The organism is Planctopirus sp. SH287 (assembly GCF_056500625.1).
In genome coordinates this window covers 4,226,715-4,284,385 of the sequence record NZ_CM151403.1, presented here as the reverse complement: position 1 = coordinate 4,284,385, position 57,671 = coordinate 4,226,715, and the positions used below count along the sequence as shown (strand labels likewise).

Genomic DNA, 57,671 nt, shown 5'->3' with positions numbered 1-57,671 from the left:
CCAGACGGAAGATTACTGGGGGCATGTGAATCCTCTCGGCCCGCGCAGTTGTTATGACGAAGGAAAGCGTGTCGCTGAGTCGCTGTGCATGAACTATCACCTGGCCCATCAACTGGAAATTCGTATTGTGCGAATCTTCAATACGTATGGCCCACGGATGGATCCAAACGATGGGCGTGTGATCTCGAATTTCATCACACAGGCACTCAAGGGGGAACCATTGACTGTGTACGGTGAAGGGAGCCAGACACGCTCGTTCTGCTATGTGGACGATCTGGTGCGGGGGATCATGTCACTCATGGATCAGGGGGTGCATGTCGGGCCGGTCAATATCGGTAATCCCGGTGAATACACGATGCTGGAACTGGCGGAACAGGTGCTCCAGGCAACAGGTTCCACCTCAGGAATTGAACACCGTCCTTTGCCAATGGATGATCCCAGGCAACGGTGCCCGGATATTAGTCGGGCAAAAGTGATGCTCAAATGGGAACCTTCAATCCCTCTGAAAGAAGGGCTGGAAAAGACCGTGCATTATTATCGCCAGCAGTTGGGAATTGTCTGAGAACAACGCTCGTGGTTTTCATACTCCTGAATGCTACTTAACTTTTTCATGATGCCTCGCCCTGATCAGGAATACCCAATGGCGACGAACGTTCCGCTACGAACTCTGGACGAATTGGCCAGGTTTGACACACCGACCATTTGCAATGCGATTGAACTCTGGGATCTTCGCCCCCGCAACGAAGGTTACATGAACTCGACCATTGCGGCTTGCTTTCCCTCTCTTCCTCCCATGGTCGGTTTTGCTCTGACAAGCACCTTTCGCAGCCAGAAGCCGCCCAAGTCGGGAGATGCTTATGGCAGTATGGGTGCCCAGATTGACGCCATGGCCGAGATCCCCGGCCCTCCGGTGGTGGTCTTTCAGGATCTTGACCTGCCGGTGGCTTCCGCCACATTTGGCGAAGTGATGTGCACGACATACAAGAGCTTTGGCGCGACGGGAATTGTCACTTCAGGGGCCGGCCGCGACCTGGATCAGGTGGCACCCTTGAACTTCCCCGCGTTTACTTCAGGAGCGATTGCGGCTCATGGGTATTGCCATATTCTGGCAATCAATGTTCCCGTGACTGTGGGAGGGATGACCATCTATCCCGGCGATCTGCTACATGGTGACCGCAATGGGATTTCAACCATCCCTCTCGAGATTGCCAGTGAAGTGCCCGAGGTCTGCCGCGAACTTGCCAAAGCCGAAGCCATCGTACTGAATTACTTGAGGGATCCTGCGCGAACTGTCCAGGGGTTTAATGAAGCCCGGAAGGCTTGTGCGGCTCACATTGCCGAGGTCAAGGCCCGGTTATGTATCGTTAAGTAAAGGGCACGAAGTTGATACATCATGCCCCAGCATATTGACCAGTCAAAGGTCTGGGCCAGTCGTCCATGTGAGAGCCTGTCTGAGAATGCTCCCTCTCCCGCTGGCGGGAGAGGGCCGGGGTGAGGGCTGATTCACCTTCCGTGTTTCTTATTGCAATAGACAACCTCTCATCGAGAGCGGCGTGCTCCCCCTCATCCGGCCTGCGGCCACCTTCTCCCTCGAGGGAGAAGGATTTGAGAGTTTCCGGATAGGCACTTACTTGTAACCCAGGTTTCGCTCGATATCGCGAGCCTCTTTGGACATCAGCAGGTTTTTCAGCGGATCGCGTTCATCTTCGAGCGCCTTCCCGCTGCGACCCTGTTTGCCAACAAAGCCCCATTCATCTTCTTCCACGCCGTTCAATGCGTTTTCTTCTTTGGCTTCGGGATCATAGTACATGGCCCGTTTCATTTCGGTCATGGTGCATCCCACCAGAATGAAACACGTCATCATGAAGACGCTGAACAGGCTCAGCCGTCCGTAATTCTGGAATGGATTCATCGGGTCAACCTGTCGTGTTGAAGACATGATATTTGTTGGTGCGGACGCAGCCGTTGAGAACGTCGAAAGGCCTGGCAGGGATAAGCCCATGGGAGGCTGGGGACTGGTCTGAACAGAAGTGAAGACAGAGGTGAAGAGTGGCGGGGCTTGGAGTGTTGAGCGACCGTCGGGAGGCACGACGTGTTGTGGGTGGGAATTTTCTTGTGGTGTGGTGTCTCGTTTGTTCTGCCCGCTCTGTCCAGACGTGTTCTTTCGGCGGTTTTCGCGCCTGAGGAAAGTCATCGATGAAAAGCCATAAAAACGCGCGAAGACTGCCGGTCTTTCTTTGATAAGGCCTTGCGAATGGCTTCCTTTGCTCGAGAGGCCGTCAGGAATTCTTGAGCAGGCGATGGAGTTTGACCGATGCAATCCGATGGGATTCATTCTTTGCCGGATTTTTTCCTCAGTGATTCCCACCAAAAAGAACGCGAGAAGGATTTCGCGTGCGATCCAAAACACTCACACCACCCGCATGCCAACGCTTGTCCGCTCCATTGCGGCCAGAGAGAGCACATTGTGACCAACTGTTGCTGCGCTCCCGCTTCTGGTGGTTGGGGATGGTGCTCTCGTTGATCTGTCTTGTCGCGGGGGGGTGTGCAAAGAATCCTCGCGACAGCTTTGCCAAGCTCTGGGATCATGTTCCCACCAGCCGCTGGACAACGAGCAAAGACGTTGAACAGGAAAAAGTCGTCGAACATCCGACTGTCGCCGCGAATACCGCAACCGCACTGGCGGCTCGCGATGCCGCGCCTGAGGATGAAGAAAACGCCACTTCATCTAACGAAACGAAGATCCAACAGGCCGCAGGCAAGCAGGAAAATGCTCAGCCGGAGCAGGCCATTACCGCCATGGCTACTGACGAGGGATCTTCCGTCACAAAAACGACAGAAAGTTCATCCTCTCAAACGGGAGGAAAATCTCAGGAAGTACAGGAAGAAGCGGCGATCGTCAAAACAACGGGTGCCCGATTGAAAGAGGATCTTCCTGATCCTCTCACCAGTCCGCCAGACGACTGGGCAGCCGCTTTTGAAGCGGCTAATGGCCTGACACCATCAACGACAACACCGTCCTCGGGCAATTCCCGGCTGGGCCAGCTTCGCGAAACACTGGAAGAAGACGCTCATACGGCCAAAACGAAGTCCATCGCAGAATTAGGCGAGTTTCGCTTGAGAATTGAGTCTCTTGTTAAGCATGCCAGGCGCCAGTTGGAAGCGGGAGAATTAAAAACCGCCGAACGGTTTGCCCGACTCGCCAATGAATTAAGCGAAGGGGCTCGCATCGAGTTCTCTCCGACCGAAGAACGCCCATTGGATCTGCTTCGTCATATTGAGGATCTCATCTCGTTGTCCCGGCCTGAAGCCGGAACTTTAATGGCGGAGTCAACGAAAGCAGATTCCGGGAAAGAGACTAAAGCCGGCTTAACGGCTGGGTCTTCAAGTGCAAAGGATGTTTCACCCCACGGAGAAAGCCTGGCGACAGGAACCGTCATGTTGGCCGATGCAGGGGTGGCTGACATTTCTCGAGTTGAAACATTGAGCGTGGACCCCGGCGTTACGCAAGAAGGTATTGCGCCGGCAGTCATGGGAAGCGTGAGTGCGAACCGGGCGGTCGGCTTGGTAAGCCGTGAGCAGGTCTCCGACTTAGCGGCTACCGATCAAGAGGCCGCAAAAAGTTTCGATACGAAATCGGAAAACCAACGGTTCGCTGCCAATGGCCCCATGCTTCCTGCGCTTCATTTACCGGGTGTTGAACAACTGGGCAATACGTTTACTCAGGAAGCTGCGAGAGGTCGTCAGCCTGAACCTGCGAAAAGCGCTCTGACTCAGCGAAGTGTGATTATTGTTTCAGAACGTGATCGAACGGATGCGGTCAATGCCTCTCGGTTTATTCCGCCCACAGAGCCTGAGGGGTTATTTGAAGACGTTTTTGTCGACAACAATCCCTCATCTTCGGAAGCTGCCTCCTCGTCGTGGTTCTGGAGTCTTTTGCCGTGGATGTTGGCAGCGCTCTGTGCCGTTGTGTTGGTGTGGGGAGGCGTTCGTCGCATGAATCGCCGGGTGGCCCCGATTCTCCCAGAGCAAAAAAGTGCCTGAAAATTTGAATTGATAGCTGTGCCAGAGCCTCAGGCGGATGTCTTATTCCTGTTGGGCGGTCAGCTCATTTGGCAGTCAATTCATTTTGCAGTGTCGCCATTTCGGGAGTACCGCCATTTCAGGAGAGAGGTCTTTTCCGCAATGTCTCTCCTTGCGGAATACTTCTTGAGCAATCTTGCCCGCACGCTCTGACTTTGTGGGCTAAGGTTGGGTGTTGAGGCTCATTGCGTTTTCAATGCGCGCACCGGGAGTGAATGACATGGCGACGGATCCGTGGGGACGACCATCCCTGCATGACTTAAAAACTGTCCTCGAAAGCTTTGACAAGCTGGAGGGGACGAATATCCGTAATACTGAACGGATTGAATTGGCTGTTCCCGCTGAAATCACCACACGTCGTGGAAACCTGATTCCTGCCATGACGCGAGAAATCAGCCGTTATGGCGTGGGTTTATTGCATAAAGGGGCGCTCAGTCCCGGAGATGTGCGGCTCAAAATGGCCAGTGAAACACGAGAATACACTTATAACGTGACGATCGAATGGTGCACGCCCGTGGAAAAAGGCATGTTTATCAGCGGCGGCCGCTTTTTGGGCAAACCTGAAGTCGCCGAGATCAACGCCTCGGCAATCTAAATTTCAATTAGAGCCATCACCAGCGCATAGCCGTCACAAACTGTGGCGGCTGTTGGCGTTTCTGCTCTTTGCTGATGTGTTGTCATACGGATTCCACGAAGAATTCCCGAATGGCCAGCTTGTTGTGTGGTTGAGCGGTTCAGTTGGCAGGGACGACCAGTCGATCACGCGGGCCGATTTCTAACCGATCATATTTCAGAGAGGCGGGTCGCCTCTGGAGATACCAGCCCAGCCAGGCTTTGGTGGAAAGTTCCTGCCATTCTTCGCGGGGGTTGGTGAATTTTGTTCCGTTGCTACGCTCGGCACGTCTGAGCGTGTGACGCACAGGATCAATGGCCAGGCCCGCGATTCCTCCAGGTTCGCTGGCGAGCATGCACAACGCGCGGCTGGCCTCCAGCGCCACGCTGCTGTCTTCATCCGATAGGCGGCCAATCAGCAGCGGCATCGCGGCGATCTCCCCGCTCTTTCCTAATGCCCAGCAGGCCGTTCGACGAATTTCGACTCGTGGATCACTGACTAACCTCTTCAGCAGATCCAGCTGGCCAACCAATTGATCGCGGTCGCCCAGTTGAAACTGGGCAACAATGGCCTCTTGAGCCGCAGCAACTTCCTGATCTGAAAGTGATTTGGAAAGCGATTTCAACGCTTGATCCGCTTTTTGAGCAGCGTTGACAGGGTCTTTCTGAGTGGGGTTTAGTTGGCTGGCAATATCACGTCCACCGACCAGCAATCCGCCTCCCACGGATGGGGCGCGTCCTTCCTTAAACAGCGATGCGGTGGCTCGTCCCAGAAACAAAATAGAAAGGCAAGTGGCTGGGGAACTTCCCGACGTGTCTCGCCATGATCCATCTGCCTGCTGATGCTGAATCAGCCAGCGAGCGCCCGAGTCATACCAATCGACCCCGGCCAGTTCTTTTCGATCAGAAAGTGCGGCCAGGCGTTCAATGGCATAGAGATAATAGCACGTCCAGTCGTTTGGTAAGCCGCGAATTGCGAGTCTCTCAAGGGCACTGATGCTGCGTTCGATCCCTCCGTCCAGCGATTTTGGATCAAGCGTAGTGGGTCGCACGACGTTCACCGGGAGGTCGGCTTTTTCTTCGATCACAGGTTCCAGCACACCAAATCGTTTACCATTACTCGAGCGGGAGGCAAGCTTTCTTCCCGGCGATGTCGTGCCAAACAGCATCAGTCGCACGACATGCAGACTTCCGCCAGCGGCTGCTGTCATGGTGGGTTTGGTTTCTGTCGAATTCATCTCTGTCGGATGATATCCCGAACCGCCATCGTTGTTTTGTGTTTTCAGGTGCCACCGGGCGGCTTGTTCCCAGGCGTCTGTCGGGATCACGACTCCGAACCTCCGGGCTGCCCAGAGACCAAGCAAGCCGTATTGTGAAATACTTGTGTCGCCGTAGTGATCGGTCTGTTCAGGGTAGTACCACCCGCCGTGAGCTTTTTGCTGATTCAGCAGATAGTCTGCGATTTTGGCCATACGGGGCCGATCGCTTGCATCACCGACTGATTCCAGCAACATGGCATCGACAGCCGCCGTATAGATGTGATGTGAGCCGGGTTGATAACGGTCACCATCACAACGGATACGAACAGCGTCAATGGCGCGAATCACTTTGGTGTCGGTGAGGTTTGACCCGGATTTGACCAGGGCATAGCCCGTCAGGCTGAGCGAAGAAGTGTCATCCGTCGATTTTTGAAGGTATGTTCGTGCCCGGTCTATCGCCTTCTGAACTTCAGGAGACTGCACTGTCAGTCGACCGGAAGAGGCTGGTTCTGCGGCAATAACCGAGACAAACCTGGAGTCTGTGGTGCTGAGAATGAAGCTGGCCAAGGCGATCAATGGAGCCAGCCACAACCAGCTTTTGCATGTAAGATCTGGCATCCGGCAGTCCCCGTATGAATTCCCGGTCGAGTGCCGTGTCACGGCTTTGTCTTCGGGTTGATGTCGCCGCAACGTCCTCCGTTGTCGGACATAACAACAGAAGAGACCCAAATCTTATACTTTGACTCTAATGCACAAGTCTGATGAACGACCAATACCACGGGTCGAGACCGTGCATGTTCCCCTGATATCATACGAAGTCATCGCCTTGCGGCAATTGGCTGTGATGGGAGATGTTGATAGAGAGAGTGATGACCATTTGATGATGAACCATGGTCAAGTTAAATTCCTGAAAACCAACTGTCGTTGTTGGCCGGTGCTCAGATGGCTGTGGGAGACGATGATTCATCACGGGAAAGTGGTTTTACCCCAAAGAGTGATTATTGATAGTGGAAGTTTTTCGCAACATGTTTCACCGTATTGCGATGCGACGTTTTTTGATGGCGGGTGATTTTCGATCCATCGTCATGGAATCGTATCGTGTCTCAGATTGGCAAACAGCGAATGGACTCTGTTGGGGTCGTTTGTCCACTTGACGGCTCGGGGTTTGCCGCGATGATCCTTTCAGCGGGACGCGGATGAGAGGCGTTGCTTTCGTTTGCTTCTTAAAATCATGAAAACAGTCAAATGACAAACACGGGAGGAAGCGTCTCTCATTGATTGACGAGCGATGGCCAGGGAATCGCACTCCCGATGGTACTGCAACAGGTGTTGGAAACGACTTTTTGATTTTCGTGGGAAGCCAGCAGAGTGACGTTATCGGGCCAATCCGCCGTTTCCTGGGATGAGCTTAAAGAGCAGGTTCGTTCCCGGACTGACATTGTTCAGTTGATTGGAGAAACTGTCTCTTTGCAACCGGCGCGTGGTGGTCGGCTTTTTCAGTGTATTTGCCCATTTCATGACGATCACAACCCCTCCATGCAGGTAAATCCTGAGCGGCAGACTTATCGCTGCTGGGTCTGCAATGAAGGAGGCGACTGTTTCTCCTATGTGATGAAACACGACAACCTCTCCTTTCCCGAGGCGTTGTCGCTGCTGGCTGAGAAAGCGGGTGTCGACCTGCCCAAACGCGGTCATCGAGACCATGGAAGTGGTTTTGATGGCGGTGATGGTTCTCCGGGTAATCGGAAAAGCGATCTGTTTGAAGTGCTGGCGTGGGCAACCAAAGAGTTTCAACAAGCGTTGAAAGGAACCGCTCAGGCCAGTGCCGCCAGAGATTACATCGCCAGCCGGGGCTTAACTCCTGAAATTGTTGAGCAGTTTCAATTAGGCTACCACCCCGACGACTGGCACTGGTTGCAAGAGCGTGCTCGTGGTCGGTATGCCGTTGATTCGCTGGCCGTGGTGCGGCTCGTGGGAGCACGTGATAACGGGCCGGGGCACTATGATTTCTTTGTCGACCGATTGTTGTTCCCGATCTGTGACGAACGCAGTCGACCCGTGGCCTTTGGCGGACGGGTGATCCCCGGCCGCCCGGTGAAAGAAGATGCCCCGAAATATTGGAACAGCCCGGAAAGTCCGCTGTTTTCTAAAAGTCGACTCTGCTACGGCCTGGATCAGGCCCGCGATGCCATTCGCAAAACAGAGACAGTCGTGGTCACTGAGGGCTATATGGACTGTATCAAGTCCCATCAGCATGGTTTGAAGAATGCGGTGGCCACTTTAGGAACGGCACTGACAGAAAACCACGTTCAGGTTTTGAAGCGGCTGGCTCGCAAGTTTGTTCTGATTTATGACGGCGATACAGCGGGATTGAACGCAGCCGAAAGATCGCTGCCGCGTTTTCTGGCTCAGGATGTGGATCTGAGAATTTTGACGTTACCGGAAGGATTGGATCCTGACGAATTTCTCGAGAAATTCGGTTTGTCCGGGTTGGAGCAGGCAATGAGCGATGCTCCTGAAGCTCTGGAATTCAAGCTTCGCCGCACGATTGAGCGATACGGCACGGCCAGCGTGGATGCCCGGCAGAGAGTGACTGATGAACTTCTGGAGACGATGGCGGTCTCTCCGGGGTTGTCGGGATCGGTGCGTGAGCGAAATCTGATCTCTCGCCTCACTTCCCGACTCGGAGTTGGCGAATCACTCCTGCAAAAACGATTGCGGGAACTGCGCGGCGATAATGCGTTCAAGACTTTTTCACAGCCACCCCGAAAAGTTGATCCAGTCGAAATCTCGCTCATTGACGATGAAACTCAGCTCCGGGAGCAGGTCAATTCCCTCCAGCGATCTCATTCAGGAGACGATCTGCTGGAAAGCGAGTTCTTTCGTCTTCTTCTCAAATTGCCGGACGTGTTTTTATGGGTTGGTCAGCGCATCGGTTCGGACGATTTTCACCATCCCGCTTTCAGGCACTTGTGGTGCCTTTGCCTTGACCTGGCAGAGAATGGTGAATTGCCGACTTTTGATCTGCTGCTGGCACAATCGGAATCAACGGCTGTGAAGGCTTTGGTGGCGTGGTTAGGTGAAAGCCACTTGAGCGCGGCCGAACTGCTGGAAATTCAGCGGCAATCTCAGATGCTCCCCGGCTTTCCCGATCTGGCTCCTCAGGATACTGCCCCTTCTGGCGATTCGGAGGCCATGATTGAAGAGAAGAACCTGATGGCGCAACTGACGGAACGGCTGATTCTCAGGCGGGAAATCAATCACCATAAAGCCGTCAGAATGCAGCAGGGGGGAGCGAGCGAGAAATTTGGCTTATCGGCAAAGGACGTTTTGGCACAGGCCATGCTACTTCATCGAAAACGTGCGGGAGGTGCACAAAACAATGTCACAGGGCAATGACTTAGCCCTAGAATTTGCCGGATAAGGCGTATTCACCACCCATGGAGCACTTCCGCAACATACAACTGCAACTTGCAAAACTTGCAACTTCCGAACAGGCGTCAAACTGAAGCACACAATAATGCGGCTGGCAACGAGTCGGCCGCACGAGATGAAATGGAGGGTTCATACTTCGTTGGCGAAGATCAACTGACACTCACGGGATGCCAGGAGATTTGCCGGCGTTTTGGTGATCTGACAGGACATTCGCCATAACTTGTATGACAATTCCGTCAAGAACATCAAGGAGGATTAAGACGGCAAGAGAAATGACCTGAGGCCGCAATTGGGGCTTTTTGCGACGTAGTGAACATTCACTCGAAACGAAAGGCTCTGAGGGCGTGTTAAAGGGTTGTGTTAAAAGACGGTGAGACAATTCTTTCCGCGCAATGAATCGCACGGAATTCGTTTTTTCCAGGGATGGGTCATGTCAGAGGGGGTGTTTATTGACAGAAACTCAAGTGCCAGAACTGGTTGTGAAGAAAAGTCCAAGTGAAAACTCCGGGAGTATGGCGAATTGCCAACAAGAATGTTCTCCCGTGCTGCTTTCTCCCCAGATCTGCTGTTTGTTTTTTGCCGTAAACATCAATGACACAAACTGATGACAAAAATGGGGGATGAGGTTCTGTAACTCTCGAGTTCAGAAACTTCTCAAACACCAGCTTCTGTGATCAGGGAAATAGAAGATTCATTCGGGTTCGTCCCGAATCATGACCAGTTGAGGAGAATTCTGTGCATCGACTCGATCAAGGCCTGAATGAGCTGATTGTCCGTGGCAAGAAGCAGGGATACCTGACCTATTCCCAGATTAATGACTATCTGCCCGATGAAGCTCTCAATCCAGAAAAGCTGGATGAACTGCTGGGATCGATCTGGGAAGAGGGCCTGAAGATCGTGACCGACGATCAGGCAGGCATTGTGGTCGAAGAAAAGAAAAAGCCACGTGCTCGTGCCAAGAATGGCAAAGACATCGTTGTTGAGGAAAAGTCGAAGAAGATCGACGATCCCGTGCGGATGTATCTGACCCAGATGGGTGAGATTCCCCTCCTGACCCGCGAGAAGGAAATTTCGCTGGCCAAGACGATCGAAGTGACTCGCAACCAGTTTCGCGAAGAACTGCTCGAGTGTGACTATGCCCTCAAGATGGCCTTCGACACGCTCTCGAAGGTCAACGTCGGGGAACTTCCTTTTGACCGCACGATCAAGGTGAGTGTCACGGAATCCAAGGAAAAGAATCAGATTCTGGGGCGAATGCCTCATAACCTCAAGACGATTGAAAACCTTCGCAAGCTGGCCATTGCCGACTTTGAAGTTTCCATCGATGCCAATGTCTCGGCGGAAGATCGCAAAAATGCCGAAAAGTCCCATCTCACCCGCCGCCGCAAGATGGTCAAGCTGATTGAAGAACTCAGCTTGCGCACGCAGCGTCTTCAGCCCACGATGAAGCGGCTGGAGCAGATTTCTCGCCGCATGTGTGATCTGCAGCGCCAGATTGATAGTCTCAAGCATCTCAAGAGTGCCCGCGACGAACGTGCGAACATTCATAAAGAGCTGCAAGACCTGATGATGATGACGCTCGAAACCCCCGAAGGGTTGCGTCAACGCGTGGAGCGGGTTCGCGAGCGGTTTGCCAAGTATGAACAGGCGATGCGGGATCTTTCCGGTGGTAACCTTCGCCTGGTGGTCTCGATTGCCAAGAAGTATCGCAACCGTGGTCTTTCTTTCCTGGATCTGATTCAGGAAGGGAATACGGGTCTGATGCGAGCTGTGGATAAGTACGAATATCGCCGCGGATATAAGTTCAGCACTTATGCGACATGGTGGATTCGGCAAGCCATCACACGAGCCATTGCGGATCAGGCCCGTACGATTCGCATCCCTGTCCATATGATCGAAACGATGTCCAAGCTCCGGAAGGTGGCGAAGAAGCTGCTTCAGGAGATGGGCCGCGAGCCAACTCTGGAAGAAACTGCGGAAGCCGCTGGCGTTTCACTCGAAGAAACCCGTCGCGTCATGAAGATCTCACGTCATCCGATCAGTCTGGATCGGCCTGTCGGCGAGAGCGAAGACAGCTACTTCGGTGACTTTATCGAAGACGACAACACCGAAAGCCCGGTGATGGCCGCGACTCAGGAAATGCTCAAGGACAAGATCGACAATGTCCTGAAGACGCTGACCTATCGTGAGCGAGAAATCATCAAGCTTCGTTATGGTCTGGGTGACGGCTACACCTACACACTGGAAGAAGTCGGCCGTATTTTCAAAGTGACCCGTGAACGCGTGCGTCAGATTGAAGCCAAGGCCGTTCGCAAGCTGCAACATCCTGTTCGCAGCAAGCAGCTCAAAGGCTTCCTGGATGGTCTGATGCTTGCCGTTGCTAAGTAGCTGAAATGTGGCTCACTGACTGCTGAGTTGATGATGCAATGGGGCTGTTGGAAACTCCGGTTTTCAATGGCCCCATTTTCAATCTGCAACAGTCCATGTAGGGCAGGCTCCTGCCTGCCTTTCCAAGGCCAGAAACCATTCAGGAAGGCAGGCGGGAGCCTGCCCTACTGATATGCGTACATCACGAAATACACTGTGCTTTGTGTGCCATGCTTGCGGCTCTGAGCAAGTATGCTTCTGTATGCCACCTCACCCCAGGCTTCAGGCGGCTGGGAGCAACGACTCAATGGCATGCAGCAGCTCGGCAATGTGAAAAGGCTTGGACAGCAGGCGGGAGCCTTCGTTGGGTTCCAGCCCCATGGAGCCGATCACCACGCGCCGATGAGCGCTCTCTGTGGACATTGCCGTCTCTGTTTTGGGGATGGTGTCCGCGTCGAGAACCACCAGATCGAACGATGCCTGTGTGGCTGACGAGGCATTGAGGTCGCTGTATCGGCGCAAGCGGGTCACGCTATGGCCACGAGGCGACAAAACCGCGTCTAGTACCGCATGCGTATCCGCACGGTCAGCAACCACAGCCAAACGACATCCCTGTTTCATCAACTTTCCCCAATTCAGCCAACAGAAAACTTCATCCATGAAGTATTCCCGCAGCGACAGGGAAGTTAGTCCACCTTTCAAAATCTGTCAAAACCAGTTTTCCCCCTTGCGGGGCCTTTACTGGCTTCGTGGCGGCGTATGAAGGCTAATCGTTCATCCACGAATGGGGCTTACGCCGCCAGAACGCGACAGATCATCAGGGAAACGGCACTGCTGAGTGGCTTTTGCCTTACGCTGGTGGAACTTACTTGCCGTCGTTGTGCCGCACCAGATTGAGAAATACCTCGGGGGAAAGAGTTGCGGAAATTTTCTGGACAGAACCGTCACCATACAGGCCGATAAACCCTTTCTCGCCGATGTTCCCGAGTGATTTCATCGGTTCATTGGGGTCGATGACCAGCCCGCCGGGCTTTGTCCAGATTTCTGCTTTGTCAGGCCCTGCCTGAATGACAATCACGGTATTGGAGAGGCCGTCTGCAAATTCTCGCATGGCAGGGGCCTTGTCCTGATCGAAAGGCGTTCCCTCTCCAGCCAGGAGATGCAGGGAGGTTTTGTTGGCCTCTGTCACTCCTCTCACTTTGTAAAGAGGGGGCATTTTCTCAGCGAGCTTCAGGTTGTGGGGGCTATCCCAAGGTTCGTTAAGACGGAACTGATTATACAGTGGGCCTTCTTCGATATAGGGCAGAATATGCACGCGCCAACTCAGAGCTTTGGAATCATCAGGGTTGCTGCTGCGAGAGGCTGAGGGAAAGCGGTTGAAAACATCATGATAATTATGAAAAGCCAATCCGATTTGTTTGAGCGTATTGCGTTCTCTTGCCGTGCTTGCGGCTTCTGCGGCAGATCGAATCGCTGAATCCAGGAATGCCGGTAAATTCTCGATTCCCGCCGGGGCCACCAGTGTCGTTGTGAAGGTATTGCCCGTCAGATCGAACTTAAGGCCAGCCGCCAGTTCGGAAACCAGTTTCCGACTGTTCTCGTCGGGGATCTCTGACAGCATGGCCGGTAAGAAAGCTTGTACCAGTTGCATCTGCTGCTTCAGTTCTTCACTTCTGGCTGCGGCGACTTTGGGATTGGTGCATGTCCCTGAGGACTTCAGGATGATGTCACCAGCTTTGAGATTGGTCACACGAAGATGCTTTGTCAGCACTTGATAATCGAGAAGCGGCGCCAGTTGGGGTTGTTGCTCGACCAATTGCTTCAACAAGGGTTTTTGAGCCTGAAGGCTGACGACCACTGAAAAATCCGCTGTCAGATCCAATTGATTGGCCAGGGGGACTGGCTTCGTGTGGGAGATGGTTCCGGCCTTCAGGCGGGCTTGCAGATCAGAAAAAGTTCCGATGACCAGAGTGGTGGGAGCCTGAGGTGTGGCGGGCCAGATGCCCATTTCCTGGGCGCGATACAGGGTCTGCCGGCCAATGACGACTTTCTCTTCAATGAGTGGTTCCAGGCGGGCCAGGTCAAATGGCTCTTTCAGTGTGACCACAATGGTCGGGAGACGCGAAGATGACGAAGCGTGGGAGCGGGAACGAATGCTTGTCAAGGCCTCTGGATTGGATGGCACGCCGCCAGCAGGGGTGACAAAGTTAGCGAAATCGGTTTCGGAGATTTTCGGATCGAGCCGACCCACTGTCCCATCACAGATCAGAACATACAGCCCGGATTCCGGGATTCGCCCAAGTAAACCTTTTGCGTTAGTAGAATCAAAAGGAAGCCCTCCGGGCTTTGTCCATTCAACGGCTGTTGCAGGGTCAGCTTGCACCGCCAGAATGGTGTTTGATGTTCCATCAGTGATGTTGCGAAAAACAGGCCCTTGGGTTGCATCATCGGGAAAGAGGGTTTTTGAACCGGTAATGACTTGAATCGAAGTTTTCCCGGTTGCTTTAACACCTTCTACAAGAAAGCACTTTGGCATTTTAGGGATCAGTTTTTTGTTGTGAGCACTATCCCAGGGTTCATCGAGTCGAAACTGTCGATAAAGAGCGTCCTCATCCAGAAACGGCAAGAGATGAACTCGCCAGCTTAATCCCGTCTGGCGACCGGCACCGTCTCCGTTCGCGCGGGGGAATCGCTGGTGTGTGTCGAGATAGTTGTGAAACGCCAAGCCGATCTGCTTGAGGTTCAGCACCGTGTCTGGCGCAGAGGACGTTTTGGTTGTGGGCGTGGGTGCCGCTGGGACTTTCAAACCTGCGTTGGCTGCGATTTCGTTGACTAACATCTGGTCAACCGCCACGACGATTCGTTCGATTTTGGTGAGATCGTCAAATGTCAGTGGCAGCGGCCTCAGATCTGCGTCTTTGAACATTCCCAGTTCATTGGCCAGTTTCACGGGTTGCCAATTGACGAGTTCGCTGACTCGCAGAGTGCCGACGGCCACCGTCTTATCAGGAAGAAAGCGAGCTTCCGAAAGCGGTTCCGCCGCCTGGCCGCAAACGCTCCAGAACAGCAGGAGGAGTGCGAGAACGCCAGATCGGCATTGCCCCACGAATAAGGTGCCAGTCTTTGTTATCTGCCCGAAGCATTTCATGGGAGAACAACGCATCGCATACCTCGTGAAGCAACCGAACAGGGAAGCTGACTGAAGACGATCGGCCATACGAATAGTGACTCAAGATCGTGACCAGAAGCGACATCATTCCGCGCAGAGCGACGCCAATCAAGAGGCTGTCGAAAGCGATCAGCACTGATAAAAGAGGCGGGGTGGGATGCTCACGATTGATAACTTTCCGCGCCATGTCCATCGCTTTGAATGAACATGCTGAATTCACGTAGCGTTTTGACACTTCAACAACATGGGGGCATGCTCGCTCAGAGTCGCAAGTATGGCACGCAAGCCGATGGCCTGATGTGGGATTGAGCGTTGGCATTGGAAACACGGCGGTTCATCGGCCTCCTCACCACAGCCTTTTTATTCCAGGCATCTTCTACGAGGGGAGAGGGCATTGCCGGACTGGTTCTCCGTGTTGATGATGGAGATTATTCTGCTTGCACCACCTTGTCGCCTTGAGCGAATTTCTCGTCCTGCAAGGCACTCCCCATGGCTTCAATCAGAACATATGGAGCGTCCGGTGAAAGGAGACTGACATTTCCATTTTCATCTGGCCTCAATGCGGCAGCAAGTGAATAGCAGTAGCGTGCAAGGATAACGCCAATCAGATATTGAGCGATCCAGAATCCCCAGATCACAGCCGGCATCAGAAAGAGAGGAATCTGTTGGGGAAAGAAGCGGATGGCAATCATGACGAGTACCAACCCGTTAATCATCTTGGCCATTTTCATATAGCCATCGATCAGGTCACCATCCATTGTGTACGCCGTAATCTTGCTGAGGGCCGTTATTGATCCCAGCCAGACAAGCATTCCCAGAACCTGCACGATCAGCCAACGCTGGTCGGGGTCGGGAAGTAAAATGACCGTGAGGGAGATTAACGGAAGCAGCAAAGCGGCAAATCGTCCTGCCATTTCGAGATGAGTGACCCTTTCTCTGGTCAGCTGCCAGGTCACCCAGGCCAAGGGAAGCGTGACAATAAAGAGCATCCCGTTACAGGCGAGAGACAGAGAGGAGAACCATTGCTGTTGCAGATGATGGTGTTCCAGCAATTTGAGGGAGCGTTCCATCCCCGCGCGATCCTGGTTCTCTTCGGCGATCTTCCACAAGTGGTACTCTTCTGAGAGCGCCACTTGTGCTGCTCGTTTTTCTCCGGAGAGCCAGTTGGAAATATCGAGGCCAACGATAATGGAGAAAAACATGACTGGCAGAAGAAGCACTGAAATCCGCCAGTATCGATAGGACGGCTGCATGTTCGTTGGCCCTGCTGATCAATGGAACCATTTAAGAGCGGTCTGCGATCACCTCAACGCGAGTGCTTCCAGAAGAAACAGGCGTCATCTTGAGGCAAGCGGGGGCAACTTTCTGTTCATTGCGATGAATGGCGATTATTGGATCAAAATTTTGACGCGTTACCAATAGTGATGAACGAAATTTCAATGGGTATAAATGATGGCCAATGAGACGATGCGTGGAGTCTATGGAACCGGTGGTCAGGCAATATGTGTGAGTGAAAACGAAAACAGGCAGCCGACCTTTGAAGTGGGCTGCCTGTGACAGGCTATCTGCTATTGTCTGATCGTCTGAGAGCTGACTGGCTGAGCTTGCTGTTGAACAGGCAGGCTTGGCAGAACTTCGTGTTGTTGGCGAGTTGCGTCTCTTCTTGAGCCAGGGGAACTTTTGCAAGAGGAGCCCCTGGAGAGAACCGAAGCTCTCTCCAGGTTTGGCCTCACGTTCCCGGATCCGCCGGGCTTCAAGTTGGATTCTTGCAAATCCACGATTTTGGATAACGACAGACTCTTGATCAGTTGTCTGCGTCAATCTCTCAAGTGCAGAAGCCGTTTTGAATGTTCTGGTTCTGATACTTATCAGGGGAACAAACCAAACGGCCGGAAGAATTCATTGCGACTTGTCAGATTGTTGAAGTGAATCACATCAGGCGGTGAACAGTTGCGGCTGAAAACCGCCCGATGTTGATCAATTCTTACTCTGACTCGTCACTTGCCAATTTAGTGGCAAGGTGTGGCCATAGGAGCGGCACATGTTGGAGCACAGGCAGCTGGAGCAGCACAGGTTGGAGCACAAGCGGCTGGAGCAGCGCAGCTTGGGGCAACTGAGCAGCAAGAGGTCTTGTGGCAGCAAGCCTTACGGAACTTGCACTTCAGGCTGGCAAACTTTTCCTTGAAACCGCAGCAGCGCTTCTTGACGCATGGGTTGCAAACTGGAGCACATGTTGGAGCACAGGTTGGGCCACAAGCAACAGGAGCAGCACAGCTAGGAGCACAAGCGGCAGGAGCTGGAGCACAGGCAGCAGGAGCGGCACATGTTGGAGCACAAGCCATAGGAGCTGGTGCACAGCAGGTTGGAGCAGCTGGAGCACAGGCAACAGGAGCGGGAGCACAAGCCACTGGAGCAGCGCAGCTAGGAGCGCAAGCAGCAGGAGCAGCACAGGTTGGAGCACAAGCGGCAGGAGCAGCGCAGGTTGGCTCAGGAGCGCAACCGCAATCGCTCTTATTGAGCCAGCGGAAACCGGCGTCAGCCGAGTTCAGACCAGCGATACACAGCAACACAGCGGAAATCCATGCAAATTTCATCTCAGACTCTCCTAAACAGATCAGAGGGAACGTGAGGAACCGGGAGGGAAACTAGACACCTTGTCCAGCCATCTGAACTTCCCGGCCCAACCCTGCGTGTCACTGAGGACATCACACCCCTAGTTTTCGGGTTTAGTAGACTCAGATGTTTAGGTGCTCTGGTTAAAAAGATTGCGATTCAGACCTGTGGCGAGAATGTGATAATTAAATCGACTATCCCGACTCTCCCTGGCTTATCTGAGAGAAATACAGCGGCAATGTCAGGAATACCTCAAGTGTTGAGACGGCCGTTTCCAGCGAATATGAATGCTCGGAGGCTGACCGAATACTTCTGAATCCGACCTCCTTTGAAAGAAGTGAGCCGGGGGCCGGATGCAGGGTTGGGCATGGGCTTTGGAAACACTGTTGGTCATCGGCCCTCATCCCAGCCCTCCTTTCTGAGGGAGAGGGAGTGGTCTTTTGCTCACATCTTCTTTTACTTGAAAAGGGCTTTGCGGCACAGATTTTTTAAGAGCCCCATCGGCACCTTGGCCAACCGCTGGTAGGATAGGGTGCATGAATGACATTGCTGCCCTGCATTCCCATGCCAGTCATCACCGGATCGCGGCTCTGAGCCGGATGCTGGAACTTGTGCTTGAACTGAACGACCTTTCCGATCTGGAAGCGGTTCTGGAGGCCGTCACCTGCGGGGCATGTGATGCCGTCGAATGCGATCGTGCGAGCCTGTTTCTCTATGATGGGCAGACTCGCGAACTCTATACTCATTCCACGACACAGTTGGAAATTGCCGAGATTCGGCTGCCGATGGATCGGGGGATTATCGGTCATGTGGCCGTTCATCAAGTCCCTTTAGTTGTCCTTGATCCCCCTCGGGACACCCGTTGGTCACCCGATTTCGACGAGCGGACGGGATATCAGACGCGGAACGTGCTTGCGGTGCCGGTGATATCAAAATCTGATGGACGGTTACTGGGCGTGCTCCAACTGCTCAACAAGAATCAGGGGCATTTCGAGAATTTTGATATTCAGTTAATGCAGGCGTTTGCGTTGCATGCCGGCTCAGCGATGGAGCGACAGCTTCTTCAGGCGGCTGCCCAGCAGGCCGAGGACTTCAAGCGGTCTATTGAAATGGCCCGGCAAATCCAGATGGGGTTTCTTCCCAAAGGCCGGCCCGAGTTCCCTCAGTATGAAGTTGCTGCCTGGTGGGAGCCGGCCGAATATGTGAGTGGAGACTATTACGACTGGCTGGTTGTGCCAGATGGCCGATTAGGAATTGTTCTGGGAGATGTCAGTGGCCACGGGATGGCGGCCAGTCTGATTATGGCCTCGGTTCGTGCGATGATTCATGTACTCGGACGTTTGGCAACAACCCCTGCTGATATGATGGAACTTTTGCAGGAGGCCGTTCAGACGGATCTGGTCGATGGCCGGTTTATTACTCTGCTCTTGCTGGCCATTGACCCGGTGACTCATTGTGTGGAGTTCGCCAATGCGGGCCATGCACCGGCGATCCATTATCAAGTGGCGAAAGAAGCCTGTCGACGACTGGAAGCAACACGCACTCCTCTGGGTTTTCCGGCCATGTCGACCGGGCGGCTTCCCATCTATCCGGTCATGCAGCAAGGCGATATTCTTGTTCTCGGGACGGACGGCCTCATTGAAATTTATGACTTAAATGGCCATATCTTCGGGATGAAACGGCTGGAACAACTCATTATCAAGTATGCACATCTGTCGGCGGAAGATTTAGCTCAGGCGCTTCGGAAAGAAGTTTTTGATTTCTCACCGGTACGCCCTTTCGCCGATGATATGACATTGCTGATCATTAAACGCAAAACGGCCGCGCGATAGATCTCATTCTGAGAGCAAGCCAGGCGACTCAGTCCGGGAGACGCATCAATAGTGATGTGTCTTTGTATTGAGTCAACATCGGACATCAATCAATACACCAGCCAAGTGTCTCGAAAAACAGCTTCCAACGTTCAATTTCTGTCTCATTAACCTCTCCTTTCATCAAACACCAAACCTCATGTACGTCAGCGTTTTTGATCTCTTCAAAATCGGTATTGGCCCGTCCAGTTCTCATACGGTTGGCCCGATGAAGGCGGCTCAGATCTTTGCTCAAAAACTGGAGCAGTCTGGCCAATTGGAAAAAGTTGCCCTGGTGCAGGTGCATCTCTTCGGTTCCCTGGCGCTGACGGGAAAAGGCCACGCCACTGACTTCGCTGTGATCTGGGGGCTTGCGGGTGAGCGTCCCGAGACCGCCCAGGGGGAACGACTGCAACAACTGCTCGCTCGTGCCCAGGCTGAGCATCGGCTCCCGTTGGGAGGAACAGATCATGAAATCGAATTTGTTCCCGAAAGAGATATTTTCTTCCATTACAATGAGGTCTTGCCACAGCATCCCAACGGCATGAAGTTTGTCGCATTATCGGATGAGGGCCAGACGCTTGAAGTCGCCAGTGCTTTTTCCGTGGGTGGTGGCTTTGTGATTTTTGAAGGAGAAGAGGCACAAGTCACGACAGGCACTTCTCAACCAGAAATCCCTTTTCCTTTCACGACAGCGGTTGAACTTCTGGAGATTGGCCTGCGGGAAAAGACGTCGATTGCAGGCATTGTCCGCCAGAATGAACGTACTTTTCGCACCGATGCCGAGATCGATGCAGGGCTTGACCGACTTTGGGAAGTGATGCAAAGTTCGATTGATCGTGGCTGCCGTACGGAAGGAATTCTGCCTGGTGGACTGAATGTGAAACGCCGGGCGGCCAGCATGTGTCGCACGCTGATGACCTCTGGCCCCAAACCCATCGACCCGTTGCAGGCGCTCGATTGGGTCAGTCTTTTCGCACTGGCAGTCAATGAAGAGAATGCTGCGGGGGGGCAAGTGGTGACCGCACCGACGAATGGAGCCTCTGGCGTCATTCCCGCGGTGATTGCGTATTATAAACGCCTTCTCTCTGGTTCAACACAAGAGGGGGTGCGCACTTTTCTGTTAACAGCGGGTGCAATTGGGATGCTCTATAAACGCAACGCTTCGCTCTCTGCCGCCGAAATGGGCTGCCAGGGGGAAGTGGGCGTGGCCTGCTCGATGGCGGCGGGCGGGTTAGCTGCCGTGATGGGCGGGACTAATGAGCAGATCGAGAATGCGGCTGAAATCGGGATGGAGCACAATCTGGGACTCACCTGCGATCCGATCAAAGGTCTGGTGCAGGTGCCATGTATTGAACGTAACACGATGGGGGCGGCCAAGGCGATTAACGCTGCCAGACTCGCTGTCCTTCACGGCGACGGTACGCACCGCGTCTCTCTCGACCGCGTCATCGAAACCATGCGTCAAACAGGTCTGGATATGCAGGTCAAGTATAAAGAAACCTCGATCGGCGGCCTCGCGGTCAATGTGGTTGATTGCTGAAGGCTGGCTATTCTGGAGCGATAACTAAAAAGAGAGGTCAGCCCCCGTGCGACCCCGAAACGGGTCTATTTCTTATCGAGATTAAAGTTGACTTCATTCTTGCCTTGTTTCACTTGAAGGGTGAGTCCCGATGTATTGAGGCCACTGTACTTCTTGGGGATGGCGGAGACAGGATAAGGTGGGCGCATTCCGGGATTGGGTCGGACTCCCGTGATGGCGACCTGGTATTCGCCGACCGGGATCGGGTCAACAGACTGATACTGACCATCTGGTTGAATGATGAAGTTCGCGCCGCTCCCCATGCTGACAGAAAAGATCGAGATTTCGCCTTCTTTGGCGGCAATTTCTCCGATTTTTACGGTTCCACGAACCATCCCCAGAGGTTGTGACGATGAGCCGCAACCGACCGTAAACATCAATAACATGCAACACGACGTGATTAAGCTGGCATGTAAAAATGTCATAGAAGATCTCGTTAAGCAGGGCGCTGATCTGTTGCGTCGCTGCCTCTATTGATAGAACCGGGAATAGCGAAACGAAAGTCTTGCCGTTTTTTGTGACCTGGTGCGTTTTCAAAGCTTAAAAGCGGGGTTGAACAGGTTATCAAGTCCGACATCGGAGGACGTGACGACGCATGAAGCCCCAAGATCAAGCCGTAATACGGCACTAGAATTCACCAACGACCTGGCCATCATTTCGAGCCGACAAATATCGCAAAGTGTCCATGTCGATATTTTGACTGACAAACCGTGCCCCGCCATCGCCCAGAAGAACATGGATTCCCCCCGTGTGTTGAGAATTCCATAATGTATTAGGGCCATAAGGAATTTCGCTGCCCGCTGCTGCGGTTGTGGCATTGATCTGGTAACGCAGACTTGAAATGCCGGTCGACCAGGCATAGCTATTTCCCGGCGCGAGGACTTCTGTATTCCCCACTGGCAAATAGAAATTGGAACCTGTGTAACCGCCATAATAGCCGGAGCGTAGATCCGTCTTGGCGGTTCCTACAGCAGCAGACTGTTCAGCGACCATAAAGGTGTTTGAAGTCCCATCCGTTGCATCACGCATCCGAGTGACATCGTTCCATTTGAAGAGGCCATTGTGTGTATAGACACCGTAATAGTTGACAAAGCCGACTGTCGTACCCGTGGGAAGTTGAGCCACTGTTCCAATGGATGCGCCGGCAACACCCACGTACATAGGCACCTGAATCCGGTTGGAATTGTGAGTGGGATTCCAGCTCACATAAGGAGATCCTGCGGGATCCAGTGAACTGGAAGGACAGGCATATGCGGGGATGAGATGGCCCTGAAGAGTTGTGATATTGGAACTGGTGCCCGTCGAGCAAAAACTCCGTGTGCTCGATGACCAATCCATTTTGTTGTAAAGTGCGCCTTGATCCAGCATGGGCCAAATGTGTGCTCGCCAGTTGGGGACAAGCATATAGTCCTCGCCGATCGTCGAGCCTCCTGTTGATCCCGGAGGAAAGCAGCTGTGTGTGTCGTGATAGTTATGTATCGCCAGACCTAATTGTTTCAGGTTATTTCGGCACTGAGTGCGACGAGCCGCTTCACGGGCCTGCTGGACAGCCGGAAGCAGTAACGCAATCAAAATGGCAATGATCGCAATGACGACCAGCAGTTCAATCAGTGTGAAACCACGTTGAAATCGTTTGGTCATAGGAAATGCCCGGGTGATTGATGGTGGAAGTATTATGTCGACCATTGTTTCAGAGCAATTGTTATTCCTTAATGAGGGTGGGGGATTTCTTGTCAGTTTGCGCGGTCGCGTTTGGAGGGAAGAATCATTGGAATTGATGCTGAATTCTGCACGGGATCATTTGAGCCAAGGCTGGTTTTTCTCTGGAAAATTGCCTGAAAGGCACGTGGCATCGCTCCCTTTTTCAGCAAGCCTGCCCATGTTGTTGCAATCGTAAAATCACGGCACATGAGCGATAAGACGCATTGATCCAGCAGCACGTTGATATGTGTCGATGGGTCTGTTCTCGTATAAAGACGAGAATATGCCAGGCGTGCCACGTTGTGATCGAGACTCTTAAGCGCGCTCTGATTCAATGCCCTGCTGTTTCAACAGCTTTCTGGCGATGGTGCAGCAGGTTGAGATGTGAACAGGATTATCCGTGAGGGACTCGCTGACTGTGAGCCTATCCAAAAATTAATAGCGTGTTGAGAGATGTCTTAAGCATGCTTGCTCAGAGCCGCAGGCATGACGCGAAGAGTCATTAATCCTAAGCATGTCACCTTGCCCCTTATCCGCGTCAGGGAAGCGGCCACAACGGGGCCGCGGATCTTTAGCCCACGTCCCGGCCGATAGGCCCGAACCCCGCAAGGGGGGCACGCAAAGCGCTGCTAAATCCTGGGATCAGCAGAGGCTTCACTCTTGATCTGGTGTGGCGGAGGAATCGGCGGCTGGAGGAGTGGCCTGGGTGCCGTCAGTCGACTCTGCCGGAGCAGCGGGTTTTTCTGGTGCTGTTTCCTGGGCTTTCTCTGGTGCTTTCTCGGAAACTTTTTCTGGGGCTTTCTCAGCAGGTTTCTCGACATCGGCGAGGGAGTTTTTCAGGAGTGTGACCAGAGTACGGTAGGGGTCTTGCGCGATTGGCGCCTCCAGCACCGATTTCGCCGCTGCTGTTTCTTTCAACTGGAGGAGTGCGCCGGCAATGACGATACGGGCGAGCGGCTTCCAGCGTCCGCGACGATAGCGATTGCTGTACTCTGTCAGCAACGTGATGCTACCTTTTAAGTCGCCACTTTCGAGCTTGCTGATGCCGCTAAAAAAGAAGGCGTCTTCCGCAGCGATCTGATGAAAACGATCGACGTTGGGAGGAAGCATGCCCGCTTGTGTGGAAAGCTGGCGAATGGTGACATAAGCCGAGATGGCCTGGCTGTAGTCGCCGCTGAGTTGCTGGATTCGCGTGCGGTATTGACGCCTTAAGGGGCGTCCGATCATCACCTGCTGCGTTTGAGGATCCCGTCCTGCTTCAAAGGGAGTTTGAAATGGCAGTAAGGCGGCTTCCAATCCCTGAGCAATGATGGGAGTCATGTTATTGATCTGCTTATACCGTCTTTCAAAGTACGGCCAGAGTGCGGGCGGAAGCTCACTCCAGGAACTGTGCATGGCGACAATCCGGTTCCAAAGACCAGGCTCTTCCTGCGTTCCAATTAATGGCTGGAAGACTAAAGCGGAGTTACCGCCCGCCAGTGAGGATTGAAGCAACGACATTCGTGGGGTCGACCAGCGGACTTCGGTGGCAGCGAGTGGTTTGAGACGTCGAATCCCTTCAATATCAAACCGGTAGGGCTGATCTTTCCGTGGTGAGAGAGCGTCCAGCCACTCGGGGTGTTCCAGCAATTCCTTCAGTCCTGCGACTGGCTGAACCGGGAGAAGGGATGGGCTGGTGCCGGCTGGAACAGGGATGCCGATGATCGGGTCATAGATGAGGACTTTTCCCTCCACAAAAACGCCGACCAGCCATTGGTCATCCAGCGAAGTTTTCGGGCTTTCGGCCAGAATACAGGCATCAATTCGGAGTTGGCGGAGAATTTCAATAAACGCGGCAGCCCGGTCAGTAGCCGTTCCGTGCCCGATAAACAGGGCATCGAAAGGCATGAAAGGAAGTTCTTCACGGTCATCGCTTTCAATAGCAATGTTTCTGAGCGTGTAGAAGAAGGCCCGGTTGGCGCGTTCTGTATCACTGGAGGCACCATCGGTGACATGGGCTGCCACCTGATCGAACATAATGCCGTCGCGGATGTGCCGCCCATCGGTTTCGTCGAACACGACTGATTCCAGCGTGGCGCGATTGGCTTCTCCAAAGACCTGCAATGTCAGTTCGGGGATCTTGGGCATGTCCATCGTGGCGCGGCGAATGCTGCCCCAGGTATTCAGCAGGGAAATCGCGCTCTTCAGGTCAGAGTCGACATCAAGATTTTCTGGCTGTAGCTGATACAGCGCTCCTTCCAGAATATCCGCAGCCTGAACGCCTTCGTCATCGTTGGCGGCGGGCTGCTTTGCAAGGGTGCTGCTCGATTCCGTGGATTTCTTTTTAGAGACGGGGCGGTTCGGACATCCGCTCGCCTGAACAATGATCAGGCCGACCAGCAGCATTCGCAGAAGCGTGGCTGCCCATCGTGCTGTGGTCAATCCCTGACAGGTCACCAACCCCCCCGTGATGCCTGACACGGATTGATGCGTGTGTGAGGGATCTGCTGAAATCATGAGCGTGGTGAACATGGGAGAATTCTGTAGGTCGCGATCGATCACGGATAGTGCTTTCGCTGAAATTCATCTCGAGAGAAATTTCGACCTGGGAGGTCTGTCAATTCAGTGCCTCTGCAGGAGAGACTCTCCTATCGTGACCAGCGCATTCATTGCGGGCAATACTGCGAGCATCGGCTGGCCGGAATTTCACGCGAAACTCAAGGAAAATGGCCTCTGCGTCCTCTTCCCCGGTTCATCCTAATTAATCCGAAAAAGGGAAGAGGGGCATCTGAGGGATTTCCTGTGAGATTTTCAGCGATGGCGTGCAAGGATTTCTGTAACCAGTGCTTCGGGGACATCTTTGACACTTTCGACATGGCCGATGCTGGTGGGCAGGATGAATCGCATGCGACCACCGACAGATTTCTTATCCAGCCGCATGGTTTCGATGACCTGTGCGGGTTCAATCTTCAGTTGAGAGGGAGGTTGCGTGGGGAGGTCACAGGCCTTGAGCAATGTTTCTAAACGATGAACGATCTTGGGGGGGATTCGGCCTAACTTCTGAGCCAACAGAGCGGCATCCACCATGCCGATGGAGACCGCTTCACCATGAAGCAGGACACCATAGTGCGAAAGCGCTTCATAGGCGTGCCCGAAGGTGTGGCCAAAATTCAGCACGGCTCGCAAGCCGGTCGTTTCGTATTCATCCTGTTCGACAACATCGGCTTTAAGCTGACAACTCCGCTCAATCACCTGAAGGAGATGGTCGGGATGGCGGCTCATGATGGAGGTGATATTGGTTTCGAGCCAGTCAAAAAAAACGGCGTCGAGGATCATGCCATACTTGATGACCTCGGCCATGCCCGCTGCAAATTCCCGCTGTGGTAATGTAGCCAGCAGATCGGTATCAATGAAAACGCTTTTGGGTTGATGGAAGGCTCCGATGATATTTTTAGCAGCAGGGTGGTTGACTCCGACCTTGCCCCCCACAGAGCTATCGACAGCTGCCAGCAGGGTGGTCGGGATTTGGACAAATGGCAGGCCGCGGGCATAACTGGCAGCGGCAAAACCAGCAGCATCGCCCACAACGCCGCCACCGACTGCGATGACGACGGTTTCACGATCCGCTTTCATAGCGATGAGTGCGTCGTAGAGTTTTTCGATTTCCCTGAGAGACTTGGCGATTTCTCCGGCGGGTTGAATGGCCAGTCTGGCATTCCAGCCGGCGGTGGCTAACTCGCGAGTGATGTGTTCGGCATAAAGAGGGGCAACGTGCGCATCAGAGACGACAAAAGCATTCCCCGGCGACTTCCGGGAAAGGACGTTTTCCAGCAGTCTGGGGACTTCACGGCTGACGCCTGCTCCCAATGTGATTTCGTAGCTGCGATTTCCCAGATTAACCTTCACCACGCGCGGCATGCCCACCACCTTTTGAAAAGTCGTTCCCGAATGGAATGCACATCGCATCATAGCGTGGGGTGGTTGTTCCCCGCACCTGTGGTGGCGGAGAGGAGGTTTGTGATGAAAATCCTGCGGTCGGGCATGGTGTTCTGGCAGAGCAATCCACTCGAACTTCGACTCGCCCTCACCCCGGCCCTTTCCTATCGGAATGGGCGAGGGAGTAGTTAACCCTCGCCCGCGTAGGCGGGAGAGGGTGGCACGCAGTGCCGGGTGAGGGATTTTCCGGTGGGCGTACTCAATAGAGAAATGTGCCCGGGTGATCATCGATAAGCATGCAGGAGGATTATGGGGCGAGGGAGTTGTTAACCCTCGCCAAATCTCGTTAATGAGGGCTGTTTCATTGTCCTAAGGTGGCCCGGTGAAGTGAGCTTGGTGAAGAATTCTCTGTGAAGAGGTTTCAACGAAGATTTCCCGGTGAAATTGGGCATATTCCGCGAAAATTGCAGCAGGAACGTGGTATAAGGCGGAGCAGGCCGGCAAAGTCATCAGAGATCATGAATGGTCTTGGTCGACGGCAGTCGTGTTTGTTGTTTTTCGTTGTTCCATGAGGGAGCAGAATTCGGTGCCCATTCCTGATTCGACTTCCAATTCGCCACTTGAGCCATCTGATTCTGGTACGGCTTCTTCTTCGTCTCTCGCCGCAGAATCGACAGTGGCTGCTGGATCTGCTTCGGCTGCAGATGATGTGGCTTCAGGCCAGCGGGTGGATCTGGTGTTGCCGAATCCGTTGCGAGACTGGGTGATTGACCAACTCATCCGATACCGTGTCTGGTGGTTGATGCTGGCCTGTGCGTTGACGGCATTGTCGATCTGGCCTGCCAATCAACTGAAGTTCGATGAATCGATTGAATCGATGTACGCACCGGGGAATCCTCATCTGGTGCGTTACCTGGAAAGCAAAGCGTTGTTTGGAGGTGATGAATTTATATTCATCGCTTATCGCGATCCCGAACTTTTCACGGAGGCTGGCGAAGAGCGGTTGGCGAAGCTGGCCGAAGAAGTGGGTGAGGTTCCTGGTGTGCTGGAATCCAGCGTTCAAAGCCTGGCGACTTACCTGCGGATTACACGACACCCTGCGTTTCGTTCCCGCCGTGACCAGGTGATTGATTTTTCGCGTGGCGTGCTGCTCGGGGACGACAACGAGACCACCTGCATTGCTGTTCGTCTGGAAGATCAGTCGCAGGCGGAAGCGAATCAGGGCGAGACTGGCGGTCAGCCCATTTCCCGTGGCGAGACGATCGCACAACTTCGGGCGTTAGCTGATCGACAGGCTCTCCCGACTTATGTGATTGGTGAACCGGTTCTGGTGCATGACATGTTCCGTTATGCGCAGGAAGACGGTGATTATATGGGCTGGGCGGCATCGGCGTTGTTGATTGCCGTGGTGCTCTTCTTTTTGCGAGATTTGCGATCGGTGATTTTGCCGTTCGTGATCGTGCAGATGACCATTCTGTGGACGAAAGCGGGGTTATGGGCGTCGCATCTGGAATTGACGATGGTCAGTTCTGTGCTGGGGTCGTTATTGACGATTATCGGTGTGTCGACCGTGGTGTATATGTCGCTCTATTACCACGAACTGCGGCAACATTGGGGCCGGGAAGCCGCTTTTCGTCGCATGTTGCAGGTCATTGGGATTGACATCATTTTTGTCTGCCTGACGACGGCTGCCGGCTTTGCGGCCCAGCTTTCGAGCCATCTGCATCCCGTGCAATCATTTGGTATCACCATGGTGCTGGGGTCGTTGCTGATTCTGGTGGCCATGACACTGGTGCTGCCTGGCGGCATGCTGATTGGCCCAGATTCGGCAGGGGCACAGAAGCCACGAGGTGACAAGCAAGTCAATCAGTCATTACTGCATCTGACGAATTGGGTGCTTTCTCACAGGTTGCTGATCGGCTTCATGACCATCCTGGCGGTGATTTATGGGGGCTTGGGGTTGTCCCGTCTGGAGATTGAGACGGACTTCACCAAGAACTTCCGGCCCTCCAGCCCTGTGGTAAAATCGCTGGATTTCCTGGAGACGCGTCTGGGAGGGGCTGGCTTGTGGGAGGTCAATTTTCCGGCTCCGAACCAACTGACGAGCGAGCATCTGGATAAGGTTCGTCAACTGGCGAATGATTTGCGCGAAATGATGAAGACCGATGGGAAAGGTCTGACGAAGGTTGTGGCGATCACCGATGGGCTTGATCTGGTGCCTTTGTTGCCATTCCTGATTCCTGATGCGGAGTCGCAGTCGCAGTGGTTGAATTCGCTTCAGCCTGAGTTTGTGCCCAGTCTTTACAATCCGGAAAAAGGCCGCATGCGAATTATGCTGCGGGGATTAGAGCGGCAATCGGCTCAGGAGAAACAGCATCTGATTGATCGTGTTGATCAACTTGCCAAGCGGGAGTTTCCCGAGTCACAGGTGACGGGGTTGTTTGTGCTGCTGAATTATCTGATCGACAGTCTGCTGCAGGATCAGCGGACGGATCTGATGGTTGGGGCTATTGGTCTGATCGCGATTATGTCACTGGCTTATCGCTCGGTGGTGATGGGCATGGTGTCGTTGGTGCCGAATGTCTTGCCTATCATGCTACTGCTGGGAACGATGGGTTGGCTCGGTGTGCGGGTTAACATCGGAACGGCGATGATCTCTAGCGATACTATGGGACTGACGATTCACGATAGCATCTTTTATATGTCGGCGTATCTGCGGGCACGTCGGGCGGGGTTAGACTTCCGGGGCGCGCTGGGTGAGGTTCAGACAGAAGTTCGTAAGCCGCTGATCTATTCTAATGTGGCATTGATATTAGGGTTTCTTGTGCTGACGACGTCGCACTTTGTTCCGTTGATTTACTTTGGGGTGTTGGTCAGCACGGCGATTGCGGGGGGGCTGATTGTGAATTTGCTGCTACTGCCGCTGTTGTTGGAGATGGTGGATCGTCCGTGGATGCGAATCGTCCCCACGCCAGCCAAACCAGTGAGAGAGCCGAACCAGCGGGAGAGCCAGACACGACCAGACAACCCAATGAGATGACCCGGTCTTGATTTTGGGATGAGTCATGCCTTCAGGCGATTCGTGTGACGAAGTTGCCGGGGAGTCGGCGGACAAGTTTGCGGATTTCCAGGACTGTCAACGTGGAGAGAGCACGCGAGGGTTCAATCCCGCTTTGAACCAGAACCTGGTCAATCGGAGTGGCTTCAGAAGCGACCAGATTGAGCAGATGTCGCTCCTGATCGCTGAGGAGGAGTTCCCGAGGTTGTTGCACAATATGTCCTGAAGGCTGCACCACGGGAGCGGCAAGATGGCCAATGGCTTCCAGGACATCTTCGACATTTCGTACCAGGATGGCCCCATCGCGAATCAGTTTCAGGCAACCGGCTGAGGCTTCCGAGTCGACCCGACCGGGGACGGCCATCACATCACGATTTTGTTCCATGGCATGCCGGGCGGTATGTAACGAACCACTTTTTTCGGAAGCTTCGATGACGAGAGTGGCTAAAGAGAGGCCGCTGATGATGCGATTTCTCTGGGGAAATTGAGGTGCGATGGCGGGGACTTCGGGGGCGTATTCCGTCATCAGGACGCCGTTCATGGCCACCTGGCTGGCGAGTTCCAGATGTTCTCGGGGGTACAACCGGTTCAAGCCGCCACCCAGGACCGCGAAAGTGCGCCCGCCGGCATGCAACGCAGCCAGATGGGCCAATCCATCGATACCCCGGGCTAAGCCGCTGACAACCGTGATTCCCGCTCGAGCCAGCCCTGCGGCAAAGTTTTTGGCCATCTGTTCGCCATAAACGCTGGGGCGGCGCGAACCAACGATGGCAACCGATAATTGATCTCCCTGAGTGATCTCACCCTGGACATAGAGAATCGGCGGCGCGTTGTCAATTTCCTTAAGGCGAAAGGGATACGAGTCATCCTGATCGTGGAGAATGCGAATTCCTGCGGAAGCGCATTGATCCAGAACTTGCCGGGCTTCGGCGCGATCGCGTGCCAGATGGACGCGGCTTGAGAGAGCGGCAGAGAGTCCCGCTTCTTCCAGGGCCGCAGTCGATGCTTCCAGCACGGAGGTGGCGTTCCCAAAGAAACGCACCAGCTTGTGGTAAGTGATGGGGCCGATTTTGGGGATCAGAGTTAATTGCAGTTCATCGATCAAGGCTTCTGTCATACGACGATGTTCCTTCATGTCGAAGTCTGGCAAGCAGCGATCGAGCGTCTCGTCGTTTTATAATAAACAGGGCGTGAACATTCATTCAATGAAAATGGACGGTTTTCGGTCATTTTTATGATCCGCCAGCGGTTGAGATTCGTTTTTCCCCGTGCGCTGTATCATGGTGTTGGGCAATGAACTGCTGCGCGAGCCGCGTGGTTGTCAGGATATTGGGTGGATTCCGGTTGATGAAGGAAGATCGCATGTTGCACGTGTCCCCCATTCAAAAGTCCTGGTCGGCACCAGCCCGTGGGGCTGTTGGCGGTCGATGGTTTTTTCTCCCACTGATGATGTGGGGGTTGGTGGCTTTTGGCGGGAGTCTGCCATCAGCGATGGCGGCTTCGCAAATTTCTGACGGGGCGAACTTCTTTTCGCCGGCGGTTGTAGCAGAGGCGAAAAAGCGGCTGAATGCGCTGGAATCAAAAACTGGTCATGAAGTGCAGATGGAGACTTTCACGACACTACCGGAACCCTGGAAAAGCCAATTGGCTTCGGGGAAATCCAAACAGTCGGTCTATGTGGATTTTGTGAAAGATCGTGGACAACTGGCTCGCGCGCGGGGCCTGTTTGTCGTCATTCTTAAAGATCCGCCTCACTTGGAAGTGGTGGCAGATCGTCATTTGCGAGACGCTGGTTTTTCAGCCGGTCAAAGAAATGCCGTGGCGGAAGCTCTGCTGACGGATTTTCGGGCTAAACGATACGATGAGGCTCTGTTGGCGGCTGTGGCCAGTGCAGAAAAGTCTTTCGCGGGATTAGCTCGCCTCGGTCAAACACGTGCCGCTCCTTCGCACCAGCCGAATGCTGCTCCCGCCCCTCATCACGGGCAGGCTCATCAGGGTCAGCCGGGACAGCAGAGTGGTCTGGGCGGTTGGGGCGCTGTCATTGTAATTGTTGGCGGAGCCATGGCCCTCATGGTGGGGATCTCCTTGATTCGAAGCTTATTTGGTGGCGGTGGTGCGGCTGGTGGTGCTGCTGCTGGCGGAGGCATGGGATGGGGCGGCTCGCTTTTGACGGGTCTCTTTGGTGCCATGGCCGGGCACTACATTTATGACAGTTTCTTTAATAGTCATGGGCATGGCAGTGCGTTTGGCAATGATGCCAATTCCCTGTCGGGGAATGACTGGCAACGAAACGACACCGGTTCGGGCGGCGATTTTGGTGATTCGAGCAATTTCAGTGGTGGCGATTTTGGCGATAGCTTCGGCGGCGGCGACAGCTTCGGCGGCGACTTTTAGTGGGACATCACTCTGAAGCCGCAGGAAATTGCCCGAAACACAACGAGCCGGAAGCGTCAGCGACGGACATTTCCCTATGCTTCTTTGCTATCAAAGTCGGCCATCAAATCGATTTGTCATTGTTCTCGCGGTGAGAATGCGAATGCCCGTCGCTGACGCTTCCGGCTCGTGGCTCGTCACGGCGGACTCGCGCATCGTACACCGACATCTGGTCTCCTTGCTCTTCCAGGATATAGACCATCGCCGCTTGCACAGACTTCGCGTCATTGAGATAACGCGTGCTGCCGTGTTGAGTCCAGCGATCACGGTCAACGTCTTCTCCAAACGTTTCCCGCAACCGACGGCTGGGCCACGCTTTCAGGTCACTCATCACTTTTTCCGGAGCGACGGACGCGACGAGCAGCACATGCACATGGTTGCTCCGGACATGGACGGCATGCAGCTCCCAGGCCCGATGGGTACACACCTCGCAAATGGTGTTCAGAACAACTTCGCGGCGGGCGTGATCCAGCAAATACGGTGCTTGGCGCAGTGACTGGCGGCGACGAGATTCCATCTGATCATCAGACGCAACGAATGGCGTGCCGGGAAGATTGTGCTGACGATCCACCGATCCAGATTCACGGCCATGCAGCCATGTGCCGTACGTCGTAAAGGTGATGAAATAAGCCAGCGGGAGGCTCATCAGCAGATCCTCAACTCATACATAACATATTGCACACACAACACGAGCCGGAAACGCAACGAGCCGGAAGCGTCAGCGACGGACATCATTTATTAATCACTCCGCCGCCACAAGTTCTTCTTCAACACCCCTGCGAATCGAAACATTTTTCTTGACTCTACCTTACGTCCATTATCGAGATCGCTAATGCGAGAGTCCGTCGCTGACGCTTCCGGCTCGTTGGGTATGGGACGATTCATGTCACCCTGCGGATTTCTTGTGTGTCCAGAGGATTGTTATCCCAGAAGACGCTTCCACCAGGACATTTTGGGAGACTGTGAGCCAGAGTTCTGTGAACCAGAATTCTGTGAGTTGGTGCTGTGATGGCTGGAGCTTCGCCGTGATGTGCTTTCGCGGGATTCTCCCGAGCTGTGGCTGGAGGCTGGATGGGGGCGATTTGGTGCGTTTCCGTTGATCTGCCGGGATTCTGAAGCTCCCCGACCGGGTTCATGGGGCGAGGTTTGGCTGCCGGGGATGATTTTCGGAGGGTTGTTTTTGGCGGCGGCTTCAACAGCACTGACAGCGCCACGATCCGTGCCGCCGAAGCTCTGGATGATCTTCCCTTCGGGAAGCAGCACGCAGCTCAATTCTCCACGAATGCCGCCGGTGGTATCGATCAGTAAGCGCTTGGGCTGCGAAATCACTTCTGGAACTGGAACATGTCCCGAAACGATGCGTCGCCAGTTGTCTGTTGGCCCGTCACTGGCCGCCAGTGCTTTGTCACAAAGCCAGGGGGGACGAACGAGCGACCAATCCTTCTCATGCAGAATTCTCAACTGCATTTCGGTGGGTTGGTTGGGATCCAGACCGGCGTGCACAAAGATATTTTCCGGGTGTTCTACCACCCAGGGAAGCCCTGTCAGCAGTTGTCGATGGCTCTGGGGGATGGCCTGGGCTAAGCCTGTCAGGTCGCCGGGTTCTACTCCATAGGATCGAAACGTGGGTTCGGAATCATAAAATTGAACCCAGCGCTGGTTCCATTCGGCAAAGTCGGGCGTCGAGACCCACCCGAGTGCTCCCAGCATGGCCAGTTCATGATTGCCGAAGATGGCTGCTGTTTTTCGATGGGTTTCACGCAGATCGATAATCCTCTGGATGACGCCGGCGCTGTCAGGGCCGCGATCGACCAGGTCGCCAATAAAGACGATCCAGGTGTCGTCATAACGAGGGAGTCGCCTTAATTGACTTAATATCGAATCCAGGAGTGACAATTGGCCGTGAAGATCGCCGATGACCGCCACTGGGCCTTGAATCCGGGTTGGCCAGGGAGTCATGAATCGTCCTCAATTCTGTTTGATGGTCGATGGAATGCCTGAACGGGATTTGTCCTGTCAGATTCGCACCGAGTGGCCTGATTCTGCATGATAGCACCCGCTGGATATCGCGATAACCTCAGCTTTTCAAATCTCCCGTGGTGCAAGCATTTGATCATGGCAAGATTGAAACATGACAAGAGAATGCTCGCCTGTTCACAATCACGTGGAAGCCCGTTCCAGGCGGTGTTTCTGATCGTTCCTCTCCGTGAGATGCTAACATCAGGATCCCCGCGTTCCTTCAGGTCATGAGCTGACTTGGTTAGGCTATAGGAAATTGGAGGCGTGTCGTCCCTTTGAGAATGTTCGCATCGATACAGATTTTGAGCAGTTTCATCACATAACGGATCAACAGTCACAGTGGAAATTTGGCCTTCTCGCATCCGTGAAGATCTCTCGGGACTGTTTCGAGGCACCCTCGATCTCAGCCCGGTCGCCTCTTCGCTGTATTCACAGGATGGGGGAGTGGGGCGAGAAACCCCGGCGGGCGTTGCCGTTCCCGAGGACGTCGAAGATCTTGAAGTTCTCATGGAGTATTGTCACGAACAGCGAATTCCCGTGACGGCTCGTGGTTCTGGGACATCGATTTTTGGCCAGTCGCTGGGAAGCGGGCTGGTGGTGGATTTCTCGACGCGCATGAACCGCATTCTGTCGATGGGTGAACGGACAGTGCGGGTTGAGCCGGGGATGACGATTGATGAGTTGAACCGCAAGCTTCGGCCATATGGTCGAGAGTTTGGAATTCTCCCGTTGGATTCAGCGACAGCCACGGTGGGCGGGGTGGTTGGTCTGGATGCCAGTGGGCCGCACGGTTTGAAGCATGGCGCGGCCCACGATCATGTGGCGACGATGCAGGTCATGCTGTCACGCGGCACGCAGTTCATGGCGGGATTGGAACCGCTCGCCATGCCGGAAAGCCATGCGACTGAAAACGCACCGCATCAAATGAAACGCACGATTGTCTGTCGCTTGGAATCGATTCTGCGCGAGCAAGCCAATCTCATCAAAACGTGTCAGCCCGGCACCACGCCGATCCGTCGCGGTGGCTATCAACTTCGCGGTGTGCTGACGGATGAGCGGCTGGATCTTTGCCGGCTGCTGGTGGGGTCGGAAGGGACGCTGGGGCTTTACACAGGCATTACTCTGCATACCGTTCCTTTGCCGCCTCATCGGGGGGTGCTGCTGCTCCTTTGTCCCTCACTGGATTCGGCGATTGAAGCTGTCTATCAGACCCGCGAACTGGAACCGGCGGCTTGTGATCTGGTGGACCGGCGAGTCTTGACATTGGCACGTGAGTTGAATGATCGTTTTCTGATGATCATTCCGCCCACCATGGAAGCGGCGGTTTTGTTGGAGGTTGTTGCCGAGACGGAAAGCGATTGCCGGTCGCAACTGACCCGATTACGCAAAAGTGTGGCCCATATTGCTGAGGGGCATCTCACGGCCTATGAAGCAAATTCTCCCAGCGATGTTGAGTTTCTCTGGTCGCTTCCTCGCCGGATTCTTCCCCGTCTGGAGCAACCGCGGGGAGGAATGCGAACGGTTCGGATTTTTGATGATCTGGTGGTTCCCCCTGAATCGCTGGCCGAGTTCCTGACGAAAGCTCATAAGGCCTTTCAAATCGCGGATATTTCCAGTGTCATGTATTCCCATGCCGGCACCGGGATCGTTCATTTTCGTCCTTTGTTGAGTGCCCATCAGGCGTGGCCTCTGGGCCAACTGGAGCAGTTGCAATCGTCACTCTTTGAACTTGTCTGGTCACTGGGAGGAAGTATCGGCAGCACGCAGGGTCTGGGAAGTCATCGCACGGCATTTCTGCGTGAACAATACGGCCCGCTGTGCCATGTCTTTAGCGAGATCAAGGAGATTTTTGACCCGCAAAAACTGTTGGGCGCAGGGCACGTCGTCTCTGATTCATCACGAGTTGTTGCGCGCAATGGGAACGGAGACGGGAATCACTCAGGCAGGCACCTGACTTCTGCAAAAATTGGCGGGATCGAACTCAAGCACTTGGCGACAGAAGGGGAAAACCAGTCACTTTCTGGCTCGGGTGAGTTGGTCGAATTGCAGCATTCCTGGTCGTTCGTTGAAGCAACACAAGCGGCAAATACCTGCAACGGCTGCGGAGAATGTCGGCGGGAAGATCGCAGCCATCGGATGTGTCCGTTCTTCCATATTGACCGGAATGAAGGGAGTTCTCCAAGGGCCAAAGCCGCGATCTTTCGGGATGTTCTCTCGGGTCGCATTGCGGCTGAAGAACTGACTCGTCCCGAAATGCTGCCAGTTCTGAACTCCTGTTTTAACTGCCAGCAGTGTGCGTCCGAGTGCCCCTCGCAGGTGGATATTCCCCGCATCGCGATTGAACTCAAGGCCCAGGCGGCTGTCCAGCAGGGAATTACCCGCGTGGACTGGTTGCTCTCCCGGCCAGATATCTGGGGCGCCTGGGGGAATACGCTGGCCCCTGTGCTGAATCGATTGCTCAATTGGCGTTTCTTCCGCCGCACTTTGGAGTGGGTCTTTGGCGTCGCGAAGGACCGCCGGCTCCCGTTGTTCGCCCGTCAATCTTTCATTGGAGCATTGCCTGATCAATGGGGAGCCTCTTCCCTGGACAAACCAGAATCACGAAAGATGATTTATTTCACGGATCATTTTGCGAACTACCATGATCCCGAATTAGCCACAGCCTGGTGCCGGATCGCTGAGCATCTGGGAATGGCCGTGCATGTTCCCAAGGGACAACTGGCTTCGGGGATGGCATTGGTCTCGGTGGGAGAACTGACTGCGGCACGAGATCTGGCGATGGAAAATGTGCGTCTGCTGGCACAGTTTGCGCGAGAGGGCTACCGGATTGTCTGTACGGAACCGACGGCTGTCCTCTGTTTGAAAAACGAATACCCGCGTCTGACAGGTCATCCGGATGCGATGCTTGTGGCTCAACAAACGATTGAAGCGGGGGCGTTATTAAGCGAATTGGCTGCCAGAGGGGAACTGCCCACCAATTTTGAGCCGCTTGCGATGTCGCCATTAAGAGCGGCTTATCACACACCCTGCCATCTAAAGGCACTGGGAGAACGCCAGCCGTTTCTCGAGATCTGCCGGTTGATTCCCGGATTGGAAATTCATGCTGTTGAACGAGGTTGTTCGGGAATGGCAGGAACGTTCGGGCTTTCGCGAACCAACTTTAACACTTCAATGAAAATCGGCCACGATCTGATGGAAACGATGCGTTCCAAGGAGTGGGATTTCGGGATTACCGAATGCAGTGGTTGTCGGCTGCAGATGCAGCAGAGGACATCCACCCCCACGCTACATCCTATTAAACTGCTAGCCATCGCTTATGGACTGATGCCCGAACTGAAAGCACGCCTGAAGCATCAGTCCAAAAAATATGTGATTCAATAGCTGCGTAGTGTGGTGTTCCTCAATATCCTCAATGGCTGACAATTCCGATGTCTTCAACTGAAATCTCTGCGGGGATGACTGTCAACGTGCAGTTGTTTGCGCTGGCCAGGGAATTGGTGGGATTGCCCTGCGTGCAGATTCTGGTCGCTGCGGGAAGCGGCTCACAGATCACGATTGGTCAGGTGCGTGATGTGCTGGTTGAGCAATACCCTCCGTTGAAGCCGTTGAAGGCACGACTCCTGTTCGCGGTGGGAACGCAGTATGCCTCTGATGCAGATTTGGTCTCTCCTCAGCAGGATGTCGCGTGTTTTCCTCCGGTGAGCGGTGGGTGATTGAATATCGCATACACTCTCAGAATTTGTTCTGCACGAGATATTGAAACCTGACTTATGGCTCAACTGACACACACTCTCATTGATACGGCTTCGCTTCTTCAGGAGGTGCAGACACCGGCAGCAGGAGCCGTTGTTCTCTTCTTGGGAACCGTGCGAGAGTTCACTCATGGAGAGCAAACCATCGCGCTCGACTATGAAGGCTTCGCTCCGATGGCGCTGGCCGAAATGGAGCGAATTGAACAGGAAGCCCGCCAACACTGGGAAATCAAAGGACTCTCTTTGATTCATCGTCTGGGTCATCTGGAACCGGGAGAGGTGAGCGTGGCAGTTGCGGTCTCGACCGCTCATCGAGCCGCTGCATTTGAAGCGGGACAGTTTGTCATTGATCAGTTAAAAATCCGCGTCCCGATCTGGAAGAAAGAGAACTGGGCCGATGGTCGGACGGAATGGATTCATCCGTAGTGGTGCAACCACTCTGTCCAATTTCTGTGGGTCTCAAGGACAATACAACCGCGATGGTCATACGAGTGATTGCGGTTAAGCCAAATCCCCCTAAAAAGGCTGCGTTAGGGCTAAGGCTTTTTAGGGGAATCAGTGGACTCGATCCGAATTTCGCAGTATCGAAAGTCGGAACATGAAAAACGCTTGGTTTCCCCCAGCCTGATGACGGCTTGAATTTCTATGGAATCTGTCTGCACTAATAGAGATTCTGGGTCATTTTCTTGAGCCACCTTAAAACCCGTACTGATTTTAATCTCCATGGGTACATGGCCAGCGCGTGGTTGACCAAGCTTGCCGGTGACTTTTGTCCCATAGAAGAAATGGTTATCGGTACGGGCCTCGACCTTACCGCCACTTTTGTATGTCAGTAGACGTTCTGGCAGCGTCTGGATCGAAGGGTTGGCAACCACCCTCGGTTCGGAATCTTCACTCCGCTGTTCGTACACCTTGATGTGCATCGTCAACGAGTCATCAGGGCGGTTTTGAGTCGGGACTGAGCAAACGATGGTGGCTCCACAACCGATCAACACCAGGCAGATCATCAGTTTTGTCATTTTCTCACTGACTCCCTTTGTAGAAACATGACGGGCAGAGTGAACGGAATCCTGAATCAAGGGCTGTGAAGTTTTTCATAGATCAACATGATTTGGCCGCAATCAACGGACAAGCGAGTCTTGCATTCGCACAGGATTTTTCACAGAGTGCATCAACGTACTCCGATGAATTGTTGCGGCGGCTTGTAGCTCTACTTACAGGCTCAGAGGCAACGCTTCACTAGCATTCTGCTGGAAAATTACCATGAGATTCTCTTTATTGACAGTCCTGATGGGAGCCTCACTCCTACCGAGCGTCCTTGATTCGGCTGAGAAGCAAGAAGTCATGACCAATTCGGATGTTGAGACTCAGCCGTTGGGCGACCCCGAAGTCATCCACAAGACGCCGAATCTCGTGGCTTTCTGGATGTTCGGTGAAGAACCGGGCCAGCCTCGGCGTTCGACCGGCACCAAAGAAGCTCATCCGTTAACCGAGGTGGGCGGGCCGATTTCCCGTGTGCCGGGCGGGCCATTTTCCGGGTATTCCATCGACTTCAATAGCAAGCAGTATCTGCTGGCCAGGCACGCGGAATTGGGTGATCTGGATATTCATGGGCCGGAGGCTCAAGTCAGTATGTTTGCCGTGGTTCGACTGGAAGAAATGAAGCGTGGCGTGACGATTGCCGGCATCTGGAGCGAAGGCAAAGGAGCCAATGACGATAGCGGTTCACGGCAATACGCCATGCTGCTCAATATGCCGACCTATGGCGGGCCACGGCAATTGACGCCGCACGTGTCGTCCGAGGGCGGCGTGACGCGACGAGCCGACGGTTCGGCGTTCCCCTGGTGTGCCGACTACGCCGCCTCGCTCTCTCCTGTGCCTGAAAAACAGTGGGTGACGCTGGCTTTTACGTATGACTCCAAGTGGCTCAAGGCGTACTTCAATGGGAAATTAGAAGAACGATCGATCCGCCCGAAAACCGACAAGCGGGATGATCCTTACTTCATGACGGAAGGCCCCGGAGGAACATCGCGAGGGATCAATCCTTACTATCATGGGCGAGGAGTTTTTCAGTATCAGCCGGAGCTTCATTCCAAAGCTAAACCCGATGGAGCGGCTGACTTTACCGTGGCGGCACGCTATGCCGTCGGCAGCATGCTGGGAGAAGCGATGAAGGGGAAGCTTGGCGGCCTGGCGGTCTTTGACAGAGCACTCACCAGCGATGAAATCATGAGCCTTCATCATGCCAGCGCGATCGACAAGTTACCGTAAATGCGCCTGAGTCAGCTCACCGGAGTGAACAGCCCTCTTTTATGTTTGAACACAGAATTCTGGCGGAACATGTGCATGGCTATTCCTTCATGACTGAAGGACATCATCCAGGTTCGCAATTGGTGCGGTTTTTTGATCTTTATCTGCCGATAAGAACAGGTGTGCATTTTGTAAAACGCTCGATTTTTCTGGGCTGTTTTCGGGAAGTCGATTTTATAATCCGTCTTTGGCTGGTGTGGCGATGCCGTCTTCTTCCGAAATCCTCCGGTTGTTTGGCTTAACAGCGGTGATTGTCCCGTTCTTTGGCCTTTTGCTGATCTTCGTGAGTGCCGAAGGAGCCTTCTGCCAGGAACCGGCAACTTCATTGGAACAACTGCTGACGGAGCCGTCAGAAGTCTTTAGCCCAAAGGAAAAAGACGAAATCGAAACGGATCGTGACTCGTTTACGCCGGCCACGACGGTGGTGGGACGCAGCCGCGTGGTGGTGGAAACGTCATATTCGTTTCTCGATAACCCGGGGGGAGCCGAGACGCACAGTTTCCCAGAAGTTCTGACCCGCGTTGGTCTCAGTGAGAAAATTGAGTTCCGGATTGGCTGGAACTATGAAGTCGGGGGTGGCGGATCGGTCAGCAGTGTGAGTTCCCCCGATGAAGATGAATTTCTTCTGGGGGACAAGGAGCACGAAGGGAGCCTGCTCTATGGCTTCAAAGTCTCTATCACTGAACAGGATGGCTGGATACCACGAAGCGCTTTGATTATGCAGGCGAATACCCCAACGTCTGGCGAGGCGAACGCCACGCAGTTTTCAACCGGCTATGTCTTCGGCTGGACACTTCCCCACAACTGGACGCTCGATGCCTGCCTGCGGTATGCCGCCAGTTCGGAAGAGGGGGATCACTTTAACCTGTGGGCACCTTCGGTGGTGCTCAAGGTGCCGGTGCATGAGCAATGGAAGGCCCACATCGAATACTTCGGAATCTTCAGCGACAACCGTGAGTCGGCTCAGACAACGCAATATGTCAGTCCCGGCATTCACTATCTGGTGACGCCCGATTTTGAAGTGGGCGTGCGTGTGGGCTGGGGACTGAGCGATGACTCAGCCCGGTTCTTTTCCAACGTAGGTGCCGGTCTTCGGTTCTAAACAAAGATATTCAGCGACCATTACTTTTCTGATGGAAAGATCTGCTTCCAGTCAGATTTCATATCGACCACGATCCAGCCCCGCCTGGGGGCATCGGTCAGCCCGCGATCCAGTCGACCGAACGGCGATTGGCGGTCATAGGCATATTCCCGCTCGCCGTCTGTGTGATGAACGAACAACCCCAAACCGGGGCGGGTTGAGGTCGTTGTGTACTCGAGCATTTCGTAGTCACCATCCGAATTACCAAAAGCCATGATCGGCTTGCGGCCAATGTATTGATGAATACCGACCGGCTTGCCCGCTTTGTCATCGATAAAATTGATCTCCGGCAGTCGGACAATGACTGGCTGGCCATCACGTACTTCGTACTTTGTTTTGATGCTGCTGCCAATGACTTGCTCAGGGGGAACGCCATAGACTTTTTCTGCCCAGGGCCGCATGAACTCAATGCCGCCTCCCGAGACGATGTAGGTCTTGAAGCCTTTTGACCGCAGATAGGTGAGCAGTTCCAGCATCGGCTGATAGACACATTCGGTGTAAGGGCGATGGAACCTGGGATGCCGGGCGGTGGCCAACCAGTCGAGGACGATGCGCTCGAACTCGCCAGCCGTCATTCCCGCGTGGGTGGCCATGGTCAGCTCTGCCAGACCTTTCGCGCCACTGTCGGCCAATGTGGCGAGATCATTTTCCAGCACGGCCTGAAATGGCTGCTGAGTCTTCCACTCGGGATGCTGGGTGGCCAGAGCTTTGACGCGATCCAGCACGAAGGCGAGTTGCACATACATGGGCTGTTCGCACCAGAGAGTGCCATCGTTATCAAACGTAGCGATGCGTTCTGATTCTGGGATAAAATCGGGGCTTCCTTCCCGAGTCACTTTTTCGACAAATTGGATGATGGCCTGCCTGGAAGCGGTGTTATTCCACGAGGGCAGCGGGTCGGCGGCAAGGGTTTGGGAACTGGTGATGAGAATCATAACGAGTGCAAAGAGTGAAGATTTCATCGGGATGTTCTGCAAATGGGGCCAGTGAAGCAAGAGGGCCAGTGAAGCAAGGGGGCGGGAGTCGCGCTATCGCCTGCGTCTCCCGCCCTGCCACTCTTCTGAAAAGGTCTCACAAAACGTCTGACCCGGCAAGATTTGACGAAGCATGGCGTGTTTTCAACACGCGTGCTTATTCACCGGGAACGGTCATCTGCTTGATTTGCTTCTCCAGGGTGTCGAGGCTCCAGTCACCCGGCGTCTGGCTGGGCGGGAATTCCTTGAGCGTTAACAGGAATTCGCTGGCGACGGCCTGAAGCGGAATCAGCACGAAGGCCCGGTCAATCATCCAGTCGTGATAGGTGTTGGAGTTGTGCTGGGATTTCTCGAACGGATCGCGGCGAAGATTGAAGAGCAGCGGCAGACGCAGGTGGACGAGCGGCTCACGCCAGACTTGCAGTTGCTCGGCACGGTTTTCTAGGTATGTCGCTTTCCAATCGCCCACGCGGATCGACATGACATTGCCGTCGTCGCCGACGTAGATGAATGCCTTGCGGGGAGATTCTTCCACCTTGCCGGCGAGATAGTCGAGTTGGTTGTGGCCGTCGAGGTGGTTTTTGTAGGAGCGGCCATTGAGTTCTGTCCCCTTGAGCAGCTTTTCTTTGATGTCGGGTGCTCCGGCGGCGGCGGCGAAAGTTGGCAGCCAGTCTTCGTGGGAAACAATGCCGTTGAGTGTCACACCAGCCGGGAATTTGCCGGGCCACTTGATGAAACAGGGAACGCGGAAAGCTCCTTCCCAGTTGGAGTTCTTTTCGCTGCGAAAAGGCGTGGTGCCGGCATCGGGCCAGGTGTTGTAGTGCGGGCCGTTGTCGGTTGAATACTGGATGATCGTGTTGTCGGCGAGGCCGAGGTCGTCGATCAATTTGAGCAGTTCACCGACATGCAGGTCGTGCTCGACCATGCCATCGCTGTACTCATCCTGCCCTGAAATGTTGAAGTGTTCTTTCTTCACATGTGTGCGGAAGTGCATCCGGGTGGCATTCCACCAGCAGAAGAACGGTGTCTCGGCCTTGGCTTGCCGCTTAATAAAATCCTTGGCAGCGGCCATTGATTCGTCGTCGATCGTCTCCATGCGTTTCTTCGTGAGTGGCCCGAGGTTCTCGATGGTCTGTCCCCCTTTGCCATCGGATTTGCACTTAAGCACACCACGCGGCCCGAACTGCTGAAGGAACGTCTTTCCGTTCGGCAGTTTCATGTCCTTGGGATAGTCGCGGTTTTCGGGTTCTTCTTCGGCGTTCAAGTGATAGAGGCTGCCGAGGAATTCATCGAAGCCGTGCATGGTCGGGAGGTGTTCATCGCGATCTCCCTGATGGTTCTTGCCAAACTGCCCGGTGGCGTAGCCCTGGCTTTTCAAGACGGTGGCCATGGTGACATCGGATTTCTGCCAGCCTTCCTTTGCCCCAGGCATGCCGACTTTGGTCATGCCGGTACGCACCGGAACCGTGCCGCCGATGAAGGCCGCGCGTCCTGCCGTGCAGCTTTGCTGGCCGTAATAATCGGTGAAAGACACGCCTTCTCTGGCGATGCGGTCGATGTTTGGTGTTTTGTAACCCATCATGCCGCGACTGTTGTGGCTGATGTTCCAAGTGCCAATGTCATCGCCCCAGATGACGAGGATATTCGGCTTCTTGCCGGACTGGGCGAGGGCGGCTGTTGCCAGACGGTTGTGGGTGTCGAGGGCCAGTTGATCGGAGGGATTCAATCCCTTCGCCCGAGTTGCCTGGGGGACATTTTGTGGCGTGATGGCGAGGCTTGGCGGTGAAACTTCGTTTTGCGGCACAATGACCGGGGCATCAACGGGAGTATCGACTGCGGCTCGCAGGGAACGTTGCCAGTCCACGGAAGTGGCGGCATATCCCAGGAGTATTCCCAAAACTATTGCCGACAGTGAGGTCAGGATTCTCTTCATGATTGAGGCTCATCTCGGGGTTGATCGAACGATCTATGGCGACGCCAGGAAAGGCGTCAGCTCAGACCCACGTATCCTGATGCTTTTGCGTATCAGAATCCAAAAGAAATGGAACAGGCTTTCACATTTTTTAATGTGAGCGAATTCCGAAGGTTCTTAATTTGTCCGAAAACCATCAAATCCTTCTCTCTTTGAGGGAAAATGTTGCCGCAGGCCGGATGAGAGGATTGGTATGGGCTTTGGAAACACGGCTGGTTCATCGGCCCTCACCCCAACCCTCTCCCTGAGGGAGAGGGAGCCTTCGGACAGGAGGTAGAAGAGATCCTTTTATCATCCCTCTGGGCATGTCACCTGCGGTGTCGGCTTTTGCGATCACGATTTCAGCGTGGGGCTGTCGCAAGGGACAAGGTATTCTTTGAGTTCCATGAGCAAGTGCTTGGCCCGGATCTGGAATGTCGATTGTGAACGGGCATTGCCGACCGCTCGCACCGTCACGCAGATGGATTCAGGAGAATTGGGGCCGCGGCGTGAGGCATGCCCTTTATGAATATCCACCATCTCCGGAAGGACGATTTCCAGCGTGACGGGTCGCATGCTGTTCATCCATCCCCACATGCCAAAGATCGTCCCTGAACCGCATCGCATTTTCACGCGCCCCGGTTCTACGGTCAGCAGTTTCGCGTTGTGATCATCGACAAAGCCTGTCAGTTTCTGGACGATCCCCTGACCGACCCCGATATGAAATCGTTGCACCAGTTTGAAAGGATCTTCGTCGTCGTCCTGATAATCTGATGACGCAGAGGCTTTGCGACCGTTTGTTGACATCAATTGGCAGGTTCGGTTGCGCCCGGTTTGTTTGGCCTCGTAAAGGGCTTTGTCGGCCCGTTCAATTAGAGAGGCCACCGTGTCGCCGGCGATCACTTGCGTGACACCAAATGACGCGGTGATTCGCAGTGATGGTTGATCGGAAAGCCGCATCGACTGAATGCTCATCCGAAAACGTTCGCTCTTTCTCACCGCCAGATCGAGGTCTGACGCCGGGCAGACAACAATAAACTCTTCACCGCCATAGCGGCCAATAATCTCGCCGGAATAGGACTCATGCTGCAGCAACCGGGCCAGATCGACCAGCACCTGATCACCAACAGTATGTCCATATTTATCATTGATACTTTTGAAGTGGTCGGCATCAACAAAGATCACACTAAAGGGATCATTGGCCCCGGTGGATTGATACTTTTTGAGCAGCTGTTCCAGCTGACTATCAAGCTCTCCCCGATTCGCGACACGTGTTAAAGCATCCTGACTGGCCATCATTTTGAGGGCGTGTAGTTCAGGAGACGCGATGATTTCATCTTCTCGTTCTGTCCGGCGATAGATCTCGGCAATCGCTTGCAAACGATGGTTTTTATCGATTAAAGGAAAGGCCTGAATTTCCAGGCTGACCGGTTGGCCATTCCCATTGTTCATATTTAATGTGGCGGCATAGCTGGCACCGGTCGCGCAGATCGCTTCAACCGGGCATTGCGAGGCTGCCAGGGGGACACCCCGGTCATCGGCATACCCGAATAATTGCGGTTTCCAGGTTGTCCCGACAATCTCGTTGGCAGGACGTTGCAAAGTCTGGGCTGCGCCACGATCCCAGACGAGAATGCGTCGATTGGAATCAATGATCGACATGCCGTCATAGAGACCATGCAGCGTGTGGAGATAGCTAAAGAGATGACTGAGATTCGCTGCTTCTGCAAGCTCGGCATGAGAGGGAGGGGCGAAATAGTGAACCAGCGGCTCTTCTTCCGTCATCGAGCCATCTAACGCAGGTGGGCCATAGGTATGTATCCATCGCTGCATGGCGGAAACGATGTTGCCGTCGAACTGAGTTCCGGCATTTTCATTCAACAGTTTGAGAATTTCGTCGTGAGCTTTGGCCCGTCGGAACACCTGATCATGGCTGAGCGACTCGTAAGCATCCGCGACGACAAGAATTCGTGCCCCTTGATGGATTTCACTAAATGCCTTGTTGCCGCGAGGTGTGCGTGAATACCGATGGTGTGAGTCAGTGATGATGCGCAGAATCAGAGGGTCAACACGGCAGGTTTCGAGAATGTCGATCCCTAGCATGTAATGCTGGGTCATCAGACGCAGTTCGTCGGCATTCAACTTGGCGGGTTTAAACAGAATGCTGTCAGGGACACCCACTTTTCCCAAGTCATGAAGAAGTGCGGCAATTTCCAGAGCACGCAGGTTGCGATCGTCCCAGCCAAGATATTTGGCAAGCCCAGCCGCCAATCTGGCCACACGCTGACTGTGCCGCATCGTGGCGGGGTCACGAAATTGCAGTCCATTAAGCAGGCTGCGGAAAACGCGATGACTGATCAGTCCGCAAAGTTGAACATCCGCCCGGTCAGGTGTGCTGTCCCGTTCTGAGCGGCGAACAAGATTCACCAGACCCAGCAGGACTCTCGAGGAATCCAGCGGATAGCATGGCGTTGGCACAACATCAGGGCCTCCGGCTGATGCCATTAAGTCGAGCACTGCGGAATCGGAAGTCAGTGTCATTACCAATACCGAAGAAATACCATTGAGGCTGATGACTCGCGAAGAAATCTCATGCCATAATGATCGGCAAAAGTTCCTTCTGCACGATTCTGCAAATGGCCCGATCAGGCAATCTGTCCGGTCTTTCAGTGAATCGACTCGACAAATGCCTGCATTCGCATGAACCCCCAGAACCTTAGGTCATCCCGTCAGGTTGTCAAATCGCTACAAATTGACTTTCGGAAACCTGAAGAGAACACTGTTCCCAAAGAACGCTTCCTGCGCAAGAATAGGACGTGGCCATTGTCGCCCGTGTCTGAATGTGGTTCCTGATTCCTGAAAATCCATGAGTGCCCTCTTCCGGAAACGCCGCTCACTTCATCTTCCGATCACATTGAGTGTGACGCTCATTGTGCTGAATGTGAGCCTGATGATCGTGTGGATTGTGCTGTTTGCGCAGAACACGTGGTGGGCGGCATTGGTGCTTGGTGTGGTGGTATTCACACTGATTCTGACGGGGCTTTCTGTCTACATGGTGTTGATGATTAAGGAAGTGAGGCTGAATCAGCGGCAATCCAATTTTGTCGATGCCGTGACGCATGAGCTAAAGTCACCCATTGCCTCACTCAGTCTGTACCTGGAGACGCTTTCTCTGCGGACTCTTTCGGATGATCAGCGGCAGAAGTTTTATTCCACCATGTCGCGCGAGCTGGAACGGCTCGACAATCTGATTTCCCAGTTGCTGGAAGTCGGGCGTATTGACGCGATTGGCCGCCAGACGCCCACGACAGATCTGTTGCTTGATTCGCTGCTGAGATCAGTGGCTCAGGATGTGGCTGGCCACTATCAAAAGGAGGCGGGTGACATTTTTGAATTCGACCTGGAGACAGCTGTCTTACGGGCACCCCAGGTGGTGGTAGAAACGATCTTTCGCAATCTGTTTGATAACGCCATAAAGTATGGTGGTCATCCGCCGCTGGTGAAGGTTCAGGTTCGTGCACGCGATCGCGGTCGCATTGTCGTGCGGGTTACTGATAATGGTGAGGGGATTCCTCCAGGAGAACACAAACGCATTTTTCAGATGTTCTATCGGTCTGGCAATGAATTACAGAGGCGCACAAAAGGGACGGGGTTGGGCCTTTATATTGTTCAGACATTGGTCAAGCAGTTGAAGGGCAAGGTTTACGTCCATGCTTCGTCTTCGCCAGTGGGCAGTTGGGATCGAACCCCTGTTCGCGGCGGGGGAAGTGCTGTCGAAGAACTCCCCTCTCTGGTTGGTACTACGTTCGAAGTCGACTTACCCGGACGAGTCATGCAATGAAAATTCTGGTTGTTGAAGATGAAGAAGCCATTGCCGATGGCCTGAAGTTCAATTTTGAGCAGGAAGGGTATGAGGTTCTGGTCACTCCCGATGGGCATCTCGCACTGGCGGCTTTGGAGCAGTCGGGTGGTGATGAGTTTGCCTTGATTGTGCTGGATCTGATGCTTCCCGGCTTATCCGGATATGAAGTTCTTCGCGAACTCCGAAAGAAGAACGTGATGATCCCCGTACTGGTGCTTTCGGCCCGAACGCTGAGCGAGGACAAAATCCTCGCCTTCGATCTGGGAGGGGATCAATACATGACCAAGCCGTTTGCTCTCCCCGAACTTCTCAGCCGGGTGAAAAGCCTGATCGAACGGCGGCAAGCCCTGGCAGCAGCCATTGCGCTTCAGGGCGGCGTCAATGACTTGCGGGAAACTGCGGTGGAATCTGAAGCCGAGACGGCACGCCCTGATGTCAGGCACAAATTTGCGTTTGGGAAAGTGGTGGTGAACTTCCAGACTTTTCAGGTGCATGTGGGGGAGCGTGCTCACAGTCTGACAACGCTGGAACTCGAATTGCTCAAATACTTTATCGAGCATGAAGGTGAAGTTCTGTCGCGCACTCGCATTCTCAACCATGTCTGGGATGAACACGCAGAAGTCACCACGCGGACAATCGACAATTTTGTGTTGAGATTACGAAAGCTCATCGAGCCAGACTCCTCAAAACCGTCCCATATTTTGTCAGTTCGCGGAACCGGATATCGCTTCGTTGCGGAGGGATCCGCGCAAGATGAATCAGGGGAAGAGGTTACGGGATGACACAAGTTTGACAAAAGGTTTACACTCAACAGACACACTAATCACGATGTTTGGTTTATAAGACTCCCCGTCCCGTCGGGGATGCCGACGACTTAATAACCAACTCGGGAATTTTGGATATGTCTCCTTCTTCACTCTCTCCGGTTGCACCGGCCGATGAATCCTTGAAAAACGCTCCTGACTCAACGCCTTTGGCAGCTCCACAGGATGTTGCTTCACTGGAAGTCGCTTCTCAGAACCTGACGCCGTGTTGCGATGGCAAGAGCGGATCAGCTTGTGAATCGGTGGCAGCAACTACCGACGATGAGACGCTTGGCGGGTTTGATGCCAGCACCCTTCCTTCAGACGCAGCACCCAGCGAGCGAGTTGCAGCTGTCGTACCTGTCGCAGCGGTGGCGATGGCACCTGTGTCTGCTCCGCCAGTAAAACAACAAAAGTCAGCCAAAGAGATTGCCGACGCAGTCCGGGCCTCCCGCAGTGCGTCCAAGGGCGTCGTCGGTGAAAATAATCCGGCCCTGTCCACCATGTACGAATCATACAGCCCCCGCCAACTGCGATGGAGTAACATCGACTGGCCGGTGGTTGGCTGGCTGACCATTATGCACGTGGGTGCGATTGCCGCTCCCTTCTTCTTCACCTGGACAGCCTTGGGCGTCTTTCTGGTGATGCACTGGTTGACAGGCAGTATTGGGATTTGCCTGGCCTATCATCGCTGTCTCTCGCACCGCTCGTTGCGGTTGCGTCAACCCTTTCGCTTCCTCTGTACCTTGTGCGGCGTGCTTTCCGGAGAAGGTTCCCCTCTCTTCTGGACAGCCACGCATCGCCTGCACCATCAGCGTTCCGACCACGAAGGTGATCCTCACTCGCCATTCGATGGCCGGTGGTGGTCGCATATTGCCTGGTTGTTCGTGCGTCGCTCACCCGATGCCAAGGCCATGGTCATGCGACGTTATGTACCAGATCTTATCAAGGATCCCATGCTTCAATTCTTTGAACGCTATTATGGCTTGATCCTGATCGGTTCCGGTGTCTTCTTCTTTGGTCTGGGTTACCTGGCTGGTGGACTTGATCTTTACACCGGCGTGTCGGTTCTCCTGTGGGCACTCTGCCTGCGAATGACGCTGGTTTATCATGGCACATGGTTCGTGAATTCGGCGACCCATCTTTGGGGCTACCGAAATTATGACACCCGCGATGCTTCCAAGAACCTCTGGTGGGTCGCGATCTTCGCTTACGGCGAAGGCTGGCACAACAACCATCACGCTCACCCGAACGTGGCTCCTGCCGGCCACAAGTGGTGGGAATTTGACATCACCTGGTGGTCGATCAAGGCCCTCCGTGCGATTGGCATGGCCTATGATGTCGATGACCGCATTCCCCAATCTCGTTCAGCAGCAGAAGGCTGCTAACGGACGATTGGCCTGGCCTCTTTGAAAATCCGATCTGAGGCTTTTCGATTTCTGAATCAATGGAAGTGTAATCCACAACAGATCAGCCCGGCATCCACGGATGTCAGGGCTGATCCTGTTTTTTAGGGTCATCTTTGCCGGTATCAAACGCGACGCTCATTAACGATGACAATGGAAACACCATCACCCTGAACACCGCCAGCTAGTAGGGTGCATGCCAATGCACCAATTCGGCGTGCAATGCAATAGCTGGTGCATTCCGAAGACTCCATGCGCCCTTCTGTTTTACGTCATCTCGTCATGTGGGCGATGGTTTCAGTAGTTCACTTGAAAAGCAGCCGGAAAATAAGAGTTCATGCCCACAACTATCGGCGTTTCGGGCTGCTATATGACTCAGCTAGTAGGGTGCATGCCAATGCACCAATTCGGCGTGCGATGCAATAGCTGGTGTATTCCGAAGACTCCATGCACCCTACTGTTTTACGTCATCTCGTCATGTGGGCGATGGTTTCAGTAGTTCACTTGAAAATCAGCCGGAAAACAAGAGTTCATGCCCACAACTATCGGCATGGCGGTCTGCTATATGACTCAGCTAGTGGGGTGCATGCCAATGCACCAATTCGGCGTGCAATGCAATAGCTGGTGCATTCCGAAGACTTCATGCGCCCTACTGTTTTACGTCATCTCGTCATGTGGGATATGGTTTCAATGATTCACTTGAAAAGCAGCCGGAAAACAAGAGTTCATGCCCACAACCATCGGCATGGTGAGGTGCTGTATGACTCAGTGGAGCGAGATTATTACTTCTTGACTTTAATCGCGGGCCAGCGATCTTTTAATCCCTTGAGGCCGTCGTCGGTGATCTGTGTATTTTCTGCTTTGAGTTCATGCAGAAAGTAAACCGAGCTTATCTCATTTAGCCCTCTATCAGTCAGTGACGTATCGCTCAGATTCAATTTCATGAGGACGCCGCGAATATTTGTGTGGCAGATTTCAGCCATATCCTCGTCTTTGAAGTTGGTTTTGCTGAGATCAAGCTCCACAATCCGATTCAATTTATCGAGCTGAGCGAAGGTCTCTTTTGTTAAAGTCTGGCCACTCAGATTCACAATAAAAGCATCTCCTTGAGGGAATTGCTTAACCTCGATTTTCGCTCCAGTGGCTTCTAACTGGCCTTTCGCTGCCTGCAGTGTGGCTTGATCACGTTCGTACTCGCTGATTCTCGCACCTCCGCAACCACTAGCGAGAACAACGACCCACAAGCAGGCACTTGCCAATCGAAAAAAAGATTTGCGACGATACATATTGTCCCCGGTTAACGAAAATGCTCTATCAATTGAGATTAAAGGAAAATATCCGTTTGGCGATTTTACTTATTGTCAAAATCGCCAAACGGATGAGTTGAGCCGTGAATCTTTGCTCCAGGTGACGAAGCCGTGACTCACTCGTGCATTGTCAAAGTATTAAATCAGGATTGGATCAATGGTAACGTCCGGCGGCGGAGGACGTTGTTACGCATGAAACCCCAGGATAAAGCCGTGACAAGGCACGTGAGGATGTTCTAAGTAAACGCCAGACGATTCCTGGTTATCAATCTCAGATCGTATGCGAGCTATACCCAAGGTGCCGTTTAGTAATCGCTGACGGTATAACCATCAGAGATCGCACATAATTTATTGAATGTGCCCCACTGCTCCACTGTGGAGGATGTGCAAGGCAGCCAGTCAATGTTTTCATTGATAAAGCGAACGGATCCATCGCCGAAAAGGAAATGAGCGCCACCAGTGTGTGCACTGGAAAAAGCGACGTCTGGAGCATTGGTCGACGTTCTGTTATAGCCATCACCCATGCGGTAAGCCCCCAATGCCACAAAAGCGTCGCCAAAGACCAGACCATCAGTTGAGAGTTTTGGTGAGCGGCCACCAAAAAGAAGTCCGGCGTAGCCCCCCTTTTCGCTGCGGCGTTCTCCTACAAAAAAGGTATTGCTCATGCCATCGGTAATGTCCTGGATTTTTATGGAAGTGGTCGAGTTGAAAGCCCCCTTGCTTGTCAGGTTGCCAGAGCAGGCCACATAGTTGGATTTGGCGCTCGAAGTCCTGGTTCCGCTCAGGTCAAATTGGCGGTTGTCGTTAAGCGGTGGAGTCGGATCCGAAGGGCAGAGGAAAGCCGGCACAACGGTCTGGGCAGTGGTAAGGTCAGTCTGAAGGACGTCCATGAAGCGTTTGCCAGCAAATTTCTGGTACAAGTTCGCTTGATCCATGTAAGGCAGTAGAGACACTGACCAGGAGTTCAGAGATGGTCCGTTTGTGGTCTTCATACCGGACAGGGGCATACGCTGGTAAGCGTCGAGATAGTTGTGAATCGCCAGTCCGATCTGTTTCAAACTGTTGCGGCACTGAGACCTGCGGGCGGCTTCACGGGCCTGCTGGACAGCTGGCAACAGCAGCGCAATCAAGACCGCGATAATCGCAATCACCACCAGCAGTTCAATCAAAGTGAACGCATTTCTTCGCATCGGATCTTCCTTCAAATAATGTCGTTGAAATGAAAAACTCGACATTTTAGAAAGCAAAACAGATGCCTCAGAGGTTCTGTTCCTGTCGTGCCTCGACGAGATGAGCGTTCGTAAGCTTTTATGAAATCAGGCTTTGCGGCAGGTCAAAGTGGTGAGCGTGTCAGTCTGACTTTCGTTGTGGTCAGGGCGACCTGTCGGAAAAAGCGCGCCGATCAAAGAATTCCCGGTCGACCCGCCGTCATTTTCATTAAAATTTGGCAGTATCCTGCGCGAAAAATGAGCGATATGCCTCGGGGCTTATGCCAATTTGGCGTTTGAATTCACTTCCAAAATGTGACGGACTGCTGAATCCGCACTGTTGGGCGATGGCCGAAATAGAAACTTCGCGGTCAGCGGTTTGCAGTAATCGGGAAACATGTTCAATGCGAATGGTCTGATGGAATCGCTTGGGAGTCTGGCCGACGGTCTGACGGAATAGCCGTGTGAAGTGTCCGGGGACAACGCCAGCGATCACCGCCAGATCATCCCGCTTCAAATCGCGATCGGGATGCTGCTGCATGTAATCGATCACGCGTTGGATCGATTCAGGCCGCAACGTGTCATCCGAGTGAACGCCGGGCACTTCGGCCTCTGCGAGCGTCAGCAGCCGACGGAGAATATCGTCTTCCACGTCTTTCGGTGTGTGGTGAGAGCTTTCCGGATCACGAAAACTGTCCCTGAGACGATGGATCAGAATTTCGAGAGCAGGATCTCTGAGGCACTTGGAAACCAATGGTTCGAGTGACGGGATCTCCCCCTGAAGCAACTGTTCTGCCTGAGCCTCAAAGAGGTCTCGACGGATATAAATTGCGATGGAGTGATAAGGGCCAATGCCTTGAAGTCGTCTGACCGTTTTTTCATCACCAAACACAATGCGGCCCGGTTCATTGGGCCGACGATATCGGCCAGCCCCGAAATCCGCTTCGAGTTCATGCCCGCCACCGCTGCCGACGAGCAGAGAAAGAAAATAGTGCCGCCCTGGCTCGAGGAGATGGCAGGCTTCTGAAAGGAGAAATTCGTTAAGGTCCCAGCCACTGTCGCGATCGGTATAATGCTCTAATCCCAGAATGCAATCGCGATACCACGCGGGGTTCATGCGAATGCGTTCACACTGATGAACGTCACGCGACAGAAACCGGCTATTTCGTAAGAAGTTATCGATAACATTCATGGGGTTGATTCTTCACTGCCTTCTCTGAATCGAAGGCCCGTTTTGACATGAAATTTCCAGCGGATGGAGAAAGATTGTACCCGAGTGTCGCCCTCAGAATTGGCAAAATCCGTGCCTATGAAGGCGATGAAATTTGCAATATGGCCTCCAGTGCCGTGTCACGGCTTTGTCTTCAGGTTGATGTCGCTGCAACGTCCTCCGTTGTCGGACTTAACAACAGAAGAAACCCGAATTTTATACTTTGACAACGCAGTAGTTTAACTCATGACGCGGGAGGTTGATTTTAATTTCCGGCTTCGTGAAGAGCAAATCCTGAGATCGCGGACAATATTGGCGATGAAGAGAAACGAACCGATTGAACGAAGGTCTGTTTGTTCAGGTTTGGTGGCGATTGAACGAGGGTGGACTCGTGAAGTTAGGTTGTCCGGGCTATTTGTTTTTTAGAGGCTCATTTAGTGGTTTGGAAAGAATGGGGTCTTGCAGAATGGCTTGCCAGATCTTATTGGCTGCTAACTGATGGCCGGCGGCATTCAAGTGGTGGTCACCTTTGGCCAGCTTGATGGTCTCCGCGTTGACGCCTTTGGCCCAGTTTCGCAGATCAAGCACTTCAAATCCCGCCTGGCGTGCCACTTCCACGATGGGGCCAGGCTTGACGATAAGTTCTGTGACGTCAGGGATGGGAAGGTAGATCCATGCGGGCACGATGCCTCGCTGCCGGCAATCGTCGACAATCCCCCGATAAATACAAGTGGCGACTTCAGCGGATCTTTGCTGAAGCACGACATCGACCGTTCCACGAGGCGTCTGCCGGGTGACGCCTGCTTCCCTCATGATCTGGTCGAGGCACGGATAGAGAAGATCGCTTCCATTGGCCCAGTGTGAGGCAACGTGCCTGGGGGGGCCATAGAATTCTCCTTGATGTGCAATGAAGTAGAGCGCGTCAGGCTGGAAGTCAAAGACCTTGGCCCTCAAGGAAGCAGCCACATGGAGTGCATAGTATTGCCCAATCCCGAAGTTTAAGACTTCAACTCGTGGCCCCCCCTGCGGCATCGCTTCATTGAATTTTACTTCGAGAAGACGGGCAAACGACTCATCATCTTCCACGCCGTAGCCCATCGTGACACTCGAACCGACAATGGCGATCCGGTAGGTCTGTGGTAGTTTGGATTTTGAGACCGGTGGGTTTCGCATCCCGTGACTATTAATCGTCACGGTGCTGCCCGCCAGCGTTCCTTTCCAACCGGGGATTAATTCGATCTCTAAAAGGTCATCTCGTGATCGGGTCAGTTCCATAAAGATTCGGGCATTGGGCCTTAAAGACGATTTGCCTGCTCCCACGAGTGGATTAACCTGTGAGTTCACATTGACGAGTTGTTCGTAGTAGCCGCGTACATCCTGAGCCACATCGATGGCGGTCTGCATCTCGCGCTGCATTCTCACAATCATCTCGCGGCGTTTCAGATCAAAGAGATCTGCAAACCAGGGTGTAGAAAAAATCAGGAGGGCCAGCATGGCACAACAGTTGATGATTGCCGACCGCTGGATTTGTGGAGTCGTCAGTGGGATTGAAACGCCCCGTCGACTGGTTGGCTTTCTGATCAGTTGAACGAGAACACCGATCACAAAGAGGGCTGAGATGGCCACAAAAACCAGCCATCCATCTCGCCAGAACCCTTCAGTTGTCGTAGCGATCACCTGGATCGCCAGAAAGAAACCTGGCATTGTCCAGCACGCCCAAAACAGTGCGACCAAGGTGAACACGCCCATCACCTGAAAGGCATGTTGCATTGCCTGCGGGATAGTTGTCACGCCGCGATTGCGGGTTTTCGAGCGGTTGCGGTGAAAATCGATGAGCACATTGATCGTGAGCAAGATCCCCGCCAGCGACCAGATGACGATCTCGTTCGTTTCTACCGGAAAGTCACCAATCAGCCAAAAGACCTGATAGGAATGAAAGATCCAGGTGACGATAAAGACAAAAACGGTTGCTCCAACTAACCCCGCTTTTACTCCGTATTTCCGGAGTCGAAAAAAGGCGGGATAGAAGAACATCTGCTCAAGGAAAACCTTCCAGTAAATATTGATTCGTCGCCAGATATCTGTAAAGCTGGATGCGAGGAAATAGTTATTGTGTGTTCGAGGCAGGTTAAATCCAAAGAGATGCAGGATTCCTGTAATGATATGGAACGCACCGGACACACGCAGGTAGAGCATATAGTTCGTTGCCACGAACAGTGCGACATCCCCGAATGTTCGGATTTCCTCAGGGGAAGGAAGGAGAAAGTATTTAATGGCCCGGTAGAGCAGAAGCTGGATCAGTCCACGTGTGATCCAGTGAACGCCGCGCTGGGCGGTTTCATCAGCCGGTTGCTGGAACCACGACTTACAGAAAGTTCGGTAGTCGACGATCGGGTAAAATGGAAAACAGACGTTGGGAAGCATGAAAAAATAGGAGAGTCTCATCGAGAGCGGCTCGTTGGTTGTTTCCTTGCCAATCTCGCGGAAATAGATCATCAGGCGAAACATGAACATCGAGCCAATCACCGGCCAGAAGGGCATGTCGATGGATGATCGGAAGTAAGCGAGCACTCCACCAGCGGTGACGAGCAAGGCGGCCCGGGCGATTCTTGGGATCGGTAAGTGGCAGATCGCGATCAGAACTCCCCCTAACCCCCAGATCCAGGCGGAGTTCAGCCAGCCCACCACGAAAACGCACAGAGCGAGTGACATTAGCAGGAAGACAGGAAGCCGGTATCGCGATGGTGTGGCGATGAATAGCAGGAACCCGCCTGCGACGCCGTACAGCAGTTCAGTCAGTCCGCGCGACTTCTCTACCTCGAATTCCCGAACGACGAGAATGACCAGGAATAGCTGGAAGAGAACGATCAGCACCGATGGCTTCGTATATTGGTCGTCAGGCTGAAGGCTATTATCGACAGTCAGAAGTCTCTCGTTCATACAATGTCAGGTTCTCATGAGATCCGGGATGACTGGGAGCTCGCAAAAGTGATTGGACGATGATTGGTGATCTGACTGACGAAAGCAATTGGCTGGAGACAAGCGATTTCATGCCGTCACTTTTTTGAGCCTGGCAAGTCAACCGATTCATTGGGAATTCTGTGGCACGCCATCTGTTCAAAGAGGTGTTGGCGATAAACGTCAGGCGTTGTTCCCACTTGCTGGCGGAAGGTTGAGCATAAATATGATGTGTTATAGAAACCGCAGCGTGCCGCGATTTCGGAAATCGTTGTGCTTTCAGGGGCATGGCTTAACAGTTGCCTGGCCGCCTCGATTCGTAGTGCTTTCAATGACGCTTTTAATGTCATACCCATCGCCCGATGGAACTGACGTGACAGATAGGCGGGACTGATTTCTCCCACTGCCGCCAGACTTTCCAGGCTCAGGTCTTTATCAAAATGAGCTTGCATGTACCTCAGAACTTTCTGGATCTGAGGATAGGTTTTGATTTCTCTCGGGGCCAGCTTCATTTGAGGGGCTGCGATATGTATCAGTCTTCGACAGATCCCCGTCAGGATGTCTTCAATCGATTCATTTTGGCCATAATGAAATGGTTGCCGGCACTTGGCGACAAACGCCTTCAGCAGGACTTCAATAGTCTGGTCTTGAAATGACCCTGATGACAATCGCTCCAGAGAAGGTAACCACCCA

At 53.6% G+C, this 57,671-nt stretch carries 39 protein-coding genes (2 of these 39 cut by a window edge); 18 read left to right on the top strand and 21 right to left on the bottom strand.

What is annotated here, in order from left to right:
* Both SH287x_RS15900 and SH287x_RS15895 read left to right on the top strand, forming a co-directional pair.
* A protein-coding gene (locus SH287x_RS15900) for a UDP-glucuronic acid decarboxylase family protein (RefSeq protein ID WP_479515366.1) crosses the window boundary here: on the top strand, window positions 1–562 show its 3' portion. The gene continues 380 nt to the left of window position 1, outside the view; only the last 562 of its 942 coding nucleotides appear in the window; its start codon lies beyond the left edge, outside the window; it ends in the stop codon at window positions 560–562.
* A 78-nt stretch (window positions 563–640) separates the two neighbouring features.
* Entirely contained in the window at window positions 641–1,372 is a 732-nt protein-coding gene (locus tag SH287x_RS15895; protein ID WP_479515365.1) for an RraA family protein, read from the top strand.
* A 255-nt stretch (window positions 1,373–1,627) separates the two neighbouring features.
* Here the strand turns inward: SH287x_RS15895 and SH287x_RS15890 are convergent, their stop codons facing one another.
* Window positions 1,628–1,939, bottom strand: a complete 312-nt coding sequence (locus SH287x_RS15890; protein ID WP_479515364.1) for a hypothetical protein — start codon at window positions 1,937–1,939, stop codon at window positions 1,628–1,630.
* Window positions 1,940–2,394: 455 nt separating this feature from the next.
* Between SH287x_RS15890 and SH287x_RS15885 the strand changes: the two genes are divergently transcribed.
* Window positions 2,395–4,044: a hypothetical protein gene (locus tag SH287x_RS15885; protein WP_479515363.1), complete on the top strand. Its 1,650-nt coding sequence runs from the start codon at window positions 2,395–2,397 to the stop codon at window positions 4,042–4,044.
* 259 nt (window positions 4,045–4,303) lie between these two features.
* Complete coding sequence (locus SH287x_RS15880; protein ID WP_479515362.1) at window positions 4,304–4,678, top strand: PilZ domain-containing protein; 375 nt, start codon at window positions 4,304–4,306, stop codon at window positions 4,676–4,678.
* Between the two features lie 139 nt (window positions 4,679–4,817).
* Here SH287x_RS15880 and SH287x_RS15875 read toward each other — a convergent pair whose 3' ends face one another.
* Window positions 4,818–6,572: a HEAT repeat domain-containing protein gene (locus SH287x_RS15875; RefSeq protein ID WP_479515361.1), complete on the bottom strand. Its 1,755-nt coding sequence runs from the start codon at window positions 6,570–6,572 to the stop codon at window positions 4,818–4,820.
* 750 nt (window positions 6,573–7,322) lie between these two features.
* Here SH287x_RS15875 and dnaG point away from each other — a divergent pair.
* Window positions 7,323–9,353 (top strand): DNA primase, encoded by a 2,031-nt coding sequence (gene dnaG / locus SH287x_RS15870; RefSeq protein WP_479515360.1) that lies wholly within the window; start codon window positions 7,323–7,325, stop codon window positions 9,351–9,353.
* A gap of 771 nt (window positions 9,354–10,124) precedes the next feature.
* The gene (gene rpoD / locus SH287x_RS15865; RefSeq protein ID WP_479515359.1) at window positions 10,125–11,777 is read left to right on the top strand and encodes an RNA polymerase sigma factor RpoD; all 1,653 of its coding nucleotides are present in this window, start codon (window positions 10,125–10,127) and stop codon (window positions 11,775–11,777) included.
* A 261-nt stretch (window positions 11,778–12,038) separates the two neighbouring features.
* Here the strand turns inward: rpoD and SH287x_RS15860 are convergent, their stop codons facing one another.
* From SH287x_RS15860 to SH287x_RS15850, 3 genes are all read right to left on the bottom strand, one after another.
* Entirely contained in the window at window positions 12,039–12,377 is a 339-nt protein-coding gene (locus tag SH287x_RS15860) for a hypothetical protein (RefSeq protein ID WP_479515358.1), read from the bottom strand.
* Between the two features lie 244 nt (window positions 12,378–12,621).
* Complete coding sequence (locus SH287x_RS15855; RefSeq protein ID WP_479515357.1) at window positions 12,622–14,919, bottom strand: DUF1559 family PulG-like putative transporter; 2,298 nt, start codon at window positions 14,917–14,919, stop codon at window positions 12,622–12,624.
* 434 nt (window positions 14,920–15,353) lie between these two features.
* Complete coding sequence (locus tag SH287x_RS15850; protein ID WP_479515356.1) at window positions 15,354–16,178, bottom strand: hypothetical protein; 825 nt, start codon at window positions 16,176–16,178, stop codon at window positions 15,354–15,356.
* A gap of 1,896 nt (window positions 16,179–18,074) precedes the next feature.
* Here SH287x_RS15850 and SH287x_RS15845 point away from each other — a divergent pair.
* Both SH287x_RS15845 and SH287x_RS15840 read left to right on the top strand, forming a co-directional pair.
* Window positions 18,075–19,370 carry a PP2C family protein-serine/threonine phosphatase gene (locus SH287x_RS15845; protein WP_479515355.1) on the top strand — a complete coding sequence of 432 codons (1,296 nt, stop codon included), beginning with the start codon at window positions 18,075–18,077 and terminating at the stop codon, window positions 19,368–19,370.
* 178 nt (window positions 19,371–19,548) lie between these two features.
* Window positions 19,549–20,931: an L-serine ammonia-lyase gene (locus tag SH287x_RS15840; protein ID WP_479515354.1), complete on the top strand. Its 1,383-nt coding sequence runs from the start codon at window positions 19,549–19,551 to the stop codon at window positions 20,929–20,931.
* 65 nt (window positions 20,932–20,996) lie between these two features.
* Here SH287x_RS15840 and SH287x_RS15835 read toward each other — a convergent pair whose 3' ends face one another.
* The 4 genes from SH287x_RS15835 to aroB all read right to left on the bottom strand — a co-directional run bounded on the left by SH287x_RS15835 (window position 20,997) and on the right by aroB (window position 26,568).
* Window positions 20,997–21,395 carry a hypothetical protein gene (locus SH287x_RS15835; RefSeq protein WP_479515353.1) on the bottom strand — a complete coding sequence of 133 codons (399 nt, stop codon included), beginning with the start codon at window positions 21,393–21,395 and terminating at the stop codon, window positions 20,997–20,999.
* A gap of 202 nt (window positions 21,396–21,597) precedes the next feature.
* A complete protein-coding gene (locus SH287x_RS15830) occupies window positions 21,598–22,611 on the bottom strand; it encodes a DUF1559 domain-containing protein (protein WP_479515352.1) in 1,014 nt (337 codons plus the stop codon).
* A gap of 714 nt (window positions 22,612–23,325) precedes the next feature.
* Window positions 23,326–25,182 carry a hypothetical protein gene (locus SH287x_RS15825; RefSeq protein ID WP_479515351.1) on the bottom strand — a complete coding sequence of 619 codons (1,857 nt, stop codon included), beginning with the start codon at window positions 25,180–25,182 and terminating at the stop codon, window positions 23,326–23,328.
* A 279-nt stretch (window positions 25,183–25,461) separates the two neighbouring features.
* On the bottom strand, window positions 25,462–26,568 hold the full coding sequence (gene aroB, locus SH287x_RS15820) for a 3-dehydroquinate synthase (protein ID WP_479515350.1): 1,107 nt from the start codon (window positions 26,566–26,568) through the stop codon (window positions 25,462–25,464).
* 604 nt (window positions 26,569–27,172) lie between these two features.
* Here aroB and SH287x_RS15815 point away from each other — a divergent pair.
* Window positions 27,173–29,626, top strand: coding sequence for an efflux RND transporter permease subunit (locus tag SH287x_RS15815; RefSeq protein ID WP_479515349.1), 2,454 nt, complete (start codon window positions 27,173–27,175; stop codon window positions 29,624–29,626).
* Between the two features lie 31 nt (window positions 29,627–29,657).
* Here the strand turns inward: SH287x_RS15815 and dprA are convergent, their stop codons facing one another.
* Window positions 29,658–30,761: a DNA-processing protein DprA gene (dprA, locus tag SH287x_RS15810; protein ID WP_479515348.1), complete on the bottom strand. Its 1,104-nt coding sequence runs from the start codon at window positions 30,759–30,761 to the stop codon at window positions 29,658–29,660.
* Between the two features lie 245 nt (window positions 30,762–31,006).
* On the opposite strand from dprA, the gene SH287x_RS15805 reads away from it, so the two are divergent.
* A complete protein-coding gene (locus SH287x_RS15805; RefSeq protein ID WP_479515347.1) occupies window positions 31,007–32,038 on the top strand; it encodes a TPM domain-containing protein in 1,032 nt (343 codons plus the stop codon).
* 103 nt (window positions 32,039–32,141) lie between these two features.
* Here SH287x_RS15805 and SH287x_RS15800 read toward each other — a convergent pair whose 3' ends face one another.
* Together SH287x_RS15800 and SH287x_RS15795 are read right to left on the bottom strand one after the other, a co-directional pair.
* Complete coding sequence (locus SH287x_RS15800) at window positions 32,142–32,723, bottom strand: transposase (protein ID WP_479515346.1); 582 nt, start codon at window positions 32,721–32,723, stop codon at window positions 32,142–32,144.
* Window positions 32,724–32,998: 275 nt separating this feature from the next.
* Window positions 32,999–34,036 (bottom strand): metallophosphoesterase, encoded by a 1,038-nt coding sequence (locus tag SH287x_RS15795; RefSeq protein ID WP_479515345.1) that lies wholly within the window; start codon window positions 34,034–34,036, stop codon window positions 32,999–33,001.
* 399 nt (window positions 34,037–34,435) lie between these two features.
* Between SH287x_RS15795 and SH287x_RS15790 the strand changes: the two genes are divergently transcribed.
* From SH287x_RS15790 to SH287x_RS15780, 3 genes are read left to right on the top strand one after another with little or no spacing between them, the layout of a single operon-like run.
* Entirely contained in the window at window positions 34,436–37,477 is a 3,042-nt protein-coding gene (locus tag SH287x_RS15790; protein WP_479515344.1) for an FAD-binding and (Fe-S)-binding domain-containing protein, read from the top strand.
* A 47-nt stretch (window positions 37,478–37,524) separates the two neighbouring features.
* Complete coding sequence (locus tag SH287x_RS15785) at window positions 37,525–37,809, top strand: MoaD/ThiS family protein (protein WP_479515343.1); 285 nt, start codon at window positions 37,525–37,527, stop codon at window positions 37,807–37,809.
* 57 nt (window positions 37,810–37,866) lie between these two features.
* The gene (locus SH287x_RS15780) at window positions 37,867–38,274 is read left to right on the top strand and encodes a molybdenum cofactor biosynthesis protein MoaE (RefSeq protein WP_479515342.1); all 408 of its coding nucleotides are present in this window, start codon (window positions 37,867–37,869) and stop codon (window positions 38,272–38,274) included.
* A gap of 110 nt (window positions 38,275–38,384) precedes the next feature.
* Here the strand turns inward: SH287x_RS15780 and SH287x_RS15775 are convergent, their stop codons facing one another.
* Window positions 38,385–38,867, bottom strand: a complete 483-nt coding sequence (locus SH287x_RS15775) for a hypothetical protein (RefSeq protein WP_479515341.1) — start codon at window positions 38,865–38,867, stop codon at window positions 38,385–38,387.
* 244 nt (window positions 38,868–39,111) lie between these two features.
* On the opposite strand from SH287x_RS15775, the gene SH287x_RS15770 reads away from it, so the two are divergent.
* Both SH287x_RS15770 and SH287x_RS15765 read left to right on the top strand, forming a co-directional pair.
* Window positions 39,112–40,119: a LamG-like jellyroll fold domain-containing protein gene (locus SH287x_RS15770; RefSeq protein WP_479515340.1), complete on the top strand. Its 1,008-nt coding sequence runs from the start codon at window positions 39,112–39,114 to the stop codon at window positions 40,117–40,119.
* 241 nt (window positions 40,120–40,360) lie between these two features.
* Window positions 40,361–41,260, top strand: a complete 900-nt coding sequence (locus tag SH287x_RS15765; protein ID WP_479515339.1) for a transporter — start codon at window positions 40,361–40,363, stop codon at window positions 41,258–41,260.
* 20 nt (window positions 41,261–41,280) lie between these two features.
* On the opposite strand, the gene SH287x_RS15760 is transcribed toward SH287x_RS15765, so the two are convergent.
* The 3 genes from SH287x_RS15760 to SH287x_RS15750 form a co-directional block, all read right to left on the bottom strand.
* Window positions 41,281–42,261, bottom strand: coding sequence for an HAD family hydrolase (locus SH287x_RS15760; RefSeq protein ID WP_479515338.1), 981 nt, complete (start codon window positions 42,259–42,261; stop codon window positions 41,281–41,283).
* A gap of 169 nt (window positions 42,262–42,430) precedes the next feature.
* A complete protein-coding gene (locus SH287x_RS15755) occupies window positions 42,431–44,206 on the bottom strand; it encodes an arylsulfatase (RefSeq protein WP_479515337.1) in 1,776 nt (591 codons plus the stop codon).
* A 372-nt stretch (window positions 44,207–44,578) separates the two neighbouring features.
* Window positions 44,579–46,765, bottom strand: coding sequence for a diguanylate cyclase (locus SH287x_RS15750; RefSeq protein WP_479515336.1), 2,187 nt, complete (start codon window positions 46,763–46,765; stop codon window positions 44,579–44,581).
* Between the two features lie 325 nt (window positions 46,766–47,090).
* Between SH287x_RS15750 and SH287x_RS15745 the strand changes: the two genes are divergently transcribed.
* The 3 genes from SH287x_RS15745 to SH287x_RS15735 all read left to right on the top strand — a co-directional run bounded on the left by SH287x_RS15745 (window position 47,091) and on the right by SH287x_RS15735 (window position 50,277).
* Window positions 47,091–48,065, top strand: coding sequence for a sensor histidine kinase (locus SH287x_RS15745; RefSeq protein ID WP_479515335.1), 975 nt, complete (start codon window positions 47,091–47,093; stop codon window positions 48,063–48,065).
* Complete coding sequence (locus SH287x_RS15740) at window positions 48,062–48,868, top strand: response regulator transcription factor (protein WP_479515334.1); 807 nt, start codon at window positions 48,062–48,064, stop codon at window positions 48,866–48,868. The genes SH287x_RS15745 and SH287x_RS15740 overlap by 4 nt, the downstream gene beginning before the upstream one ends.
* Before the next feature lie 119 nt (window positions 48,869–48,987).
* Window positions 48,988–50,277, top strand: a complete 1,290-nt coding sequence (locus tag SH287x_RS15735; RefSeq protein WP_479515333.1) for an acyl-CoA desaturase — start codon at window positions 48,988–48,990, stop codon at window positions 50,275–50,277.
* An 800-nt stretch (window positions 50,278–51,077) separates the two neighbouring features.
* Here SH287x_RS15735 and SH287x_RS15730 read toward each other — a convergent pair.
* The 5 genes from SH287x_RS15730 to SH287x_RS15710 all read right to left on the bottom strand — a co-directional run.
* Window positions 51,078–51,581, bottom strand: coding sequence for a hypothetical protein (locus SH287x_RS15730; RefSeq protein ID WP_479515332.1), 504 nt, complete (start codon window positions 51,579–51,581; stop codon window positions 51,078–51,080).
* 326 nt (window positions 51,582–51,907) lie between these two features.
* Window positions 51,908–52,792, bottom strand: a complete 885-nt coding sequence (locus tag SH287x_RS15725) for a DUF1559 family PulG-like putative transporter (RefSeq protein ID WP_479515331.1) — start codon at window positions 52,790–52,792, stop codon at window positions 51,908–51,910.
* A 247-nt stretch (window positions 52,793–53,039) separates the two neighbouring features.
* Window positions 53,040–54,002, bottom strand: coding sequence for a helix-turn-helix domain-containing protein (locus SH287x_RS15720; RefSeq protein ID WP_479515330.1), 963 nt, complete (start codon window positions 54,000–54,002; stop codon window positions 53,040–53,042).
* Between the two features lie 429 nt (window positions 54,003–54,431).
* Complete coding sequence (locus SH287x_RS15715; RefSeq protein ID WP_479515329.1) at window positions 54,432–56,960, bottom strand: SGNH/GDSL hydrolase family protein; 2,529 nt, start codon at window positions 56,958–56,960, stop codon at window positions 54,432–54,434.
* 116 nt (window positions 56,961–57,076) lie between these two features.
* Window positions 57,077–57,671: the 3' portion of a helix-turn-helix domain-containing protein gene (locus tag SH287x_RS15710; protein WP_479515328.1), read on the bottom strand. 383 nt of this gene lie beyond the right edge of the window; only the last 595 of its 978 coding nucleotides appear in the window; its start codon lies off the right edge, out of view — the gene reads right to left on this strand; its stop codon occupies window positions 57,077–57,079.

Excerpts from the sequence above, each read along its gene's own strand:
- SH287x_RS15895 (WP_479515365.1), top strand. The coding sequence starts at position 641 with ATGGCGACGAACGTTCCGCTACGAACTCTGGACGAATTGGCCAGGTTT.
- SH287x_RS15890 (WP_479515364.1), bottom strand. The coding sequence starts at position 1,939 with ATGTCTTCAACACGACAGGTTGACCCGATGAATCCATTCCAGAATTAC.
- SH287x_RS15880 (WP_479515362.1), top strand. The coding sequence starts at position 4,304 with ATGGCGACGGATCCGTGGGGACGACCATCCCTGCATGACTTAAAAACT.
- SH287x_RS15875 (WP_479515361.1), bottom strand. The coding sequence starts at position 6,572 with ATGCCAGATCTTACATGCAAAAGCTGGTTGTGGCTGGCTCCATTGATC.
- SH287x_RS15860 (WP_479515358.1), bottom strand. The coding sequence starts at position 12,377 with ATGAAACAGGGATGTCGTTTGGCTGTGGTTGCTGACCGTGCGGATACG.
- SH287x_RS15855 (WP_479515357.1), bottom strand. The coding sequence starts at position 14,919 with ATGCGTTGTTCTCCCATGAAATGCTTCGGGCAGATAACAAAGACTGGC.
- SH287x_RS15850 (WP_479515356.1), bottom strand. The coding sequence starts at position 16,178 with ATGCAGCCGTCCTATCGATACTGGCGGATTTCAGTGCTTCTTCTGCCA.
- SH287x_RS15845 (WP_479515355.1), top strand. The coding sequence starts at position 18,075 with ATGAATGACATTGCTGCCCTGCATTCCCATGCCAGTCATCACCGGATC.
- SH287x_RS15840 (WP_479515354.1), top strand. The coding sequence starts at position 19,549 with ATGTACGTCAGCGTTTTTGATCTCTTCAAAATCGGTATTGGCCCGTCC.
- SH287x_RS15835 (WP_479515353.1), bottom strand. The coding sequence starts at position 21,395 with ATGACATTTTTACATGCCAGCTTAATCACGTCGTGTTGCATGTTATTG.
- SH287x_RS15830 (WP_479515352.1), bottom strand. The coding sequence starts at position 22,611 with ATGACCAAACGATTTCAACGTGGTTTCACACTGATTGAACTGCTGGTC.
- SH287x_RS15825 (WP_479515351.1), bottom strand. The coding sequence starts at position 25,182 with ATGTTCACCACGCTCATGATTTCAGCAGATCCCTCACACACGCATCAA.
- aroB (WP_479515350.1), bottom strand. The coding sequence starts at position 26,568 with ATGCCGCGCGTGGTGAAGGTTAATCTGGGAAATCGCAGCTACGAAATC.
- dprA (WP_479515348.1), bottom strand. The coding sequence starts at position 30,761 with ATGACAGAAGCCTTGATCGATGAACTGCAATTAACTCTGATCCCCAAA.
- SH287x_RS15805 (WP_479515347.1), top strand. The coding sequence starts at position 31,007 with ATGTTGCACGTGTCCCCCATTCAAAAGTCCTGGTCGGCACCAGCCCGT.
- SH287x_RS15800 (WP_479515346.1), bottom strand. The coding sequence starts at position 32,723 with ATGAGCCTCCCGCTGGCTTATTTCATCACCTTTACGACGTACGGCACA.
- SH287x_RS15795 (WP_479515345.1), bottom strand. The coding sequence starts at position 34,036 with ATGACTCCCTGGCCAACCCGGATTCAAGGCCCAGTGGCGGTCATCGGC.
- SH287x_RS15785 (WP_479515343.1), top strand. The coding sequence starts at position 37,525 with ATGTCTTCAACTGAAATCTCTGCGGGGATGACTGTCAACGTGCAGTTG.
- SH287x_RS15780 (WP_479515342.1), top strand. The coding sequence starts at position 37,867 with ATGGCTCAACTGACACACACTCTCATTGATACGGCTTCGCTTCTTCAG.
- SH287x_RS15775 (WP_479515341.1), bottom strand. The coding sequence starts at position 38,867 with ATGACAAAACTGATGATCTGCCTGGTGTTGATCGGTTGTGGAGCCACC.
- SH287x_RS15770 (WP_479515340.1), top strand. The coding sequence starts at position 39,112 with ATGAGATTCTCTTTATTGACAGTCCTGATGGGAGCCTCACTCCTACCG.
- SH287x_RS15765 (WP_479515339.1), top strand. The coding sequence starts at position 40,361 with ATGCCGTCTTCTTCCGAAATCCTCCGGTTGTTTGGCTTAACAGCGGTG.
- SH287x_RS15760 (WP_479515338.1), bottom strand. The coding sequence starts at position 42,261 with ATGAAATCTTCACTCTTTGCACTCGTTATGATTCTCATCACCAGTTCC.
- SH287x_RS15755 (WP_479515337.1), bottom strand. The coding sequence starts at position 44,206 with ATGAAGAGAATCCTGACCTCACTGTCGGCAATAGTTTTGGGAATACTC.
- SH287x_RS15750 (WP_479515336.1), bottom strand. The coding sequence starts at position 46,765 with ATGACACTGACTTCCGATTCCGCAGTGCTCGACTTAATGGCATCAGCC.
- SH287x_RS15745 (WP_479515335.1), top strand. The coding sequence starts at position 47,091 with ATGAGTGCCCTCTTCCGGAAACGCCGCTCACTTCATCTTCCGATCACA.
- SH287x_RS15740 (WP_479515334.1), top strand. The coding sequence starts at position 48,062 with ATGAAAATTCTGGTTGTTGAAGATGAAGAAGCCATTGCCGATGGCCTG.
- SH287x_RS15735 (WP_479515333.1), top strand. The coding sequence starts at position 48,988 with ATGTCTCCTTCTTCACTCTCTCCGGTTGCACCGGCCGATGAATCCTTG.
- SH287x_RS15730 (WP_479515332.1), bottom strand. The coding sequence starts at position 51,581 with ATGTATCGTCGCAAATCTTTTTTTCGATTGGCAAGTGCCTGCTTGTGG.
- SH287x_RS15725 (WP_479515331.1), bottom strand. The coding sequence starts at position 52,792 with ATGCGAAGAAATGCGTTCACTTTGATTGAACTGCTGGTGGTGATTGCG.
- SH287x_RS15720 (WP_479515330.1), bottom strand. The coding sequence starts at position 54,002 with ATGAATGTTATCGATAACTTCTTACGAAATAGCCGGTTTCTGTCGCGT.
- SH287x_RS15715 (WP_479515329.1), bottom strand. The coding sequence starts at position 56,960 with ATGAACGAGAGACTTCTGACTGTCGATAATAGCCTTCAGCCTGACGAC.